General features: G+C 71.5%; 50 protein-coding genes and 1 riboswitch (1 of these 51 running past the window's edge). Of the genes, 12 read left to right on the top strand and 38 right to left on the bottom strand.

Annotated features, from left to right (window positions below):
- A protein-coding gene (locus tag ACFYWX_RS40840; protein ID WP_389430200.1) for a peptidase C39 family protein crosses the window boundary here: on the bottom strand, positions 1-949 show its 5' portion. The gene continues 476 nt to the left of window position 1, outside the view; only the first 949 of its 1,425 coding nucleotides appear in the window; it begins with the start codon at positions 947-949; its stop codon lies beyond the left edge, outside the window.
- A gap of 233 nt (positions 950-1,182) precedes the next feature.
- On the opposite strand from ACFYWX_RS40840, the gene ACFYWX_RS40835 reads away from it, so the two are divergent.
- On the top strand, positions 1,183-1,803 hold the full coding sequence (locus ACFYWX_RS40835; protein ID WP_389430262.1) for a uridine kinase: 621 nt from the start codon (positions 1,183-1,185) through the stop codon (positions 1,801-1,803).
- Between the two features lie 431 nt (positions 1,804-2,234).
- Positions 2,235-4,097 carry an AAA family ATPase gene (locus tag ACFYWX_RS40830; RefSeq protein ID WP_389430199.1) on the top strand — a complete coding sequence of 621 codons (1,863 nt, stop codon included), beginning with the start codon at positions 2,235-2,237 and terminating at the stop codon, positions 4,095-4,097.
- A 115-nt stretch (positions 4,098-4,212) separates the two neighbouring features.
- Here the strand turns inward: ACFYWX_RS40830 and ACFYWX_RS40825 are convergent, their stop codons facing one another.
- From ACFYWX_RS40825 to ACFYWX_RS40785, 9 genes are all read right to left on the bottom strand, one after another.
- Entirely contained in the window at positions 4,213-5,298 is a 1,086-nt protein-coding gene (locus ACFYWX_RS40825; protein ID WP_389430198.1) for a hemolysin family protein, read from the bottom strand.
- On the bottom strand, positions 5,295-6,623 hold the full coding sequence (locus ACFYWX_RS40820; protein WP_389430197.1) for a hemolysin family protein: 1,329 nt from the start codon (positions 6,621-6,623) through the stop codon (positions 5,295-5,297). Before ACFYWX_RS40820 ends, ACFYWX_RS40825 begins: the two co-directional genes overlap by 4 nt.
- Positions 6,624-6,849: 226 nt before the next feature.
- A complete protein-coding gene (locus ACFYWX_RS40815) occupies positions 6,850-7,305 on the bottom strand; it encodes a PH domain-containing protein (RefSeq protein WP_389430196.1) in 456 nt (151 codons plus the stop codon).
- A gap of 19 nt (positions 7,306-7,324) precedes the next feature.
- Positions 7,325-8,182, bottom strand: a complete 858-nt coding sequence (gene hisG / locus ACFYWX_RS40810; RefSeq protein WP_389430195.1) for an ATP phosphoribosyltransferase — start codon at positions 8,180-8,182, stop codon at positions 7,325-7,327.
- Positions 8,183-8,237: 55 nt separating this feature from the next.
- Positions 8,238-8,510, bottom strand: coding sequence for a phosphoribosyl-ATP diphosphatase (locus tag ACFYWX_RS40805; RefSeq protein WP_030221505.1), 273 nt, complete (start codon positions 8,508-8,510; stop codon positions 8,238-8,240).
- 33 nt (positions 8,511-8,543) lie between these two features.
- Positions 8,544-9,029: a 6,7-dimethyl-8-ribityllumazine synthase gene (gene ribH / locus ACFYWX_RS40800; protein WP_389430194.1), complete on the bottom strand. Its 486-nt coding sequence runs from the start codon at positions 9,027-9,029 to the stop codon at positions 8,544-8,546.
- A gap of 46 nt (positions 9,030-9,075) precedes the next feature.
- Positions 9,076-10,365: a bifunctional 3,4-dihydroxy-2-butanone-4-phosphate synthase/GTP cyclohydrolase II gene (locus ACFYWX_RS40795; RefSeq protein WP_389430193.1), complete on the bottom strand. Its 1,290-nt coding sequence runs from the start codon at positions 10,363-10,365 to the stop codon at positions 9,076-9,078.
- Positions 10,362-11,003 (bottom strand): nicotinamide riboside transporter PnuC, encoded by a 642-nt coding sequence (pnuC, locus tag ACFYWX_RS40790; protein WP_389430192.1) that lies wholly within the window; start codon positions 11,001-11,003, stop codon positions 10,362-10,364. The genes ACFYWX_RS40795 and pnuC overlap by 4 nt, the downstream gene beginning before the upstream one ends.
- Positions 11,000-11,611: a riboflavin synthase gene (locus ACFYWX_RS40785; protein WP_389430191.1), complete on the bottom strand. Its 612-nt coding sequence runs from the start codon at positions 11,609-11,611 to the stop codon at positions 11,000-11,002. The genes pnuC and ACFYWX_RS40785 overlap by 4 nt, the downstream gene beginning before the upstream one ends.
- Positions 11,612-11,753: 142 nt before the next feature.
- A riboswitch (FMN riboswitch) is annotated at positions 11,754-11,884 on the bottom strand.
- Between the two features lie 226 nt (positions 11,885-12,110).
- Between ACFYWX_RS40785 and ACFYWX_RS40780 the strand changes: the two genes are divergently transcribed.
- Positions 12,111-12,998 carry an RNA polymerase sigma-70 factor gene (locus ACFYWX_RS40780; RefSeq protein ID WP_389430189.1) on the top strand — a complete coding sequence of 296 codons (888 nt, stop codon included), beginning with the start codon at positions 12,111-12,113 and terminating at the stop codon, positions 12,996-12,998.
- A 92-nt stretch (positions 12,999-13,090) separates the two neighbouring features.
- Entirely contained in the window at positions 13,091-13,837 is a 747-nt protein-coding gene (locus ACFYWX_RS40775) for an SDR family oxidoreductase (protein ID WP_389430188.1), read from the top strand.
- 52 nt (positions 13,838-13,889) lie between these two features.
- Here the strand turns inward: ACFYWX_RS40775 and ACFYWX_RS40770 are convergent, their stop codons facing one another.
- The gene (locus ACFYWX_RS40770) at positions 13,890-15,224 is read right to left on the bottom strand and encodes an ROK family transcriptional regulator (RefSeq protein ID WP_389430186.1); all 1,335 of its coding nucleotides are present in this window, start codon (positions 15,222-15,224) and stop codon (positions 13,890-13,892) included.
- A gap of 145 nt (positions 15,225-15,369) precedes the next feature.
- On the opposite strand from ACFYWX_RS40770, the gene ACFYWX_RS40765 reads away from it, so the two are divergent.
- Complete coding sequence (locus ACFYWX_RS40765; protein ID WP_389430185.1) at positions 15,370-16,581, top strand: MFS transporter; 1,212 nt, start codon at positions 15,370-15,372, stop codon at positions 16,579-16,581.
- A 119-nt stretch (positions 16,582-16,700) separates the two neighbouring features.
- On the top strand, positions 16,701-18,092 hold the full coding sequence (locus ACFYWX_RS40760) for a uracil-xanthine permease family protein (protein WP_389430261.1): 1,392 nt from the start codon (positions 16,701-16,703) through the stop codon (positions 18,090-18,092).
- Here ACFYWX_RS40760 and ACFYWX_RS40755 read toward each other — a convergent pair.
- The gene (locus tag ACFYWX_RS40755; protein ID WP_389430260.1) at positions 18,059-19,207 is read right to left on the bottom strand and encodes a glycoside hydrolase family 6 protein; all 1,149 of its coding nucleotides are present in this window, start codon (positions 19,205-19,207) and stop codon (positions 18,059-18,061) included. The genes ACFYWX_RS40760 and ACFYWX_RS40755 overlap by 34 nt on opposite strands.
- 173 nt (positions 19,208-19,380) lie before the next feature.
- Between ACFYWX_RS40755 and ACFYWX_RS40750 the strand changes: the two genes are divergently transcribed.
- Positions 19,381-20,076: a DUF5995 family protein gene (locus ACFYWX_RS40750; protein ID WP_389430183.1), complete on the top strand. Its 696-nt coding sequence runs from the start codon at positions 19,381-19,383 to the stop codon at positions 20,074-20,076.
- Positions 20,077-20,178: 102 nt separating this feature from the next.
- Entirely contained in the window at positions 20,179-21,108 is a 930-nt protein-coding gene (locus ACFYWX_RS40745; protein WP_389430182.1) for an LLM class F420-dependent oxidoreductase, read from the top strand.
- A gap of 21 nt (positions 21,109-21,129) precedes the next feature.
- Here the strand turns inward: ACFYWX_RS40745 and ACFYWX_RS40740 are convergent, their stop codons facing one another.
- Both ACFYWX_RS40740 and ACFYWX_RS40735 read right to left on the bottom strand, forming a co-directional pair.
- Positions 21,130-22,827 carry a flavin monoamine oxidase family protein gene (locus tag ACFYWX_RS40740; protein ID WP_389430180.1) on the bottom strand — a complete coding sequence of 566 codons (1,698 nt, stop codon included), beginning with the start codon at positions 22,825-22,827 and terminating at the stop codon, positions 21,130-21,132.
- A 50-nt stretch (positions 22,828-22,877) separates the two neighbouring features.
- Entirely contained in the window at positions 22,878-23,666 is a 789-nt protein-coding gene (locus tag ACFYWX_RS40735; RefSeq protein WP_389430179.1) for a carbon-nitrogen hydrolase family protein, read from the bottom strand.
- 241 nt (positions 23,667-23,907) lie between these two features.
- Between ACFYWX_RS40735 and ACFYWX_RS40730 the strand changes: the two genes are divergently transcribed.
- Positions 23,908-25,080 (top strand): GDSL-type esterase/lipase family protein, encoded by a 1,173-nt coding sequence (locus ACFYWX_RS40730; RefSeq protein ID WP_389430178.1) that lies wholly within the window; start codon positions 23,908-23,910, stop codon positions 25,078-25,080.
- On the opposite strand, the gene ACFYWX_RS40725 is transcribed toward ACFYWX_RS40730, so the two are convergent.
- The 7 genes from ACFYWX_RS40725 to rpe form a co-directional block, all read right to left on the bottom strand.
- Positions 25,070-26,263: an MFS transporter gene (locus ACFYWX_RS40725; RefSeq protein WP_389430259.1), complete on the bottom strand. Its 1,194-nt coding sequence runs from the start codon at positions 26,261-26,263 to the stop codon at positions 25,070-25,072. The genes ACFYWX_RS40730 and ACFYWX_RS40725 overlap by 11 nt on opposite strands.
- Before the next feature lie 176 nt (positions 26,264-26,439).
- Positions 26,440-26,892: an Lrp/AsnC family transcriptional regulator gene (locus ACFYWX_RS40720; RefSeq protein ID WP_389430177.1), complete on the bottom strand. Its 453-nt coding sequence runs from the start codon at positions 26,890-26,892 to the stop codon at positions 26,440-26,442.
- Between the two features lie 10 nt (positions 26,893-26,902).
- Complete coding sequence (locus tag ACFYWX_RS40715) at positions 26,903-28,372, bottom strand: amino acid permease (RefSeq protein WP_389430176.1); 1,470 nt, start codon at positions 28,370-28,372, stop codon at positions 26,903-26,905.
- Positions 28,373-28,609: 237 nt separating this feature from the next.
- Positions 28,610-30,052: a GuaB1 family IMP dehydrogenase-related protein gene (locus ACFYWX_RS40710; protein ID WP_389430175.1), complete on the bottom strand. Its 1,443-nt coding sequence runs from the start codon at positions 30,050-30,052 to the stop codon at positions 28,610-28,612.
- Positions 30,053-30,159: 107 nt separating this feature from the next.
- Positions 30,160-30,498: a barstar family protein gene (locus tag ACFYWX_RS40705; protein ID WP_389430174.1), complete on the bottom strand. Its 339-nt coding sequence runs from the start codon at positions 30,496-30,498 to the stop codon at positions 30,160-30,162.
- Positions 30,499-30,587: 89 nt separating this feature from the next.
- Positions 30,588-31,631, bottom strand: coding sequence for a sugar-binding transcriptional regulator (locus ACFYWX_RS40700; RefSeq protein ID WP_389430173.1), 1,044 nt, complete (start codon positions 31,629-31,631; stop codon positions 30,588-30,590).
- Positions 31,632-31,730: 99 nt separating this feature from the next.
- Entirely contained in the window at positions 31,731-32,417 is a 687-nt protein-coding gene (gene rpe, locus ACFYWX_RS40695; protein ID WP_389430171.1) for a ribulose-phosphate 3-epimerase, read from the bottom strand.
- A gap of 161 nt (positions 32,418-32,578) precedes the next feature.
- On the opposite strand from rpe, the gene ACFYWX_RS40690 reads away from it, so the two are divergent.
- Positions 32,579-34,723, top strand: coding sequence for an MMPL family transporter (locus ACFYWX_RS40690; RefSeq protein WP_389430170.1), 2,145 nt, complete (start codon positions 32,579-32,581; stop codon positions 34,721-34,723).
- 34 nt (positions 34,724-34,757) lie between these two features.
- Here the strand turns inward: ACFYWX_RS40690 and ACFYWX_RS40685 are convergent, their stop codons facing one another.
- From ACFYWX_RS40685 to fmt, 3 genes are all read right to left on the bottom strand, one after another.
- Positions 34,758-35,741: a patatin family protein gene (locus ACFYWX_RS40685; protein WP_389430169.1), complete on the bottom strand. Its 984-nt coding sequence runs from the start codon at positions 35,739-35,741 to the stop codon at positions 34,758-34,760.
- A gap of 167 nt (positions 35,742-35,908) precedes the next feature.
- A complete protein-coding gene (locus tag ACFYWX_RS40680; protein ID WP_389430168.1) occupies positions 35,909-37,327 on the bottom strand; it encodes an RsmB/NOP family class I SAM-dependent RNA methyltransferase in 1,419 nt (472 codons plus the stop codon).
- A 75-nt stretch (positions 37,328-37,402) separates the two neighbouring features.
- Positions 37,403-38,335: a methionyl-tRNA formyltransferase gene (gene fmt / locus ACFYWX_RS40675; RefSeq protein ID WP_389430166.1), complete on the bottom strand. Its 933-nt coding sequence runs from the start codon at positions 38,333-38,335 to the stop codon at positions 37,403-37,405.
- 398 nt (positions 38,336-38,733) lie between these two features.
- On the opposite strand from fmt, the gene ACFYWX_RS40670 reads away from it, so the two are divergent.
- Complete coding sequence (locus tag ACFYWX_RS40670; RefSeq protein WP_389430165.1) at positions 38,734-39,273, top strand: hypothetical protein; 540 nt, start codon at positions 38,734-38,736, stop codon at positions 39,271-39,273.
- Positions 39,274-39,513: 240 nt separating this feature from the next.
- Here the strand turns inward: ACFYWX_RS40670 and ACFYWX_RS40665 are convergent, their stop codons facing one another.
- The 14 genes from ACFYWX_RS40665 to pyrR all read right to left on the bottom strand — a co-directional run bounded on the left by ACFYWX_RS40665 (position 39,514) and on the right by pyrR (position 56,490).
- The gene (locus ACFYWX_RS40665; RefSeq protein ID WP_389430163.1) at positions 39,514-41,712 is read right to left on the bottom strand and encodes a primosomal protein N'; all 2,199 of its coding nucleotides are present in this window, start codon (positions 41,710-41,712) and stop codon (positions 39,514-39,516) included.
- A 290-nt stretch (positions 41,713-42,002) separates the two neighbouring features.
- Positions 42,003-43,211, bottom strand: coding sequence for a methionine adenosyltransferase (gene metK / locus ACFYWX_RS40660; RefSeq protein ID WP_389430161.1), 1,209 nt, complete (start codon positions 43,209-43,211; stop codon positions 42,003-42,005).
- 239 nt (positions 43,212-43,450) lie between these two features.
- A complete protein-coding gene (gene coaBC / locus ACFYWX_RS40655) occupies positions 43,451-44,653 on the bottom strand; it encodes a bifunctional phosphopantothenoylcysteine decarboxylase/phosphopantothenate--cysteine ligase CoaBC (protein WP_389430159.1) in 1,203 nt (400 codons plus the stop codon).
- Between the two features lie 125 nt (positions 44,654-44,778).
- Positions 44,779-45,051, bottom strand: a complete 273-nt coding sequence (gene rpoZ / locus ACFYWX_RS40650; RefSeq protein ID WP_067025681.1) for a DNA-directed RNA polymerase subunit omega — start codon at positions 45,049-45,051, stop codon at positions 44,779-44,781.
- A gap of 64 nt (positions 45,052-45,115) precedes the next feature.
- Positions 45,116-45,709 carry a guanylate kinase gene (gene gmk / locus ACFYWX_RS40645; RefSeq protein WP_389430158.1) on the bottom strand — a complete coding sequence of 198 codons (594 nt, stop codon included), beginning with the start codon at positions 45,707-45,709 and terminating at the stop codon, positions 45,116-45,118.
- A 60-nt stretch (positions 45,710-45,769) separates the two neighbouring features.
- Positions 45,770-46,093: an integration host factor gene (locus tag ACFYWX_RS40640; protein WP_003977346.1), complete on the bottom strand. Its 324-nt coding sequence runs from the start codon at positions 46,091-46,093 to the stop codon at positions 45,770-45,772.
- Between the two features lie 321 nt (positions 46,094-46,414).
- Entirely contained in the window at positions 46,415-47,317 is a 903-nt protein-coding gene (pyrF, locus tag ACFYWX_RS40635; RefSeq protein ID WP_389430157.1) for an orotidine-5'-phosphate decarboxylase, read from the bottom strand.
- A complete protein-coding gene (locus ACFYWX_RS40630; RefSeq protein ID WP_389430155.1) occupies positions 47,314-48,429 on the bottom strand; it encodes a quinone-dependent dihydroorotate dehydrogenase in 1,116 nt (371 codons plus the stop codon). The genes pyrF and ACFYWX_RS40630 overlap by 4 nt, the downstream gene beginning before the upstream one ends.
- Before the next feature lie 52 nt (positions 48,430-48,481).
- Positions 48,482-51,790 carry a carbamoyl-phosphate synthase large subunit gene (carB, locus tag ACFYWX_RS40625; protein ID WP_389430153.1) on the bottom strand — a complete coding sequence of 1,103 codons (3,309 nt, stop codon included), beginning with the start codon at positions 51,788-51,790 and terminating at the stop codon, positions 48,482-48,484.
- Complete coding sequence (carA, locus tag ACFYWX_RS40620; protein WP_389430151.1) at positions 51,783-52,964, bottom strand: glutamine-hydrolyzing carbamoyl-phosphate synthase small subunit; 1,182 nt, start codon at positions 52,962-52,964, stop codon at positions 51,783-51,785. Before carA ends, carB begins: the two co-directional genes overlap by 8 nt.
- Positions 52,961-53,530, bottom strand: coding sequence for a hypothetical protein (locus tag ACFYWX_RS40615; RefSeq protein ID WP_389430150.1), 570 nt, complete (start codon positions 53,528-53,530; stop codon positions 52,961-52,963). The genes carA and ACFYWX_RS40615 overlap by 4 nt, the downstream gene beginning before the upstream one ends.
- Positions 53,527-54,813: a dihydroorotase gene (locus ACFYWX_RS40610; protein ID WP_389430148.1), complete on the bottom strand. Its 1,287-nt coding sequence runs from the start codon at positions 54,811-54,813 to the stop codon at positions 53,527-53,529. Before ACFYWX_RS40610 ends, ACFYWX_RS40615 begins: the two co-directional genes overlap by 4 nt.
- Positions 54,814-54,818: 5 nt before the next feature.
- Entirely contained in the window at positions 54,819-55,799 is a 981-nt protein-coding gene (locus ACFYWX_RS40605; protein ID WP_389430147.1) for an aspartate carbamoyltransferase catalytic subunit, read from the bottom strand.
- A gap of 94 nt (positions 55,800-55,893) precedes the next feature.
- Positions 55,894-56,490, bottom strand: a complete 597-nt coding sequence (pyrR, locus tag ACFYWX_RS40600) for a bifunctional pyr operon transcriptional regulator/uracil phosphoribosyltransferase PyrR (protein ID WP_389430146.1) — start codon at positions 56,488-56,490, stop codon at positions 55,894-55,896.
- 263 nt (positions 56,491-56,753) lie between these two features.
- Here pyrR and bldD point away from each other — a divergent pair, with 263 nt between their 5' ends.
- The gene (gene bldD / locus ACFYWX_RS40595) at positions 56,754-57,254 is read left to right on the top strand and encodes a transcriptional regulator BldD (protein ID WP_389430144.1); all 501 of its coding nucleotides are present in this window, start codon (positions 56,754-56,756) and stop codon (positions 57,252-57,254) included.
- Positions 57,255-57,434: the final 180 nt, after the last annotated feature.

The following is a 57,434-nucleotide window of genomic DNA, read 5'->3' as shown; positions in this document are numbered from 1 at the left end:
GCGGGTCGGCGTACGAGGGATCGACCCAGGTCAGCTGCTCCGGGGTGAGCCGGCCACCCCAGTACTCGACGATCATCTGCGAGGACGTGGGGCTGCACCAGGCCTCACCGCCGTTGTCGTACTCCGGGTACTGGCCCGCGTGGATCTCCTGCGAGTAGCGCGGGACGAGAAGTTCGTGTGCGAGGCCGGGCACGGAGGCCGGGACGGTGAAGCGGTCGGGGACGTCGGAGCCCATCGCGCCGAGCCGCCAGACGGTCGGGGTGAGCTTCGTGCCGGGCTTGCGGTAGAGCGTGAGCCGCAGCCGGTACGAGGCCAGCCGCAGCCCGGTCGCCGGGTCGTCGATCGCGAAGGTGTCCGTCCAGACGGTGCTCTTGCCGTCGGTCTGGTCGTCGACGGAGGTCCGCTTGATGTCCTGGTCGCCGGCGGCCCAGCGGCCCATCACGTACCACGGGGTGTTCGTGCCGTCGGAGTACGTCCCCGTGAGCTCGACCTGGAGCCAGGTGCCGGCCGGGGTGCGCGCGCTCCAGGAGGCGATCGCCTCGGTGGCGGGGGCGGAGAGCCGGTGGACGGGGGATGTCCAGGTCGCGTACTCCCAGGCGGCGGTCCTGCCGGTGTGCGGGTCGGTGTACTCGGTGGTGCCGGCGGGGGCGCCGATCTCCAGGCCGGGACGGGTGCCGGCGACGACGCGGGCGCCCTTGGCGGTGCCGCCACGCCAGTCGGTGTACGTGATCCAGGCGCGGTAGTCGACGTCGCGGGCCGGGGTGTGGGCGGGAGTGGCGGCGGAGTCGGTCACGGCGTCGGGTGGGGTGCCGGGTGCGGCGTCGGGCGCGGTGCCCGCGGTGGTGTCGGGCGTGGTGGCGGCCACCGCCGGGCCTGCGCCACCTGTCACCGCGGCGGCGACCGCGACGGCCAGGACGGTTCTGCGGGACGGCTGTTCGGCTCTGCTCATGGGCGGAAGACCCCCAGGTGTCCGAGTCGGGGCAGGTCCATTGCACGGCTGTGGGCCCACTATGGCCGCAGCGACCTGCTCCTGCCAGCACTTCGGAACACGGCGCGGCGAGCAACATGGGTCTCGGCCAATGGCGTGAGCCGCTGCCGTGAAGTGGCACGACCCGAGACCCGCGCGTGAGCCCGCGCCCCTAAAATCCACCCGCCCGCCCCACCGCACCCCAGGGAACCATCATCGACACCCTCGTCTCCCGGCTCCGCCGGCTCCCCCCGTCCTGCGGACCGGTCCGCCTGATCGGCGTCGACGGGCACGCCGGATCCGGAAAGAGCACGTTCGCCGGGGAGTTGGCTCGGGAGCTGGGCGACGCGCCGGTGCTCCACCTCGACGACATCGCCAGCCACGACGAACTGTTCGCGTGGGATGCGCGCCTGCTGGCCCAGGTGATCGAGCCACTCGGCCGCGGCGAGACGGCGCTCTACTCCCCCTACGACTGGCGTGCCCGCCGCTTCGGTGCCGAGCGGGCGCTCCCGCCGGCCCCCTTCATCGTGATCGAGGGGGTCGGAGCCGGACGGCGGACCCTGCGGCCGCATCTCGCACAGTTGCTGTGGATGGAGATGCCGCCGGAGGAGTCCTGGGAGCGGGGGCGCTCGCGGGACGGGGAGGAGCAGCGCGCGTTCTGGGCGGGCTGGGTCCGCGCGGAGCGGCGGCACTTCGCCGAAGACCCCTCCCGACCCCACGCCGATCTTCTGGTACGGCAGTTGAGGGAGGGATACGAGGTACTCCCGGGGCCTGCTGGGACCGTTGGACCGGACCTGGAAATCACAGACCGTGACGACCCACCCGCATTGTGGTGAACCTGTGAAGGGACTTGCCGGACAACTTGCAGGAGTGCTTCAACTCGGCTTGACCGGGGGGCCGTACAGGACTTACGTTCTCAATGTGCGGCAATCGAAGCCGCCCACAGACGCGAAGCCCCCGGTTGTTCCCCCGTGATCGGGGGCTTCGTTCTGTCCGCGTCCGGTTTTCCGGGCGCCGCGAGGCGCAATTCGCTCACCCTCGGTCACCGCGCCGCACGCGCCCCGTCTGCTCCCACCTCGCCGAACGACCCTGCACGCCACCCTTCGGCGGGCGACGCCCCACGGGTACGATGCCCTCGGTGCGACCTACGGACGGCTGCTGCGCGCACTGTTGCAACTCCGGTCCGCGGTACGGCGGTTCGATCAAGGCGGCCCGACGGGCGACGGCCCGGCGGTCAACCGACGGGGCACGGTTTGTGGGGGACGTCATGGACTTCGGCACGCAAGGCCCCGAGGCCCCGGCCGACCTCGCCTGGCTGCGAGGTGTGGACGCCTACACGATGGGCGCCTATCCGCAGGCGGAAGAGGAGTTCCGCACCGCGGTGCGGATCGATCCCGGGATGGCCGACGGCTGGCTCGGCCTGCACGCGCTGCGCGTCGACACGACGACCGCGCTGCTGCGGATGTTCCGCCACCGGGACCGCTTCGGCGAACAGCGCACCCGGCACCGCCGCACGCTCAACTCCTGGTACTGGCTGGGCTGGTGGGTGCAGCCCGTCCTGGAGAGCCCGCGCGACCTGCTGCTCGCGCACGCCTCGCACTGGCTGGACGGCCGCCACGTACCCGAGCTGGACCGGGCGCTCGCCGGTCTGCCGCCGGTGGACACCGACCACCAGGTCCGCTTCCTGCACGCCTGCCGCGCCTACCTGGTCAAGGACTGGGAGCAGCTCGTCCGGCACACCGACCCACTGCTCGACGACCCGCTGCTCGGTATCGAGGCCGGCCTGTTCGGCGGCATGGCCCGGGTCCGGCTGGAGACGTACGGGCAGGCCGAACCCCTCCTGTCGGCGGCCCTGATGCGCTGCCGCAGCGAGCAGCCGCAGCGCAAGGAGCTGCGCTACTGGCTGGCCCGGGCGCACGAGGGCACGGGCCGCAGCGCGGCGGCGCTGCCGCTCTACCGTGCCGTGCACCGCGTCGACCCCGCCTTCATGGACACCTCGGCCCGGCTCGCGGCGATCGCCGAGGGCGACGGCTACGACGACACCGCCGGCCTCGCCGCGATCACGCTCACCGGAGTCGGTCAGGACAGCGTGGACGGGCCGGACACGCTGGACCCGCTCTTCGGCACCGAGGGGCGCGATCTGAGGCTCCCCGACGCCGACCTCCCGCCGACCACTCCCCTGCCGTCGGTCACCGATCCGGCCGTACGCGAGAAGACGGTCGTGTCGTCGGCGCTTCCCGCCGGGCCCACCGATCCGGAGCTACTGGAGGATGCGCTCGCCGAGCTGGAGCGCATGGTGGGGCTGGAACCGGTGAAACGCCAGGTCAAGGCCCTGTCGGCGCAGTTGAACATGGCGCGGCTGCGGGCCGGGCAGGGGCTGCCGGTGCAGCCGCCCAAGCGCCACTTCGTCTTCTCCGGTCCCTCGGGCACCGGCAAGACCACGGTGGCCCGCATCCTCGGCCGCGTCTTCTACGCCCTCGGTCTGCTCGGCGGCGACCATCTCGTGGAGGCCCAGCGGGCCGACCTCGTCGGCGAGTACCTCGGCCAGACCGCAGTGAAGGCCAACGAGCTGATCGACTCCGCGCTCGGCGGGGTCCTCTTCGTCGACGAGGCGTACTCGCTCTCCAACTCCGGGTACGGCAAGGGGGACGCGTACGGCGACGAGGCGCTCCAGGTGCTGCTCAAGCGGGCCGAGGACAACCGCGATCATCTGGTCGTGATCCTCGCCGGCTACCCGGAGGGCATGGACCGGCTGCTCGCCGCGAACCCCGGACTGTCCTCCCGCTTCACGACACGCGTCGACTTTCCGTCGTACCGGCCTCTCGAACTCACGTCGATCGGCGAGGTGCTCGCCGCGGAGAACGGGGACGTGTGGGACGAGGAGGCCCTCGACGAGCTGCGCTCCATCGCGGGGCATGTCGTCGAGCAGGGGTGGCTCGACGAGTTGGGCAACGGGCGGTTCCTGCGGACGCTGTACGAGAAGAGCTGCGCGTACCGGGATCTGCGGTTGTCGACCTACCCGGGGTCGCTGACCCGGGACGACCTGTCGACTCTGCGGTTGCCGGATCTGATGCAGGCGTACGGAGAGGTGCTGTCGGGGCGGGGGCCGCAGGATCCGTCGGCGATGTGAGCCCACCCGGCTGCGGGCATGCATGCCGCCTGGGGCGGCACGGGTGGGCGCAGCGGCACCCCGCCGGCGCGGGCGAGCGGAAGCCCACCCGCCCGCGCCGGCGCAGGGCACCGTCTCAGCCCGCCAGCGCCCCCTCCGGCTCCCCGCTCACCCGGGGCTCCGTCACCCGTACCTCAGGCGTCTCCCGGTGCGCCGGATCCCGCACCTCGCCGACCAGCAGCTCCAGTACGTCCTCCAGCGCGACCAGCCCGAGCACCTTCCCGGAAGCGTCGGCCACCTGCGCGAGGTGCGTGGCGGCACGGCGCATCACCGTCAGCGCGTCGTCGAGCGGCAGTTCCGACCTGAGCGTCGTCATCGGCCGCCAGATCTGCTGCGGCACCGCACGCTCGGAGTCCTCCAGGTCGAGTACGTCCTTCACGTGCAGGTAGCCCATGAAAGCGCCGTTCTCCGCCGCGACGGGGAAGCGGGAGTACCCGGTGCGGGCGGTGAGCGCGACGATCTGCCCCGGGGTGACCGAGGGGCTCACGGTGACCAGGGACTCGCGCCCGAGCAGGACGTCCGTCACCGGTCGGGAGCCCAGCTCCAGGGCGTCCTCCAGACGCTCCTGTTCCTCGGGGTCGAGCAGTCCGGCCTGGCCGGAGTCCTCCACCAGGCGGTTGAGCTGTTCGCTGGTGAAGACGGCCTCGACCTCGTCCTTCGGTTCGACGCGGAAGAGCCGCAGGATGCCCTGCGCGCAGGCGCCGAGGGCCACGGTGATCGGCCGGCAGACACGCGCGAACGCGACCAGGCCGGGGCTGAGCCACACCGCGGCCTTCTCCGGCGCAGCCATCGCGAGGTTCTTCGGGACCATCTCGCCGATGACGAGGTGGAAGAAGACCACGGCGGCCAACGCGATCACATAACCCAGCGGGTGGATCATGCCGTGCGGGAGGTGGATCCACTCGAAGACCGGCTCCAGCAGGTGCGCCACCGTCGGCTCGGCGACGGCGCCCAGGGTCAGCGAACAGATCGTGATGCCGAACTGGGCCGCCGCCATCATCTGCGGCAGGCGCTCCAGGCCGTAGAGGACCTGGCGGGCGCGTGCGGTGCCGAGGGGTTCGATCTGGCTGCGGCGGACGGAGACGAGCGCGAACTCGGCGCCGACGAAGAACCCGTTGGCTAGCACGAGCAGCGCGGCGAAGAGGAGTTGGAGCACGCTCATCGGGCGGCCTCCACCACGACGGGGGACGTCCTGACCAGCCGGACCCGCTCGGCGCGGTAGTGGCCGATCTGGCGGACGGTGAGCCGCCAGCCGGGCAGCTCGGCCCGGTCTCCGACGGCAGGGATGCGGCCGAGCAGGTCGGCGACCAGGCCTGCGACGGTCTCGTACGGCCCTTCGGGCACGTCGAGGCCTATGCGCTGGAGGATGTCGACGCGGCAGCTGCCGTCGGCGTCCCAGGCGAGCCTGCCGTCCTCGGGCGGGACGGCGGCGAGTTCGGGGACGTCCTGGCCGTCGTGCTCGTCGCGGACCTCGCCGACGATCTCCTCGACGATGTCCTCCAGGGTCACGACACCGGCCGTGCCGCCGTACTCGTCGACGACGACCGCGATGGGCTGCTCGCTGCGCAGCCGCGCCAGCAGGGGCTGGACCGGGAGCGTCTCGGGGACGAGCAGCGCGGGCCGGGCGATGTGGTCGACGGGGGTGCGCAGCCGTTCGTGCACGGGGACGGCCAGGGCGTCCTTGAGGTGGGCCATGCCGACGATCTCGTCGATCTTCTCGCGGTAGACGGGGAAGCGGGACAGGCCGGTGGCACGGGTCAGGTTGACCACGTCCTCGGCGGTCGCCGACGACTGGAGCGCGCTGACCTTCACGCGCGGGGTCATGACGTGCTGCGCGGTCAGCTCGGCCAGGGACAGCGTCCGCACGAAGAGGTCGGCGGTGTCCTGTTCGAGAGCGCCGGCCTGGGCCGAGTGCCGGGCCAGGGAAACCAGTTCGTCCGGGGTGCGGGCGGAGGCCAGCTCCGCGGTCGGCTCCACGCCCATGGCCCGCACCAGGCGGTTCGCGACGGCGTTGAGGCCGGCGATGACCGGTCGGAACAGACGTGCGAAGGCGTGCTGCGGGCCGGCGACGAAGCGGGCGACCTGGAGGGGCCGCGACACCGCCCAGTTCTTGGGCACGAGTTCGCCGACCACCATCTGGACGGCCGAGGCCAGCAGCATGCCGACGGCCACGGCGACACCGGAGACGGCACCCTCGGGGATGCCGATGGCGGTGAAGGGGCCGTGCAGCAGCTCCGCGAGCGCCGGTTCGGCGAGCATGCCGACGACGAGGGAGGTGATGGTGATGCCGAGCTGGGTGCCGGAGAGCTGGAACGACAGCTCCTTGAGCGACTCGACGACCGTACGGGCCCGCTTGTCGCCCTCGGCTGCGGCCCTCTCGGCGTCCGGGCGGTCGACCGTCACCAGGCCGAACTCGGCGGCCACGAAGAAGCCGTTGGCGAGGATGAGCAGGAAAGCGGCTGCCAGGAGCAGCAGGGGCATGGTCATGATGCCGCCGCCTCCGCGTGGGCGCGGACATGGTCCGCGCTCTGTCGGGAGGGGGCGGCGCAGGTACTACAGGACGATCCGTCCATCGCCGGAGAGGGTCACTCCTCGGATAGCAGGAACCCCTGTGCGCCGGGCGGCACGACAGGAGGTGGAGGCGCGGGAAAGCGCCTCCACCCACCAGATTAATCAAGACACCCGCCCGAGCGGCAGGGTGGACGGCCCCGAGTCAGCCCCGATGTTGCTCGGGGTCCTGGATGGAGCGGGCCTCGGCGAGGGCGCGCAGCGTCCGCGCGTCCTCGATGGCGCGCTGCCTGGCGATGCCTGGCTGGATGCCGAGCGCGGGCAGGCTGGTGCCGTCGCTGAGGTTGAGGAACACCCAGGGGTCACCCGGTCGGAGGTTCACCTGAAGGATTTCAGCCCAGGCCAGGCGCCTTTTGCCGGCGATGTTCACGACGGTGACGCCTGACTCGTCGGCGACGACCTTCACCCGCGCGAGCATGGCCAGCACTCCGAAGATGAGGGCCCCGGTGAAGATGAAGCTGAGGCGCTCCCCCGGGCCGAGCTGCTCGAGGAGCAGCGCGATGGCGGAGATCACCACGAAGATCGCGGCCCCGGCGGTGAGCAGGACCACACGGGTGCGGCCCGGCCGGAAAGTGACGGGCAGGGTGGGCAGATCGGACATCGGTGTACGGCCCCCGGGCTCAGAGGCGGCAGGCGTGGATGGCCGTGGTCAGGATGGCCCGGGCGCCGATGTCGTACAGGTCGTCCATGATCCGCTGGGCCTCCTTGGCGGGGACCATCGCGCGGACGGCGACCCAGCCCTCGTTGTGCAGCGGGGAGACGGTCGGGGACTCCAGACCCGGGGTGAGCGCGACGGCCTTCTCCAACTGCTCGACGCGGCAGTCGTAGTCCATCATCACGTACGTCCGGGCGACCAGGACGCCCTGGAGGCGGCGCAGGAACTGCTGAACCTTCGGCTCAGCGGCCCCCTCCGTGTCCGCGCCGGTGCGGCGGATCACGACGGCCTCGGACTTCATGATGGGCTCGCCGAAGACCTCCAGGCCCGCGTTGCGCAGCGAGGTGCCGGTCTCCACGACGTCGGCGATGACCTCGGCGACACCGAGCTCTATGGCCGTCTCGACGGCGCCGTCGAGGTGGACGACGGAGGCGTCGATGCCCTGCTCGGCGAGGTGCCCCGCGACGATGCCCTCGTAGGAGGTCGCGACCGTCTTGCCCTTGAGGTCCGCGATGCCGTTCACCGAGCCCGGCTTGGTGGCGAAGCGGAAGGTGGAGCGGGCGAAGCCGAGCGGCAGGATCTCCTCGGCGTCGGCGCCGGAGTCGACGAGCAGGTCGCGACCGGTGATGCCGATGTCGAGCTGGCCGGAGGAGACGTAGATCGCGATGTCGCGGGGGCGGAGGTAGAAGAACTCGACGTCGTTCACCGGGTCGACGATGCGCAGTTCCTTGGACTCGCGGCGCTGCTGGTAGCCGGCCTCATGCAGCATCTCCGCCGCAGGGCCGGACAGGGAACCCTTGTTGGGGACGGCGATGCGCAGCATGAGGTCGGCTTCCTTTACGTGATGTTCGTGCGGGATGTCTTCAGGAACGGGGTTCTTACAGGTGGGCGTAGACGTCGTCGAGGGAGATCCCACGGGCGACCATCATCACCTGGACGTGGTACAGCAGCTGGGAGATCTCCTCGGCGGCCGCCTCCTTGCCCTCGTACTCGGCGGCCATCCAGACCTCGGCGGCCTCCTCGACGACCTTCTTGCCGATGGTATGAACGCCTTTGCCGACGAGTTCGGCGGTGCGGGAGGTGGCGGGATCGCCGTGGGCGGCCTTGTGCTGGAGCTCGGTGAAGAGCTCCTCGAACGTCTTCTTGGACATGGTGGCCCCACCCTACGCGTAGATGGACATCCCTCAGCGCCAGGGTTCAGATACTGAGCGGAGGGTGGCCGCGGTCGCCACCGCCGCCGTCACCGCCTCGTGCCCCTTGTCCTCGTTCGAGCCCTCGATGCCCGCGCGGTCCAGGGCCTGCTCCTCCGTGTCACAGGTCAGCACGCCGAAGCCGATGGGGACGCCGGTGTCGATGGAGACCTGGGTGAGGCCCTGGGTGACGCCCTGGCACACGTAGTCGAAGTGGGGGGTACCGCCCCGGATGACGACGCCGAGGGCGACGATCGCGTCGTAGCCGCGGCCCGCGAGGACCTTGGCGACCACCGGGAGCTCGAAGCTGCCGGGGACCCTGAGCAGGGTCGGCTCGTCGATCCCCAGCTCGTGCAGGGCGCGCAGGGCGCCGTTGACCAGACCGTCCATCACCTTCTCGTGCCACTGTGCCGCGATGACGGCGACCCGCAGGTCTCCGACGTTGCGTACGGACAGTTCCGGTGCACCCTTGCCGCTCACGTCTCTCCTCGTGCGTTTCTCACTGGTCCGGCTGGTCCGGCTGGTCTCACTGGCTGCCGCAGGCGGACACGGCGGGCGTGTCCAGCCAGGGCAGGTCGTGTCCCATCCGGTCGCGCTTGGTGCGCAGATAGCTGAGGTTGTGCTCGCCCGCCTGTACGGGCATCGGCTCGCGGCCGGTGATCTTGAGGCCGTGGCGGACGAGCGCGTCGGTCTTGTCGGGGTTGTTGGTCATCAGGCGCACGCCGCGCACGCCCAGGTCCTGAAGGATCTGCGCGCCTGCGCCGTAGTCCCGGGCGTCGGCGGGCAGGCCGAGTTCGAGGTTGGCGTCGAGGGTGTCGTGTCCGCGCTCCTGGAGCTCGTAGGCGCGCAGCTTGGACAGCAGGCCGATGCCGCGCCCTTCGTGTCCGCGCAGGTAGACGACCACGCCCCGGCCCTCGGCCTGGATGCGCTGCAGAGCGGTGTCGAGCTGGGGGCCGCAGTCGCAGCGGGCGGAGCCGAAGACGTCGCCGGTGAGGCATTCGGAGTGGACGCGGACGAGGACGTCCTCGCCGTCGCCGATCTCGCCGTGGACGAGGGCGACGTGCTCGACGCCGTCGACGGTGGAGCGGTAGCCGTACGCCGTGAACGTGCCGTGCACGGTGGGGAGGCGGACCTCGGCCTCACGGCGGACGGTGGGCTCGGCCGAGCGGCGGTAGGCGATCAGGTCCTCGATGGAGATGATCGTCAGGCCGTGCTTGCGGGCGAACGGGATCAGTTCGGGCAGGCGCAGCATCTGGCCGTCCTCGCCGGCGATCTCGACGATCGTGCCGACGGGGCGCAGGCCCGCGAGGCGGGCGAGGTCGACGGCGGCCTCGGTGTGGCCGTTGCGCACGAGCACACCGCCGGACCGGGCGCGCAGCGGGAAGATGTGGCCGGGGCGGACGAGGTCGTCGGGCTCGGCGGTGCCGCTCGCGAGGAGCTGGAGCGTGGTGGCGCGGTCGGAGGCGGAGATGCCGGTGGTCACGCCGTGCGCGGCGGAGGCGTCCACGGAGACGGTGAACGCGGTCTTCATCGACTCGGTGTTGTCCTCGACCATCTGCGGGAGCCGGAGCCGGTCGAGCTCCTCGCCCTCCATGGGGGCGCAGATCAGGCCGCGGCACTCGCTCATCATGAAGGCGACGATCTCGGGGGTGACCTTCTCGGCGGCCATGACGAGGTCGCCCTCGTTCTCGCGGTCCTCGTCGTCGACGACCACGACCGGGCGGCCGGCCGCGATGTCGGCGATGGCCTGCTCCACGGGGTCGAGCGTGAGGTCCTCGAAGCCGTCGGTGCTGTACAGAATGGGTGCCGCGCTCATGCCGGCGCTCCTTCCAGAGCGGGCTGCGGGCCCTTGCGGGAGCGCAGCCACCAGTCGCGCATGCCCCACAGGACGAGCGCGCCGTAGATGACGTAGACGAAGCCGGAGAAGGCGTAGCCGTTGGCGAAGTTCAGGGGGACGCCGACGAGGTCGACGAGGAGCCAGGCGAACCAGAACTCGACCATGCCGCGGGCCTGGGCGTACATGGCGACGATGGTGCCGACGAAGATGTAGGCGTCCGGCCAGGGGTCCCAGGACAGGCTCGGGTAGGCCTTGAAGAGGAGGGCCACCGCGACGGTGCCGACGGCGGCGGCACCGGCCATCGCTGCGCGCTCGCGCCAGGTGGCGAAGCGGGGAGTGATCTGGCCGTCCTCGGACCGGCCCTTGCTGCGGTTCCACTGCCACCAGCCGTACAGGGCGACGGCCATGACGACGACCTGCTTGCCGGCGCTGCCGGTCAGGTGGCCGTAGAAGGCGACGAAGAGGATGACGCCGGACAGGAACTGCACCGGCCAGGTCCACAGGGAGCGCCGCCAGCCGAGGGCGAGGGTGATCAGACCGAGGATGTTGCCGATCATGTCCGACCAGATGATGCGCTGGTCGAGGAGGGTGAAGGCCTCGGAGTTCAGCCAGTTCACTGGGCCGCCCCCTGGCCCGTCGTCGACGCGAGCAGACGCTCGACGTACTTGGCGACGATGTCCACCTCGAGGTTGACCGGGTCGCCCGGCTGCTTCACGCCGAGCGTGGTCAGGTCGAGGGTGGTGGGGATGAGGCTGACGGTGAAGTGGTCGGCGCCGGCCTCCACGACGGTGAGGCTGATGCCGTCGACCGTGATGGAGCCCTTCTCGACCACGTACCGGGAGAGGTCGGCGGGGAGCGAGATCTTCACGAGCTCCCAGTGCTCGGACGGGGTGCGCTCGAGGACGTACCCGGTGCCGTCGACATGGCCCTGGACGATGTGTCCGCCGAGGCGGGCGCCGACGGCCGTGGGGCGTTCGAGGTTGACCCGGGAGCCGACGGCGAGGGCGCCGAGGCTGGAGCGCTTGAGGGTCTCCGCCATGACGTCGGCGGTGAACTCGTCGCCCTCGTGCTCGACGACCGTGAGACAGACTCCGTTCACGGCGATGGAGTCGCCGTGCTTCGCACCGTCGGTGACGACGGGGCCGCGCAGCCGGAAGCGGGCGGCGTCGCCGAGGTTCTCGACGGCGGTGATCTCACCCAGCTCTTCGACGATTCCGGTGAACACTTCCCGGGTCCTCCTGCCTCTTCGGGCACGGACTCCGGGGCTGTCGATGACGACAGAATGTACGAACCGGCACCGGGGCGTCGCCGGACAGACTCGTCCATATGGACGAGCACAGACGGCGGCGCGCACGAATGCCCGCCCGCCGCGCACTGCCTCCCATCCGGACTTTAACCGTCGGTCCAGGAATTTCACCTGGTCAACCGATCGCTGGAAGCGACCGGGTCGCGGACTGTAACCGCCGGTTCGGACTTTCACCGACCCCGGAGTGCGCTGCTTCTGGTACACGGCCAGTCTGCCACGCCTGATCGCCGTCCATACGGGCGAACGATGTGGGGTGGCTCACAGAACGTGTCGCTGGACTTCCTGAGCGTGGCACCGCGCACGGCTATTGACCTATTGGTCTAGTCCTTTCTACGCTCGAGGTGTGACGGCCCGGCGGTGGTGACGACGGCCCTTGCCCGCCGCCGGGTCTCCGGTGCCGTTCTGGCAGGGTGAAGGGATGACGACCGCGAGCGCCGAGGAGTTCGAGAGCCACCGGTCCCGCCTGTTCGGCCTGGCGTACCGGATGCTGGGCTCCGCCGACGAGGCCGAGGACACCGTCCAGGACGCGTATCTGCGGTTCAGCGGCGCCGACCGCTCAGGCGTCGAGAACCTCGCGGCCTGGCTCGCGAAGGTCGTCACCAACCTCTGTCTCACCCGGCTGACCTCCGCCCGGGCCCGGCGCGAGCAGTACGTCGGGGCCTGGCTGCCGGAGCCGGTGCTCACCTCCGACGGCACGCTCGGCCCCCTGGAGTCCGCCGAGCGGCGCGACGCCGTGTCGATGGCGGTCCTGGTGCTGCTGGAGCGGCTGACGCCGACCGAGCGGGCGGTGTACGTGCTGCGCGAGGCGTTCGGGTACGGCCACCGGGAGATCGCCGGGGTGCTGGACGTCTCCGAGGCCAACTCCCGCCAGCTGTACGGGCGGGCGGTGCGCCGGGTGGCCGCGCCGGAGAGCCGCTTCGCACCCACCCCGGAGCGGCAGGAGGAGCTCGTCACGTCCTTCATCACCGCGGCGCGGGGCGGCGATCTGGCCGGTCTCGAGAAGCTGCTCGCGGCCGACGCCATCTGGTGGGGCGACGGCGGCGGCAAGGTCACCGCGACCCGGCGTCCGATCGAGGGGCGCGAGAAGGTGGTGCGGTTCCTGGCGGGCGGCGCGCAGAAGTTCGCCGCCGGCCTGGACTTCAGGGTGGTCGAGGTCAACGGTGCGAGCGGGCTGGCGGCATGGGCGGACGAGACCCTGGTCGGCGTGCTGGCGTTCGAGTACCGGGACGGGCTGATCGCACGGATGCGAGCCGTCGTCAACCCTGACAAGCTGGACTTCCTACGGCGTCAGCTCAGGCGGCCGTAGCGGCCCTGTCACATTCCGCGGGCCTGTCCGGTCTCAGCTGACGAGGGGCGTTCCACACGGGATCGCCCGATGTTCGAAAGGGACCGAGGACCATGACCACGATCCTGGTGACCGGCGGCACCGGAACGCTCGGCCGGCTCGTCACCGAGCGGCTGCGCGCGGACGGGCACGAGGTGCGGGTGCTCAGCCGTCACACCCAGCCGTACGCCGTGGACCTGCGCGAGGGCGGGAGCGGTCTTGACGCGGCCGTCAAGGGGGTGGACACGATCGTCCACTGCGCGAGCACGCCCCGCGGCGGTGACGAGCGGGCGGCGGCCAACCTGGTCACGGCGGCGCGGCGGGGGGAGGTGGGCCACCTGGTCTACATCTCGATCGTCGGCGTCGACCGGGTGCCGTTCGGCTACTACCGCACCAAGCTCACCGTGGAGCGGCTGATCGAGGAGTCGGGGCTGGGGTGGACGGTCCTGCGGACGACCCAGTTCCACGATCTGCTCGTCCAGCTGTTCCAGGGGCTGGCCAAGTCACCGGTGATGCCGCTGCCGGCCGGCGTCCGGGACCAGCCGATCGAGGTGCGGGAGGTCGCGGCGCGCCTCGCGGAACTGGCGACGGGCGCACCGGTGGGGCGGGCCGAGGACATGGGCGGGCCCGAGGTGCGGACGCTCAAGTCCCTGGCGCAGGCCCACCTCACGGCGACCGCCCGGCGCAGGGCGGTGGCGAGCGTGCCCCTGTGGGGGGCGGCGTACCGGGGCTTTCGGGAGGGCGGCCATCTGACGCCGGAACGGGCGGTGGGGAAGGGGACGTTCGAGGAGTACTTGGAGCGGCGGTTCGGGCGGGGGTGAGGGCGGGGGCTGCTCGGGTGCCTGCGGGACGGGTGGCGCGGGCGCGGGACGGCTACCGTTGCGGCGGTGCGAACAGCTCTTCCTGCGCCGCCTCCCGTGCCGTCAGCAGAGCCCCGCGCAGTACCGCGCCGCCGCCCAGGACACTGGGGCGCACCTCCGTGACCAGGGGCGACATCCGGCGGACCTTCTCCTCGACCCGGGCGGCGAGCAGCTCTCCCCCGGCCTGGCCGATCTCACCGCCGAGCACCACGCATCCGGGGTCGAGGACCGCGACGACGGAGGCGACGCCGATGGCGAGCCGACCGGCGAGGACGTCGAGGAAGCGGTCAGCGGCCTCGGGATCCGGCACCGGATCGGCGTCGACGTCGGACTCACCCCCCACAGCCGCCGCAGCTTCCACAGCCGCAACAGCCCCCCGCACCACCCCCGCCCCAACCGGCCCGCTCCCCGCATCGGCCCCTGCCCCTGTGCCCGCGCCGACCAGCCCACTCCCCGCGCCCGCGCCGACCAGCCCACTCCCCGTACCCGCACCCACGCCCGTCCCCTCCACCCACACCCCGGACCGCCCCGCCAACTCCCCGATCGCCCCCGAGCCCGCCAGCGAGTAGAAGCCCCCCTCGCAGTCCGTCGCCGACGGGAGCCCTGCCGTCCCCGGTACCGGCAGGAACCCGATCTCACCGGTGCCGCCGGACGCGCCCCGCCTCAACCGGCCGTCGAGGACGACCGCCGCACCCGTGCCGTGGCCCAGCCAGAGGAGGACGAAGGTGTCGCGGTCGCGGGCGGCGCCCTCGCGCTGCTCCGCCAGTGCCGCGAGGTTGGTCTCGTTCTCGACGATGACGCGGGCCTGCGGGAGCCGTTCCTGGAGGGCGGCCACCAGGCGGCGGTGCCAGGCGGGCAGCCCCGGGGAGTCGCGGAGTTCACCGCTGGCGGGGTCGATGAGGCCGGGCGCTCCGAGGCCGACGGTGTGCAGCCGGTCGGCCCCCGCCTCCTTCACCGCACGCTCGACCAGTGTCACCGCCTGCTCCACGGCCGGCCCCGTCTTCGCGTCGTCACCGATCGGCACCGACGCCTCGGCGAGCACCCGGCCCAGCAGGTCGGACACGGTCACGGAGACGCCCTCGGTCCGCACGTCCAGGGCCGCCAGATGAGCCCGGTCGGCGACGATGCCGTACAGCTTCGCGTTCGGCCCCCGTCGCTGCTCCCCCGCCTCCCCGACCACCGCGATCAGACCGGCGGCGGTGAGGCGCTCGACGAGGTCGGCGACCGTCGGCCGGGACAGGCCGGTCAGCTGCTTCAACTGCCCTGCCGTCAGCGGGCCTTCCTGCTGCAGCAGCCGCAGGGCGAGCCGGTCGTTGATGGCCCGGGCGGTGCTCGGGGATGCGGGCATGCCGGGAATCCTCCCAGATCGGCGGCGCGGTACGACTCCGCGCCCGATGCGCACCCGACGCCTATCTATCAGGCAGGGTTCCTGATAATTTACCCCAGGCCGACGTCGGAGAGCGGGGCGGACACATACCGGGAGGGGCTGGAGAATGAGTGCAGTGGTCTACGAGCAACGTGAGGTGAGGCGCGCCCGGTACGCCGTGGCCGCCGTGTTCGCCGTGCACGGAGCCGTCACCGGGTCGTTCGCGACCCGCGTGCCGTGGATCCAGGACCACGCCTCGGTGAGCGCGGGCCAGTTGGGCCTCGCCCTCGCCTTCCCCGCGCTCGGCGCGTCCGTGGCGATGCCGCTCGCGGGCAGCATCAGCCACCGTTTCGGCGCCCGCAACGCCCTGCGCGGACTGATCGCCTCATGGACCCTGGCGCTGCTGCTGCCGTCCCTCGCTCCGAACCTGCTCACGCTCTGTCTGGCCCTGTTCGTCTACGGGGCGACGGCCGGTATGGCGGACGTGGCGATGAACGCGCTCGGCGTCGAGGTCGAGAACCGTCTGGGCCGGTCGATCATGTCCGGTCTGCACGGCATGTGGAGCGCGGGCGCCCTGATCGGCTCGGCGGCGGGCACCCTCGCCGCGCACCTGGGTTCCGACGCCCGGCTGCACCACGCCCTGGCGGCCGCCGTGCTGACCGTCCTCGGCGTGGCCGCGTGCTCGTGGGTGCTGGACCTGCAACCGGCCGAGGACGAGGAGCCGCCGCCCCGGTTCGCCCTGCCGCCCAAATCGGCGCTGCTCATCGGCGCCGTCGGCTTCTGCGCGGTGTTCGCGGAGGGCGCGAGCCTGGACTGGTCCGCTGTGTATCTCCGCGACCAGTTGGAGGCGTCCGCCGGTCTCGCCGCCGCCTGCACGACGGGCTTCACGCTCACCATGGCGATCGCCCGGCTCGCCGGTGACAGGGTGGTGGACCGGTACGGCTCGGTGCGCACGGTCCGGGTGAGCGGTGTCCTGGCGGCCCTCGGCGGTCTGCTGATCGTCGTGGCGGACCACCCGGCCGCCGCCATGGGCGGGTTCGCGCTGATGGGACTCGGCATCGCCGTCGTCGTGCCGCTGTGCTTCGCCGCGGCCGGGCGCAGCGGGTCCAGCCCCAGCCTGGCCATCGCGGGCGTGGCGACGATCACGTACACCTCGGGGCTGATCGCGCCGAGTGCGATCGGCACGCTGGCGCAGGTGACCAGCCTGGTGGTGTCGTTCGGTCTGGTGACGGTGCTGGCCTGCGGGCTCGCGGTGTTCGCGGGCGTGCTGCGCAGCGGCGACCGGGACCGTCCGAAGATCAGCCGTCCGAGCGCGGAAGTGTCCGACCCGCGGCCCTGAACTTCTCGCTCCACGACGCGGCCGGCTCGGCGCGGGCACCCTGGGCGGAGGCTCGCCTTCCCCTTCCCCTGAGAATGGTGAACCGCAAGCCCGAACGCACGACGAAAGCGACACCCACCATGGATCTTGGCGTCCGCTGGAAACTGCACGGCGACGGACGCACTCCGGCCCCCGGAGCCGTGGTCCGCCCCGACGAACGGCTCTCCTGGCCCCGCACGGTCGGGCTCGGCGCCCAGCACGTGGTGGCCATGTTCGGCGCGTCGTTCGTGGCCCCCGTCCTGATGGGCCTGGACCCGAACCTCGCGATCATGATGTCCGGCGTCGCGACCGTGATCTTCCTGCTCGCGACCCGCGGCCGGGTGCCGAGCTACCTGGGCTGTTCGCTCTCCTTCGTCGGCGTCGCGGCGGTGATCCGCGCCCAGGGCGGGACGAGCGCCACCGTGACCGGCGCCGTCCTCGTCGTCGGCGTCGCGCTGTTCCTGGTCGGTGTCGCCGTGCAGCGCTTCGGGGCGCGGATCATCCACGCCGCGATGCCGCCGATCGTCACCGGCGCGGTCGTGATGCTGATCGGCTTCAACCTGGCGCCGGTGACGGCCTCCACGTACTGGCCGCAGGACCAGTGGACCGCCCTGCTGGTCATGCTGTTCACCGGTCTGGCGGTGGTCTGCCTGCGCGGCTTCTGGTCCCGCGTCGCGATCTTCCTCGGCCTGGTGTTCGGATACGGCATCTCCTGGGCGTTCGACCGGATCTTCGGCCGGATCCACTCGGCGGACGGCAGCGGCAAGGTCACCGACCACTGGCGGCTCGACCTCTCCGGTGTGGGCCACGCCGACTGGATCGGCCTGCCCTCCTTCCACGGGCCGTCCTTCGAGTGGTCCGCGATCCTGGTCGCCCTCCCCGTCGTCATCGCACTGGTCGCGGAGAACGCCGGGCACGTCAAGGCGGTCGGCGAGATGACCGGCGATCAGCTCGACGACAAGCTCGGTACGGCAATCTCGGCCGACGGCATCGGCTCCGTGCTGTCCACCGCGGTCGGCGGCCCGCCCAACACGACGTACTCCGAGAACATCGGCGTGATGGCCGCGACCCGCGTCTACTCGACGGCCGCGTACTGGGCCGCCGCCGGCTTCGCCCTGCTCTTCGGCGTCTGCCCCAAGTTCGGCGCGGTCGTGGCCGCGATCCCGGGCGGTGTCCTCGGCGGCATCACCGTCATCCTCTACGGCATGATCGGCCTGCTCGGCGCCCAGATCTGGATCAACGCCGAGGTGGACCTGCGCAATCCGCTGAACCTGGTGCCGGCCGCGGCGGGCGTCATCATCGGCGTCGGCGACGTCACCATGAAGTTCACCGACACCTTCTCCCTCAGCGGCATCGCGCTGGGCACCGTGGTCGTCATCACCGGCTACCACGCCCTGCGCGCCTTCGCCCCGGCCCACCTCAAGACGCAGGAGCCGCTGCTCGACGAGGGCACCAGCTCCTACGACGACGAGGCCCCGCGCGCCAAGTCGTAGGCGTAGGACGGCGAGAAGGCGCCCGGCGTGCCCTTGCAGCCGTCCGACTCCCCCGGCAGCTTCACCCACAGATAGGCGTCGATCCGTGCCTGGCCGGTGTTCAGCGTGGGCGCCTGGCCGATCTTCCGCCCGGCAGGGTCGCACCACTGGCCGTCGGTCGGCGCGCCGTTGCCGTTGCGGCTGGTGTCGATGACGGCACCGAGGCTCGCGGGGCCGCCGAGGGCGTCGAGGACCTGTCGGTCGTAGGCGATCTCGTCGGCCGTGCGGTGGAAGTTGGAGACGTTGCTGAAGATGCCGTCGGAGGCGTCGGGCGAGGCGGCGCCGGCCTGCTTCAGCCGGGCCGCCTGCTGCGCGGGCGCGTTCCAGCCGGAGTGGCCGGCGTCGTAGTAGACCCGCGCCTTCGGGTCGGCGGCCTTCAGGACGCGGCCGGCGCGGGCCAGCGAGGCGAACCGGTCGGCGCGTTGGCCGGCCGCGAGGCACTCGGACTGGGCGACGGAGTCGGGCTCCAGGATGACGACGACCTCGCCGGAGCCCAGCCCGGCGGCGAAGGCGTCGATCCAGCGGTCGTAGGCATCCAGGTCCGGTGCCCCGCCCTGGGAGGCCCCGCCGCAGTCACGGCCCGGGATCGTGTACGCGACGACGACGGGCACCCGGTCCTGTCCCGAGCCGGCCGCGGTGACCGCGCGGACCCGCGCGGTCACGGTCGACGGCGAGAACTCGGCGAACCACACCGCCGCGGGCTGGTCGGCGATACGGGACTTGATGACCTCCTGGCGGGGGTCGTACGGGTTGGCGCCGACCCAGTCGAGGACCTGGGAGGCGGGGTGGCGGTACAGCCGCGCGGCCACGGCGGCACTCCCCCGCTGCGCCCGGGTCGGGGTGGGCGAGGGCGTGGTGCTCGCCCACCCCTTCAGGAGCGAACGTGAGGCAGAAGGCGAAGGAGAGACGGTCGGCGAGCCGGACGCCGACGGCACCACGTGGAACGACTCCGGCCGCGTGGAGCGGGTCGCCGTCGCCTCCGGCGCGGCCTGGTCGGACCCGCCCCCGTCGCCGAGCGCGGCCAGCGTCCCGGTCACGGTGGCGACCGCGATCACGACCGACGCCGCCGCGACCATCGCGCCGCGCCGCACGGCACGCCTGCGTTCGGCTCTGCGTGCGGCAAGACGCTGGGCACGTAAGCCTGACACGGTGGTGCTCCCCCTCCCCCACGACGGGCGCGTTCCCCCGTTCTGGGGAAGCGTCGGGCCCGCCGGCACCCGGATCAGCGTAGGGCTGCGACCCTGCCGTCATGCCGCAATCGGAACAGTTCACCAAATCCGTGGACTCGGTCGACGCCGTCGTGTCCCGCATGCGCGCCCTGGCCGCCGCCCTGCCCGAGCGGGACGGGATCGCGGTCTTCAACCGCGTCTACCTCACCGTCACCGAGGAGGTCGACCGGCACATCGACGCGGGCCGCTTCGCCGGCCCCCGGGCCGCGATCACGCTGGACGTACGGTTCGCGGAGCGGTACCTCGCGGCCGTCGACGCGGTGATGAACGAGCGTCGCCCACCGGCCTGTTGGCGGCCCCTGTTCCAGTTCCGCCGCCATCCCGGAGTACGCCCCCTTCAGTTCGCGCTGGCGGGCATCAACGCGCACATCGGGCACGACCTGGCGCTCGCCGTCGTGGACGCCTGTCGTACGTTGGACTGCGAACCCGCCGACCTGGAGGACGAGTTCGACCGCGTGGGTGATCTCCTCGTCTCGCTGGAGGAGCGCATCCGCGAAGATCTGATGCCGGGCCCCGACCTCCTCCAGATCGCCGACCCGCTGACCCATCTGCTCGGCGCGTGGAGCCTGGAGCGCGCCCGGGACGCCACCTGGTCGGCGGCGCGTGCGCTGTGGGCGCTGCGCCGACTGCCCGACCTCGCCGAGGACTTCACCGAACGACTCGACGCGGCGGTCGGCTTCGCGGGGCGCATGCTGCTCACTCCCCTGCCCGACTGATCCGCCCGCCGGGTGGCCGGTTCCGGCGCATGACCGTCCGAACCACTGGATGAAAGTTGTACGTTCGACACGGACGGACCATCTGTCGAAGGAGCGGTGGGCATGGCGACCAGGCTGGGACTCGGTCTTCCTCAGAACAAGCAGTACGACCTCGGACGCGATGTGCCCGACGTGGCGCGTGCCGCCGAGCGCATCGGCTACGAGAGTCTCTGGGTGTACGAGCGGGCCCTGTTCCCCGAGCCCGCCACGCAGGGCCTGTACGGCATCGAGGGCCTGCCCTGGCCGGACGCCTACCGCGGTGTGGCCGACCCCCTGGTCACCCTCACCCTCGCCGCCGCGGCCACCGAGCGGGCCCGGCTGGGCACGAGCGTCCTGGTCGCCCCGCTGCACGTGCCGTTCCAACTCGCCAAGGCCCTGGCGACCCTGGACGCGGCGAGCGGCGGCCGGGTGGTCGCGGGCCTCGGCACCGGCTGGTCGCTCGACGAGTACGCGGCCGCCTCCGTACGGCCCTTCGAGGAGCGCGGCCAGGCCCTGGACGAGCTGATCGAGGTGTGCCGCGCCGTCTGGGGACCCGACCCGGTGTCCTACGACGGGCAGGTCACGAAGATCGCGTCGGCCGTCGTCGGGCCGAAGCCCGCCCGGCCGATCCCGGTCCTGCTGGCGGCGAGCTCGCCCAGGGCCCAGCGCCGGCTGGTCGACGACGCCGACGGCTGGATGCCGGTGGGCATGGGCGCCGAGGCGCTCGCCAAGCAGTGGAAGAGGCTCCAGGAACTGGCCGCCGAGCGTGGCCGCACGGAGCCGATCCAGACGGTCCTGCGCACCAACCCGCACTACCTGGCCGGAGGCTACGACGGCCCCGACCGTCAGCCGTTCCAGGGCAGCGTCGACCAGATCGTCGAGGACCTGGCCGCGCACGCCGAGGTCGGCCTCGACGAGATCCTCGTCGATCTCCAGGGCAGCACCCGCGACGCCCAGGAGCTCAAGGACATCGCCACCGAGGTGTACGAGAAGGCACGCGCGGCCGGGATCTGAGGCCTGGCCGGCGGGCAGGTCCTAGTCTTCGGGCAGCTCGACGGGAGCGATCTCGTCGTACGCGTCGCCCGGGCCCGGGTTGGTCGCGTCGGTCGTGCCGCCGAGGTGGTGCATGACGCCCCAGACCGCGTTCAGCGCGGTCTGGATCGCGCCCTCGGCCCAGCCCGCCGTCCAGGAGATGTCGTCGCCGGCGAGGAAGATGCCCCGCTTGTCCTCGGGCAGCCGGTCCTGCATGAAGTGGGTGAACAGGCGCCGCTGGTAGCGGTAGTGGCCGGGCAGGTTGGCCTTGAACGCACCCATGAAGTAGGGCTCGTTCTCCCAGGACACCGTCACCGGGTTACCGATGACGTGCTTCCTGATGTCGACCTTCGGGTAGATCTCGCCGAGCGACTTCAGCATGACCTCCATCCGCTCGTTCGCGGACAGCGGCAGCCACTTCAGGCTGTCGTCGCACCAGGTGTAGGAGAGGCAGATGACGGCCGGCTTGTCGGGACCGTCGTCGAGGAGGTAGGTCCCGCGCGTCATCCGGTCGGTGAGCGTCATCGACATGACGTCACGCCCGGTTTCCTCGTCCTTGTCGAGCCAGAACGGCCGGTCGACCGGGACGAAGAGCTTGGAGGACTCCATGTAGTGGGTGCGCTCGATCGCCGTCCAGTGGTCGATCGGGAAGAGCGAGTCGTCGCAGGCGATCTTCGACAGCAGCATCCAGGACTGGGCGGTGAAGATCGCCGCCTGGTAGGTGCGGATGTCGCCGTTCGCGTCCGTCACCGTGATCCGGTTGCCGGTGGTGCGGTGCAGCCGGGTGACGGCCGGGCGCGGCTCGCCGCCCTCGTGCAGGCTCGCGAGCGAGGTGCCGTACGCCCAGTGCGTGATCTTCTCCGGCTCACGTTCCCACAGACGCAGCGGGAGCTGCTGGGAGCCGCCGACGATGCCGCGGTGGTGGTCGTCCGCCTCGGTGTAGACGACCCGGAGGATCTCCAGGATGGAGTTGGGGAAGTCGGTGTCCCAGCCGCCCGTGCCGAAGCCGACCTGGCCGAAGATCTCTCGGTGGCGGAAGGACCTGAAGGCCTCGGAGTCGCAGAGGAAGCCGTAGAAGGTCTGGTTGTCGAGCTTCTCGACGAGCCTGGACCAGATCGCGCGGATGCGCGGCACGTCCCGTTCGCGCAGGGCGCGGTTCATGTCGGAGAAGTCGGCGCCCTCGTCGAGGCACCGGTTCCAGGCTTCGGCGACGTCACGGTAGACCTGCGGGAGGTCGTCGATCGTCTCGGCGTAGTGCGACTCGCCCTTGAGGTCGACGACCGTGGAAGGGGTCGTCTCCGCGAGGGGGTTGGGGAACGGGCGGGTCTCCAGTCCCACCAGGTCGATGTAGTGCTGGAGCGCCGTGGAGGACGGCGGGAAGCGCATCGCGCCCATCTCGGCGGTCAGCGACGGGTCGCAGCCGTCGAAGCCGACGGTCCGCAGCCGGCCGCCGATCCGGTCGGCCTCGTAGACGACGGGCTTCAGGCCCATCTTCATCAGCTCGTAGGCGGCCACGATGCCGGACAGGCCGCCGCCGATGACCGCGACCTCGGTGCCGTGCTCGGTCGCCGGTATCTGGCCGAGCCCCGCCGGGTGGGCGAGGAAGTCGTCGTACGCGTACGGGAAGTCCGGGCCGAACATGGTGATCGGCGGCTGCTGCTCGTCTGCGTGCTCGACGGCGTTGGGCACCGTGGACGTCATGGGGTACGGACTCCTTGCGCGAAGAGAACTCGGGGGATAGCTCAGGAGGGTCAGACCAGGGACCCGTAGAGGCCGGGGCGGCGGTCCTTCAGATAGGGGTTCGCCTCGCGGGAGGCGGCCAGGAAGGCGGGGTCGGCGTCGGCGAACACCAGCTCCTCGCCTCGTCCGGCGCGGGCGCGGGCGACTCCGTCGGGGCCGGCCAGCGTGGAGAGCCCGACGAACTCGAACTCCCCCTCCGTGCCGACCCGGTTGACGTAGGCGACGTACATCTGGTTCTCGAAGGCGCGCACCGGGATCATCGACTCGGCGACGAACTGGAAGGGGTGCATCTGCGCCGTCGGCACCACCAGGAGGTCCGTGCCGGCGAGGGCGTGGGCGCGGACGTTCTCCGGGAACTCGACGTCGTAGCAGATCATCAGGCCGACGGTGAGGCCGTCCAGCTCGGCCTGGACGACCGGCTGGTCGCCCGGGACGAAGTGGTCGCGTTCGAAGCAGCCGAAGAGGTGGGTCTTGCGGTAGTTCGCGAGCCGGGTTCCGTCGGCGGAGATGAGCTGGGCGGAGTTGAAGACCACGTCGGAGGAGCGTTCCGGGTACCCGTACGCGACGGCCAGCCCGTGCCGGGAGGCGATGTCGGCGACCGCGTCCGCGGAGTCGCCGTCGGCGGGCTCGGCGAGGCGGGCGGTGTCGTCGCCGATCGCGTATCCCGTGAGGAACATCTCCGGCGCGACGAGCAGCCCGGCTCCCGCTGCGGCGGCGCGGCCCGCGGCCCCGTCGAGGACCTTGAGGTTCTCGACGACCGAGCCGGGACGGCCGGAGCTCTGGAGCAGGGCGGTGCGCATGCGTGTCCTCACCGGGGCGGAAGGGTGGTTGTGGGGGCCACGTAGACGGTACGGGCGGCGGGCTCGGGCGGACAAGAAGGAGCCGTTGCGCGCCGGTGAGCGGATCGTTGCGTCAGCGGGCGCCCCAACGGCGATTCGTTGCGCACCACCCACGGGAGCCGCCCCGCATGCCTCGCCCCCGCAGCGCGCCCTGGCCGGAAAACCCCATGCAGAACCCCTATTCGGTTGACAGGCTGGGATCATGAACGCTCAGGACTGGATCACCACCCCCGTCACCGCCGACCTCCTGCGCGGCGCACTCGACCTGGAGCGCACCGAGCACGGAGTGCTGCCGCACCGGCTGCCCGCCCGGGCCCGTGCCCAGTACTTCGACGGGCAGTTGGCCACGGCCGAGGCCCAGCCCTCGGGCGTACGGCTGGCGTTCCGTACCCGGGCGACCGCCGTCGAACTGGACACACTCCGAACCAAGTTGGCCTACGAGGGCGCCCCGGCCCGCCCGGACGGCGTGTACGACCTGCTCGTCGACGGCCGTCTCACCGCCCAGGCGAACGCGACGGGCGGCAACGTCCTCCTGGTGGACATGACCAACGGGTCCGCCACGACACAGCCCGGCCCGGTCGGCACCGTCCGTTTCCCCGGGCTGCCGGAGGGCGAGAAGGACGTGGAGATCTGGCTGCCGTACAACGAGGTCACCCAGCTCGTCGCCCTGCGCACCGACGCCCCGGTCGAGCCCGCGTCGGACAGCGGCCGCAAGGTGTGGCTGCACCACGGCAGTTCGATCAGTCACGGCTCGAACGCCGCGAGCCCCACCACGATCTGGCCCGCGCTGGCCGCCTCACTAGGCGGTGTGGAACTGACCAACCTGGGTTTCAGCGGCAGCGCGCTGCTCGACCCGTTCACCGCCCGCGCCATCCGTGACACCCCGGCGGACCTGATCAGCATCAAGATCGGCATCAACCTGGTCAACCTCGACGTGATGCGCCTGCGGGCGTTCACCCCGGCGGTGCACGGCTTCCTCGACACCATCCGCGAGGGGCACCCCACCACGCCGTTGCTGGTCGTCTCGCCGATCTACTGCGCCATCCAGGAGGACACACCCGGCCCCGCGGCCCCGGACTTCAGCAATCTCAGCGAAGGCGTGTTGCAGTTCGTGGCCATGGGCGATCCCGCGGAGCGCGCCGCCGGGAAGCTGACCCTCAACGTCATCCGGGACGAACTCGCCCGCATCGTGAAGCAGCGCGCGGTGGACGACCAGAACCTCCACCACCTCGACGGCCGTGACCTCTACGGCGAGGCGGACTTCGTCGAGCTGCCGCTGCCCGATCAGCTCCACCCGGACGCCGCCACGCACCGCCGCATCGGCGAACGCTTCGCCGCGCTGGCCTTCGGCCCGGGCGGAGCGTTCAGCGCCTGAGACGCGTTCGCCGTCCGGTGAGCCTTCTGGCGAGCCCTCCGGTGAGCCCTCCGGCGGCGATCACCAACGCCGTCACCACGTACGGCACCGCGAACAGTGCGAACGCGGTGCCGTGCGTGAGGGTCGTCGAGGCGAGCGCTCCATAGCCGCCGTACACCGCGAGCGTGGCCAGCTCGGTGCCCAGGCCCGCGACGGAGGTGAGCGTCGCCCGGCCGCCGCCCTCGATGCGCTGCTGGAGCCGGGCGTCGGCCAGCACGGTCGCCAGCTGGAAGCCGCCGAAGGCGAGGGCGACGAGACCGATGCCGGCCGGAGTGCGCGCCGCCGCTCCCGTGGCCAGGGCCAGCGCGGAGCCCGTGAGCAGCAGGGCGAGGCCCCCTCGGCCCAGGCGTTCGGCGGTGCCGGCGAGCAGGCTCCCGGCCGTCGCCCCCACCCAGATCACCACGAGCAGATAGGGGACCGTCCCGTCCGGGACGCCGGTGTCCAGGACCAGCAGCGGGGTGTACTCGTCGAGGGCGCCCCACACGGCGGTGACGGCGGGGACGAGCAGCAGGGCTCCGCGCAGGGACCGGTCGCGGCGGGCCTCGGCGAGTCCACTGCGCAGCGTCGCCGCCCAGCCGTCACCGTCCTCGGCCGCCACCGCGGACCGGTGTTCGGGGAACCGGGTCGCCGTCAGCGCGGCGAGCAGGCAGGCCAGCACACTCGCCGCACCCACGGCCGGGTAGCCGCCCACCGCGAAGACCGGCCCGGCGAGTGCCGTCGCCGACATCACGCCCACCTGACCGGCGGCGCGGGCCCGGCCCATGACGCGCGCGTACCGGTCGGCGGCGCCGAGCCGCTCCAGTTCCTCGTAGACCAGCGCCTCCAGGGCCCCGGAGCCGAGCGCTCCTTGAGCGCCCCACAGGACGAAGCCGGCGGCGAAGGCCCAGTACGACGGGGTGAGCACCCACAGCGCGAAGCCGACGGCGGTCAGCAGCGGACCCAGCCACAGCAACAGCCGACGGGACACGGCGTCGGCCAAGGCACCGGAGGGGACCTCCAGCACCATGCCCGCGACCGACCACAGGGCGAAGAGGGAGGAGATCTGCCAGACCGACAGGCCGGTGTCGGTGAAGAGCAGCGCGTACACCGGGTAGAGCAGGACGAAGTCGTCGAGGAAGGCGTACGCGTACAGCGTCCCGGTCAGTCGCCGGACGCCGGCGGGGCGTGTCGAGGATCAATGTCGCCAGGTCATGACCCCGAGCGTAGACCCGAACTCCCCCGGGCCACCAGCGCTTTACGTGGGCGGCCCGACTTCACGTGGGCGGCCCGACCCCTTCACGTGGGCGGCCCGACCCCTTCACGTGGGCGAACCGGACCGCTCTACGTCGGCGAGCCCGAAGAGAACCGGCGCAGCAGGGGCGACAGCACCAGCACGGACTTCGTCCGCTCCACGAACGGCTCCCCGGCGATCCGCTCCAGGACCCGCTCGAAGTGGCGCATGTCCGAGGCGAAGACCTGGGCGACGGCGTCCGCCTCACCCGTGACGGTGGACGCGGCCACGACCTCCTGGTAGCGCTCCAGGCCCCGCTGGATGGTCTCCGGCGAGGTGTTGCGCCGGCAGTAGATCTCGACGAACCCCTCCGTCTCCCAGCCGAGGGCCGCCGGATCGACCCGTACGGTGAATCCGGTGATGGCTCCGGTGGCGCGCAGCCTGTCCACGCGCCGCTTCACGGCGGGCGCGGACAGGCCGATGAGCTGCCCGATGTCCGCGTAGGAGCGGCGGGCGTCCTCGGCGAGGGCGTGCACGATGCGTTCGTCGAGATCGTTCAGCACTGCGGGTGGTTCACTTCGCTTCTGGTGTGGCAAGGCGGGAGCGGCGATGGCCGTACAGGAAGTAGAACACGAGCCCGACGGCCATCCAGACTCCGAAGACGACCCAGGTGACGGCCGACAGGCTGCCCATCATCCAGACGCAGAACGCGAAGCCCAGCGCGGGCAGCACCGGCGACAGCGGCACGCGGAAGGTGCGGTCCATGTCCGGGCGGGTCCGGCGCAGCACCACGACGGCCACGTTGACCAGCGCGAAGGCGAACAGCGTGCCGATGCTGGTGGCGTCGGCGAGCTGGCCGAGCGGGATCGCCGCGGCCAGGACACCGCAGAACAGGGAGACGATCAGGGTGTTGGCGCGGGGCGTGCCCGACTTCGGGTGGACCTTGGCGAACACCTTGGGCACGAGCCCGTCCCGGGACATCGCGAAGAGGATGCGGGTCTGGCCGTAGAGCACGGTCAGGACGACGCTGGCGATGGCGACGACGGCGCAGAACGCCAGCAGCGTGCCCCAGAAGGCCTGCCCGGTGACCTCGCGCATGATCTGGGCGAGCGCGGCCTCGGAGTCGGTGAACCCCTGCCAGGGCTTGGCGCCGACGGCGACGGCGGCGACGAGGACGTACAGCGCGGTCACGATGACGAGGGAGAGCATGATCGCGCGCGGCAGGTCGCGCTGGGCGTTCTTCGCCTCCTCGCCGGCCGTGGAGGCGGCGTCGAAGCCGATGTACGAGAAGAACAGCGTCGCGCCGGCCGCGCTGACTCCCCCCATGCCGAGCGGCATGAAGTTCTCGTAGTTGCCGGAGCGGAAGCCCTGGACGCCGATCGCGCAGAACAGCACCAGGGCGGCGATCTTCACGACCACCATGACCGTGTTGGCGCGGGCTGACTCGCGGGCGCCGCCGAGCAGGAACGCCATCGCGAGCAGGACGACGATCAGCGCGGGCAGGTTGAAGACGCCGCCGTCGCCGGGCGGGGCGGACAGAGCGGCGGGGAGGGTGACGCCGATGGTCCCGTCGAGCAGTTCGTTGAGGTACTCGCCCCAGCCGACGGCGACGGCGGCCACCGACACGCCGTACTCCAGGACCAGACACCAGCCGCACACCCAGGCGATCAGCTCGCCCATCGTTGCGTACGCATACGAGTAGGAGGACCCGGAGACGGGGATCGTACCGGCCAGTTCGGCGTAGGAGAGGGCGGAGAAGAGGGCGGTGAGGCCGGCGATCACGAAGGACAGCGTGATGGCGGGGCCGGCCTTCGGCACCGCCTCGCCGAGCACCACGAAGATGCCCGTACCGAGGGTGGCGCCGATGCTGATCATGGTGAGCTGCCACAGCCCGAGGGAGCGCCGCAGGGACCCTCCGTCGCCCTGGCCGCCCTCCGCGACCAGGTGTTCCACGGGCTTGCGACGCATCAGGCGCGCACCGAGGCCCGGGGGCGGGGGCGCTGTCTGGGCGGGGTCCTTCGGGGGTGCGCCTTGGTCGAGCACGCGCTGACTCCTTCGTCGCTGCCGGTGCGGGCGACGGGAACCGGCGGCACCCCCGCGAGAGCGGGAACCCACCGAGCGGGGTCCCCGCCACGCTACGTACAGCGCAGCAGCCTATGAGCAGGCCATTGCCGTTGTAATGCAGCAACCTTGCGCGCCTCCGCAAGATCATTGCGTTCATGGGAGGCGGGGCGTTCGTTCGTTGCGCAAGGGCTTTCGAACGTCAGGGGCGGCTCGGCGTCAGATCCAGCTGTCGTGCAGCGGCTTGCCCTCCGCGTAGCCGGCCGCGCTCTGGATGCCGACGATGGCCTTCTCGGCGAACTCCTCGAGGGAGGCCGCGCCGGCGTAGGTGCAGGAGGAGCGGACGCCCGCGATGATCGAGTCGATCAGGTCCTCGACGCCGGGGCGGGCCGGGTCGAGGAACATGCGGGAGGTGGAGATGCCCTCCTCGAAGAGCGCCTTGCGGGCCCGGTCGTACGCCGACTCCTCGGAGGTACGGTTGCGCACCGCGCGTGCGGACGCCATGCCGAAGGACTCCTTGTAGAGCCGCCCGTTCGCGTCCTGCTGGAGGTCGCCCGGCGACTCGTAGGTGCCCGCGAACCAGGACCCGACCATCACGTTGGAGGCACCGGCGGCGAGCGCCATCGCCACGTCGCGCGGGTGGCGGACACCGCCGTCGGCCCACACGTGCTTGCCGTACTTGCGGGCCTCGGCCGCGCACTCCAGTACGGCGGAGAACTGCGGCCGGCCGACGCCGGTCATCATGCGGGTGGTGCACATCGCGCCCGGTCCGACCCCGACCTTGATGATGTCGGCGCCCGCCTCGACCAGGTCCTTCACGCCCTCCGCGGAGACGATGTTGCCCGCGACGACCGGCACCCCCGGATCGAGGTCGCGCACCAGCTTGACGGCGCTGATCATCGACTCCTGGTGGCCGTGCGCGGTGTCGATGACGAGCGTGTCGACCCCTGCGGCGAGCAGCTCCTCGGCCTTGCCCGCGACGTCGCCGTTGATGCCGACGGCGGCGGCGACGCGCAGACGGCCGTCCGCGTCGGCGGCGGGGGTGTAGAGCGTGGCGCGCAGGGCGCCCCTGCGGGTGAGGATGCCGGCGAGGCGGCCCTCCTGGTCCACGGCGGGGGCGTAGCGGCGGTTGGCGTGGTCCAGCCGGTTGAACGCCTCGCGCGGGTCGATGTCGGCGTCGAGGAGCAGCAAGTCCTTGGACATGACCACTTCGAGCTGGGTGAAGCGGTCGACGCCACTGAGGTCCTGGTCGGTGACGACACCGACGGGCCGCCGGTTCTCGTCCACGACGACACCCGCGTTGTGCGCGCGCTTGGGCAGCAGGGCCAGGGCGTCGGCGACGGTCTGGTGCGGGGCCAGCACGATCGGGGTGTCGAGGACGAGGTGGCGGCTCTTCACCCAGGAGACCACGTCCGTGACGACGTCGTTCGGGATGTCCTGCGGTATGACGACGAGGCCACCGCGCCGCGCCACCGTCTCGGCCATACGGCGGCCCGCGATGGCGGTCATGTTGGCGACGACCAGCGGGATCGTGGTGCCCGTGCCGTCCGGGGAGCTGAGGTCCACGCCCTGCCGCGAACCGACCGCGCTGCGACTCGGCACCATGAAGACGTCGTCGTACGTCAGGTCGTACGCGGGCTGGATGTCATTGAGGAAACGCACGTGCTGCACATCCCAGTCGATCAGAGGTGGCCCCCGGACAGGTCAGCCAGGGGGAAGAGCACGTACTTCATTGTCCCATGTCGACTGGTATGCGGTCCCCGGGCACATCATCCAAGCAGGTCAGAGGCTCTCTGGGAGGAACCTCCAAGGGCCAGCACCACCCGGAGCGCGGGCGTCCGGTCCACCGCCTCGGCGAACACGTCCTGAGCGGTCTCCCATTCCTGCGGCCGCGCCGTCGCGTACGGCCGCCAGTTCCGTACGACGACCAGCAGTCCCCGCTCGACGGATCCCTCGGGCCAGACGGCGTGGTCGCCGAGGCTGTCGGCCAGCGCGTCCCAGTTGCGGCCGAACCAGTCGGGCAGGTCCAGGGCGTGGGCGCAGCGGTCCATCAGGCCCGCCTTGTCCGTGACCCCGTCGAGGTCGAGCGTGACCGTCACCCTGGCCATCCAGGCACGTCCCTCACTGTCGATGAACCCGTCAATGAACCTGTCGATGAAAGAGGGGGCGACCGCGGCCGCCCCCTCATGACACTCCGTCAGACCCCGTCCGGGTCCGTCCGGTTGAGCGTCGGCTTCGGCGTCGACCCCTGCGTCATCAGATAGTCCGCGGCCGACGTGTCCGTCACCAGGCTGGTGACGAGCCCGGAGCGCAGCACCGCGTCGATCGCGGCCGCCTTGCGCTGCCCGCCCGCGATCGCGACGACCTCGGGGATACGGCGGAGCTGGTCGGCCTTGACCGTGATGCAGCGCTCGCCCAGGTCCCGTCCCACCCGTCGGCCCTCGCTGTCGAAGAGGTGCGCGGACATCTCGGCGGCGACGCCGAGCGAGGCGTAGTGGGCCCGCTCCTCGTCGCTGAGCATGTCGTGCACCGTGGAGATGCCGGGCTCCCAGGAGCCGATGGAGACGCAGGCGACCGTGACCTTGTCGAAGTACTCGAAGGCCCGGGCGATCCCGGTCTGGTGGCGCAGCGCGGCCGCGGTGGCCGCGTCCGGCAGCAGCATCGGAGCGTAGATGGGGTGGGCGTCGCCGCCCGACACCTGCGCGGCGCGGCGGACGGCCTCGACCGAGCCGCGCTCGGCGGTCCCGGCGTCGTACACGCCCGTCAGCTGCACCACCGTGCACGGTGGAAGACGGTCGAGGGCGGCGGCCATGTGGATGGTGGACCGGCCCCAGGCCAGCCCGAGCACATCGCCCTCGTTGACGAGTTCGCCGAGCAGGTCGGCAGCCACCTCACCCAGGTTCTCGGGGTCGGGAGACTCCTCGACATCGGCCGGGGACTCGACCACGACGGCGTGCCTGAGGCCGTACCGGGCGCGCAGCGCGTCGGAGCGCTCGGCGTCCAGTTCGGCCGGCACGCGGATCTCGATACGCACGAGATCCCGTTCGAGGGCCGTCTCCAGGACCCGGGCCACCTTGAAGCGGCTGACGCCGAACTCCTCCGCGATCTGGATCTTGGACTTGCCCTCAAGGTAGAAGCGGCGGGCCATGGCCGCCGCCTGCACCAGCTCAGCGGGTCCCATCCGCATGGCTGACCGGCCCGCCGACATACCCGACACGGCGATCTCCTCACTGCTGTTCACACTCTGGATTCGCCGTTCATCCTTGCAGATCCGGCGTAGTTGATCCGCCCTGATGGGCGCCGTTCACGTTCCTTTGGCCTGTGGTCTGCCCGGCGACACCTAGTGTGCGCAGGCCCAGGACGCCTTGGCGGTGGCCGCCTCCGCCTGGGTGCGTAGTGCACGTACCGCCTCGGCCGGGTCGGACGCCCCGTAGACCGCCGAGCCGGCCACGAACACGTCCGCGCCGGCGTCGGCGCAGCGCTCGATGGTGGACGCCGAGACGCCGCCGTCGACCTGGAGCCACAGCTCGAGCCCGTGCTTGCTGATCAACTCGCGGGTCCGGCGGATCTTCGGAAGCATGATGTCGAGAAAGGCCTGGCCACCGAAGCCCGGCTCGACCGTCATGATCAGCAGCATGTCGAGTTCGGGCAGCAGGTCCTCGTACGGCTCGATGGGCGTCGCGGGCTTGAGCGCCATGGCGGCACGGGCGCCCTTCGCACGGATCTCCCGGGCGAGTCGCACCGGCGCGGCGGCCGCCTCGACATGGAAGGTGACGGACGAGGCGCCCGCCTCGACGTACTGCGGGGCCCAGCGATCGGGGGCCTCGATCATCAGATGGCAGTCCAGCGGAGTGTCCGTCGCACGGGCCAGAGACTCTACGACCGGCACACCGAGCGTGAGGTTCGGGACGAAATGGTTGTCCATCACGTCGACGTGGAGCCAGTCGGCTCCCCCGACCGCCTTCGCCTCGTCCGCGAGGCGGGCGAAGTCGGCGGACAGGATGCTGGGGTTGATCTGCGCGGCCATGACCCAAGCGTATGCGCTGCGCTGTGCTTGGGCGGGTGGGGGCCCCATGGGCCACGGATGTACGTCGCCTGCGGGTCGTACGTGGCTCGTCGCGCCCGCGCGGCGGAGCCGCATATGTCACAGCCCCGCGCCCCTGGCGGGGCGCTGCAGCGGAGGTCGTCATGAGGGGTGACCGTGGTGTCGCGCACCTGGTGTGCGGACGGCGTGCGAAGTGGCTGGTTCTTGCCCTGTGGGTGGTGGTGCTGCTTCTGACGGCGCCGTTCGCCCAGAAGCTCGCCGATGCCCAGGACAACGACGCGGCCTCCTGGCTGCCGGGGTCCGCCGAGTCCACCCAGGTCCTGGAGCTGTCGAAGGACTTCCGCCCCGAGCAGATCCCCGCAGTCGTCGTGTACGCCCGGGACGGCGGGTTCACCGCGCAGGACCGCGCGCAGATCACCGAGGACGCGGCACAGCTGAGGCAGCTGCGCGACCACGGCATCCGGGGCGCGGAGACCCGTGGGCCCGTCTACGACCGGCCGACCGATCCCCGGGCGGCGGAGATCCTCGTACCGATCACGATGGACGAGGAGGGCTGGGAGCGGATCGCGCCCGCGGTCGACTCCATCCGGGACGTCACGGGCGGCAGCCACGGCGGCCTGGCCGTGCACATCACCGGCCCGGGCGGCACGTCCGCGGACTTCTCCAAGGCCTTCGAGGGCATCGACTCGACGCTGCTGCTGTCGGCGATGACGGTCGTCATCGTCATGCTGCTGATCACCTACCGCAGTCCGACCCTCCTGCTGGTCCCGCTGCTCGCCGTGGTGGCCGCCCTGTTCACCGCGCAGGCCCTGATCTACTTCCTCGCGCAGCACGCGGGCCTGACGGTCAACGGCCAGAGCGCCGGCATCCTCACGGTGCTCGTCTTCGGCGCCGGCACGGACTACGCGCTGCTCCTGGTCGCCCGGTACCGGGAGGAGCTGCGCCGTCACGAGGACCGGCACGAGGCGATGGCGCTGGCCCTGCACCGGGCGGGCCCCGCGGTCCTCGCCTCCGGTGCCACGGTCGTGGTGAGCATGCTGGTGCTGCTGGCCGCCGAGATGAACTCCACGAGGGGCCTCGGCCCTGTCGCGGCCATCGGCGTCGCGGTCGCCCTGCTGGCCATGATCACCCTCTTCCCGGCGCTGCTGGTCATCTGCGGCCGCTGGATCTTCTGGCCGGTGATCCCGCACCTCGGCTCGCCCGACCCCACCGAGCGCGGCGTCTGGGCCCGCATGGGCAGCCGTATCGCACAGCGCCCGCGCATGACCTGGACCGTCACGGCACTCGTACTGGCGATCTGCTCCCTCGGCCTGATCCAGCTGCGCGCCGAGGGCATCGGCAACGCGGACGCGTTCACCGGGAAGCCGGACTCGATCACCGGCCAGGAGGTGTCCGCGCGGTACTTCCCGGCGGGCAGCGGCGACCCGCTGGTCATCGTCTCCAACCAGGCCCAGGCCCAGCAGGTGGGCCGCGCGGTCGCCGGGACACCCGGGGTCGTCCCGACGTCGCTCGGCCTGCCACCGGGCACCAGACCGTTCCACGAGGGCAAGGTGCTGTTCGAGGCCACGATGACCGCCCCGTCGGACAGCGAGAACGCGAAACAGACCGTCGAGCGGGTCCGCGACGCCGTCCACGCGGTACCGGACGCCGACGCGCAGGTGGGCGGCGGCACCGCGGCCCTGCTGGACATGGACAAGGCGACCACGCACGACAACATCCTGATCATTCCGCTGGTCCTGGCGGTCGTCCTGCTGATCCTGGGCGCCCTGCTGCGCGCCCTGATCGCCCCGTTGGTGCTGGTCGGGACGGTGATCCTGTCGTTCACGGCGGCACTCGGCATCAGCGCGCTGGCGTTCCGGTACGTGTTCGACTACGCGGGCGAGTCGACGGACTTCCCCCTGTTCGTGTTCGTCTTCCTCGTGGCCCTGGGCATCGACTACAACATCTTCCTCACCACCCGTATCCGCGAGGAGGCGGCCCGTCAGGGCACCCGTCCCGGTGTGGTGACGGGCCTCGCGACCACCGGCGCGGTCATCACCTCCGCCGGCCTGGTCCTGGCCGGCACCTTCGCCGCCCTCGGCACGCTCCCCATGGTCGCCTTCGCGGAGATCGGCTTCGCGGTCGCCCTGGGCGTCCTCCTGGACACCCTCGTCGTACGGTCGGTGCTGGTCACGTCACTCTTCCTGGACGTCGGCCCGAAGGTGTGGTGGCCCGACCGGCTGGCCCGGGAGGACGGCGGTACGGGTGCGGGAGCTCTGGCGCAGGAGCGGGTCAGTCGGCGCTCGTAGTGCAAGGACCCCTTGGTCGTAGGGGTCAGGTCGTTCAGGCCAAGGCGGCGAACCGGGTTTCGACGGCCCGGTACCCCGCTCGCAGAGCCTCCTGGAGTACGGCGCCGTCCGTCTCCAGGCGGCTGACGAGCGGAGCCGTGGCGTCCGGGCGGATGGACAGCACGGCGGGGTCGGTGGGCACCGCGTCGGCGTCGTACGCGGCCAGCGTCCGGTCGTCGTCGGCGAGTCGCGCGGCCCGGCTCAGGAAAGCCGCACGCAGCTGGTCGGTGTGCCGCCGGAAGGCGATCGCGGCGACGAGCCGGGAACCCCGCGACGGTGCGACCCGGGCGGTCACGTCCTGGTCGACGGGCCTGCTGCGCAGGACGAGGACATGCGTCGCGCCGTCCCGCAACGCCTGACGGAAGGGGATCGACTCGGCCAGCCCGGCGTCGTAGAAGCGACGCCCGCCCACCGTGACCGGCCTGCCCGCCAGCACGGGCAGCGCCGCACTCGCGCGCAGCGCCAGCCGGAGCGCCGACACGTCCGTCAACTCGCCGTGCAGGTCGACCGGTTCGCCGGTCTCGAGATCCGTGGCCAGCGGATGCATTTCGATCGGGGCGGCCAGCACCGAAGCGTAGTCGAGGGGGAACTGGCGGAGGTAGACCTCCTCGATCAGCGTCTCGATGTCGACCAGGGGGCGCCCGCGCAGCAGGTTGCGTTTGCGGATCAGGACGCTGGCGAAACGGGGGTCGGCCCAGCCGCTCAGTCCCTCCGGCCGTGAACTGACCAGCCAGGCAGCCGAGATGGCCCCCGCCGAAGCTCCGTACACCGCGTCGAAGGCGTCCAGCAGCCCCTTCTCGTACAGGGCGAGCGCCATCCCGGCCGAGACGGTGCCGCGCATCCCGCCGCCCTCGATGGCCAGCACGAGCCGGTGCCCGTCCGACCGCGCCCCGGGACGGCTGCCGGCCGCCACCCGGTCGGCGAGCACCGTGGTCAGCCGGTGCGGGGCCAGGACGTCCGGGGACTGTTCGGTTGTCACTCTCGTCTCCTGCGGTGCGGTGCCCGACCTGTTGCGGCGCCATCGCCGTCGCATGACGCTCAGGGAAGGCTTTCAGGCCGGCACCGTGGATCACAGGCACCGAATCGCCAAAAACTCACCGGATCCCGCCAGAGAGACGTGCGCGCGTCGGCGCGCCCGGCGACGGATCAGCCGGTCCTGCGAATGACCGCCAGATACATCGCGTCCGTCCCGTGCACATGCGGCCACAGCTGCACGTCGGGGCCGTCGCCGAGGGCCGGGACGTCCGGGAACAGCGGGCGGGCGTCGACGAGTTCGGTCCGCGGGAACTGCTTCAGGACATCGGCGACGACGGCCCGGGTCTCGGCGAGGTGGGGCGAACAGGTGGCGTATCCGACGACGCCACCGACCCGTACGGACTCCAGCGCGGTCCGCAGCAGACCTCGCTGCAGCGGCGCGAACCCGTCGAGGTCCTCCGGCCGGCGCCGCCACCGCGCCTCGGGACGCCGCCGCAGGGCGCCGAGCCCGGTGCAGGGCACGTCCATCAGGACGCGGTCGAAGCTCCCGGGCCGCCACGGCGGCCGGGTCCCGTCGGCGGCGATCACCTGGTACGGCCCGGGGTTCCCGTCGAGCGCCCTGGCGACGAGCCCGGCCCGGTGCGGCTGCTTCTCGGAGGCGAGCAGCACGGCCCCGCGCTCCGCGGCGAGTGCGGCGAGCAGCGCCGCCTTCCCGCCGGGCCCGGCACACCCGTCGAGCCACTTCTCGTCCGGCCCCTCCACGGGCGCGTTGGCCAGTGCCAGCGCGACGAGCTGACTGCCCTCGTCCTGCACGCCGGCCCGCCCGTCCCGTACGGCCTCGATGGCCCCCGGCTCACCACCCTCGGTGAGCCGCACGGCGTACGGCGACCAGCGCCCCGGTACGGCGGCCTCCTCCCGGAGCAGTTCCTCGGTGGTGGCCCGCCCCGGCCGGGCGACGAGGGTGACCTCGGGCCGCTCGTTGTCGGCCTCCAGCAGGTCCTCGATCCCGGCCCGCCCGCCGCCCAGCGAGTCCCACAGCGCGGAGACGACCCAGCGCGGATGCGAGTGGACGACGGCGAGATGCTCCTCGGGGTCCTCGTCGTAGGGCGGCGCGACGAGCTCCAGCCACCCGTCCAGATCGTGCTGCGCGACCTTGCGCAGCACGGCGTTGACGAACTTGGCCCGCCCGTCACCCAGCACGACACGCGCCAGGTCGACGGACGCGGACACGGCGGCGTGCGTCGGAATCCGCGTTCCGAGCAACTGGTGCACACCCAGGCTCAGCACGTCCAGCACCGGCGGGTCCACGTCCTTCAGCGGCCGGTCGACACAGGCGGCGATGACGGCGTCGTACGTTCCCTGCCGCCGCAGCGTCCCGTACACCAACTCGGTGGCGAGGGCCGCGTCCCGCCCGTCGAACGTGTCGGGGCCCTCCTTCTCCCGCGCCTTCCGCAACAGCGGCGGCAACACGAGATTCGCGTACGCGTCCCGCTCGTCGACGGCGCGCAGCGCCTCGAAGGCGAGGATGCGGACGGGGTCCTTCTGGGGCCGACGGTAGGGCTTACGGGGCCGACGGGAGGTGTCGCTCACGAAAAAGGTGCTCCGGATTGCTGGATGAGATGTCCACCCAGCGTACGTCGCATGGTCGGCCCGATGGGCGGGTGGTCAGACCCCGAGCCGCTCGCCGTCCGCGATCCTGACCCCGCGGGCCCAGTCCGCCGCCCGCATCGGCTTCTTGCCCTGCGCCTGCACCCACAGCAACTCGACGGCGTACGAGCCGGTGCCGGCGTGGACGCTGTTCTTGCCGACGGCGAGCGCGCCGGGTGCGAGGTCGTCGCGCTCCGGAACCGGCTTGACCTGGATGAGCTTGAGCCGCTCGCCCCGGAAGATGGTCCAGCCACCGGGGGCCGGGGTGCACCCGCGCACCACCCGGTCGACGCGCAGGGCGGGGGCAGCCCAGTCGATCTGGGCGTCCTCGACGGTGATCTTCGGAGCGAGGGTGATGCCCTCGGCCGGCTGCGGTACGGCCTTCAGCGTGCCGTCCTCGATCCCGTCCATGGTCGCGGCGAGCAGCCCCGCGCCCGCGAACGCGAGCCGGGTCAGCAGGTCACCGCTGGTGTCGGCGGGCCGGATCACCTCGGTCACCGTCCCGTACACGGGCCCGGAGTCGAGCCCCTCCTCGATGAGGAAGGTGGACGCTCCCGTGATCTCGTCCCCCGCCATGACGGCATGCTGCACGGGGGCGGCCCCACGCCAGGCGGGCAGCAGCGAGAAGTGCAGGTTGACCCAGCCGTGGGCGGGCACGTCGAGGGCGACCCTCGGCAACAGAGCCCCGTAGGCGACGACGGGGCAGCAGTCGGGCGCGATCTCCCGCAACCGTTCCAGGAACTCCGGATCCCGCGGCTTCGCAGGCTTCAGCACCTCGATCCCCGCCTCCTCCGCCCGCTCGGCCACAGGAGACGCCACCAGCCTCCGCCCCCGCCCGGCCGGCGCATCGGGCCGCGTCACCACAGCGGCCACCTCGTGCCGCCCCGACTCGATCAAGGCGTCCAGAGCAGGAACAGCAACCTCAGGCGTACCGGCGAAGACAAGCTTCATGTGCGAGCGGAACCTCTCGGACGGGGCGGGTGGACCGACGCACAAGTCTATGTGCGTTGCCCCCCACACAACCGAACGGACCACCCCACCCCACGAAAGCCCAAAAGGGCCGACCGTGGACGGCGAAGACCACGAGGGGCCGAACGCCGACGGCGGCGAAAGCCACGAGGAGCCGGCCGCCGACGGCGAGAAGCCCCCACGGGCGACGTCCACCTCTGCGTCCAACTGGTGTGGTGCGCGGGTGGGAGACACCCCCAAGGGGGCGTACGCATATGTCCATACGCCCCCACAGCGTGACCAGCGGAGCACATCCGCGTTGGTCAAGACAGAGTTGACCACCACGGGCCGCCTTCGCCGCCCGCCCCTTTCTCTGCAACGCCGGTTCGAGAGGCTTGTTCATGGCCGACCACGCAACCCACGACGCCCAGGCCCGGGCCAGCCTGCACTTGCTGGTGCGGGACATCGAGCGGGTCCGCCGACAGGTGGACGCGCTGCGCACCCTCACCGCCCAACTGGGCAACGTCTACCGCCCGCGCCGCTCCGGCCCCTCCACGGGCTTCGTCGTCTACGGACGCGCCCCCGCCCCGACGGTCCGTCTCGCCCAGGAACTGCGGGACAGTGTCGAGACCCTGGTCACGGCCGCGGTCGACTTCGACCGCTCACTCGGCTTCTCGTGGGACGCCGTGGGTTCCGCCCTCGGCGTCACCAAGCAGGCGGTCCACCGCCGTTACGGCGCCCGCCGCGCCGCGGCCCAGGCCGCCGCCGAGGCCGAGCGCGCGGCGGATCCGTCGGGTTCCCGCACGGTCGGTGTGAGCACGGGCATCCCCGCGCCGACGGTCCCCGCGGCCCGCGCCATGCCGACCCAGCCGACGGCGGGCAGCCCGTCCCTACGCGAAGAAGCCAGGCCGACCGCCTTCCCCGGCCCCCGCAACGGCTGACGCACCACCCCACCGGCCCGCCCTCCCGACACTCGCGGGAGGGCGGACGCATTTCCGGCCCCACCACACCGAAGGCACCGCCGGAAGTACCCGCCCCAAGCCCCCGCCCGCGCAGGCTGCGGGCATGCGTGCCGCCTGGGGGAAGGTGGGCGCAGGCGGCAACCCCGTAGGCGCCGGGCCTTCAAGCCCAGAGACGCCGCATCCTCCCCCCTCAGCCCAGAACGCCGCCGACACCACCCCTCACCCAATATCAGCCGGATCAATCCGAACCCACACCCGCACCCCGGCCTCTCCCCCACCTCCGCCCCCGCCCCCGCCCCGAGCCATCCGAGCCGCCTGCGCAGCCTTCAGCGCGGACGCGAGTGCCGCCCCGCTGCCGGGCGGTACCCGGACCAGCGCCCGCTCCCAGTGCTCGCCGGGAGGCGGTGCCCCCGGCCGCCGCGGCCGTCCCGCCGCAGTGACGGGCAACGACACGGGCCCCAGAACCTCGGCCTCCGACGGCAGTTCGACCGCACCGAGAAACTCGGCCACGGCCTCCCCCGTCCCCGACACGGCCGCCATCCGCGACACCGGCGGAAACCCCAGCTCGGCCCGCTCCGCGAGCTCCCGCACCGCATGCCCGACGGGATCCCACCGCACCAGCGCCTGCACGGGCCGCAACGTCGGCTCGGCGACGACGACCACGGTCCCCCCGTCCCCGTGCGGCCGTACGAGCGCGGCGGCCGCGATCCACCGCCGCAGCGCATCCTCCCCCGCCCGCAGATCGGGCCGCCCGAGCATGGCCCACCCGTCCAGCAGCAGCGCCGCCGCGTACCCGCCCTCGGCGACGGGCTCGGCCCCCGGCGTGCTCACGACCAGCGCGGGCGCCCCCGGCACGGTGTCCAGCACATGCTCGCGCCCCGATGTCCGCACCGGAACGGCCGGGAACGCCCGCCCCAGCTCCTCGGCCGTACGACGCGCCCCCACGACCTGGGCCCGCAGCCGGAAGGACCCGCACTCGGGACAGTGCCAGCCACCTTCCTCACGCCCGCACCACCCACACCACAGGGCACCACCGCCCGCGCCGCCCATGCCCCCCTCACGTGCCTCCAACGGACCGGAACAGTGCCGGCAGCGAGCCGGCGCCCGGCACTGCGCACAGGCCATCCGCGGCACGTATCCCCGCCGGGGCACCTGTACGAGCACCGGCCCGTTCCGCAGTCCGTCCCTGACCGCCTGCCAGGCGAGGGTCGGCAGCCGAGCGGCCCGGGCGGCCTCGTCCCGGGCGAGATCCTGGTCCCCCACGGTCCGTACGAGCGGTGCCACGCTCCGCACCTGCTCCCTCGCGGCGACCAACGGCCGGGCCCACCCGCTCTCCACGAGCTGCGCGGCCTCCACGGTGCAGCTCCAACCCCCCAGCAGGAACGCACACTTGTCCTGAGCGGCCCGCAGCAGGAGCACCTCCCGCGCATGCGGCTGCGGAGCGTGCTGCTCACTGTGACTGTCGTCCCCGTCGTCCCAGAGCACGACGAGTCCGAGATCCCGTACCGGGGCGAACATGGCTGCCCGCGTCCCCACGACGGCCCGAACGGACCCGCGCCGCACGGCGAGCCATTCCCGGTACCGCTTCTCCGGCCCGGCGTCGGCGGTCAGCAGCGCATGCCGTCCTTCGCCCAACAGGGAGGTCAACGCGGCGTCGACGCGCGCGGCGGCCCGCCCGTCGGGCACCACCACGAGCGCCCCGCGCCCGGAGGCCGACGTGGCCGCGACGGCCCGCGCGATCTCCTCGCTCCACTCGGGCCCGGGCAACGCGTTCCACACGGCCCGCGGGGCGTGCCCGGCGGCCAGCGCCTCGAGAAAAGCGCCCCCACGCTCGTACCGCATCCAGGACCCCACCGCCGGCGCGCCCGGCGGCGGCAAGGGCGCGGGTGAGGGCCGCTGCTCGGCCCGCGCACTGCGCGGCGGCACGGCGAGCTGCAGCACGTCGGCCAGGCTCCCCGCGTACCGGTCGGCGACGGCCCGGGCCAGCCCCAGCAACTCCGGACTCAGTACGGGCTCGGCCGAGACGACCTGAGCGAGCGCGGCCAGCGGACCGGAGTAGTCGGACTCGGCGAGCCGCTCGACGAGGAACCCGTCGATGAGCCCGCCGCCCTCGCGCCGCCCGTCCCGCACCCGGTGCCGCCCGGCCCCGAACCGCACCCGCACCCGCACCCCGGGCTGCGCCTCGGCGTCCAGTTCCTCCGGGACGGCGTAGTCGAAGTACCGGTCGAGATGCAGCACACCCTTGTCGACCAGCACCCGCGCGACAGGCAGTTCCTTCGCCAGCGCGGCCCCCCGCCACGTCCGTGGCTTGGCCCGCGGCGCCTTCGCCTTGCGCACGCTCTCCCGAATGAACGCGAGCTGCTCCGGCGGCGCACCCTCCCCGGCCCCGCCGCCTCCCTGCCCGTTCTCGCTGCTCACACCTGCATTCTTACCAAACCCCACTGACAACCAAGGGCGCCCGAAGGCGCCCCGGCGTCATCCCTCCCGAGATCAAGGCGGCAGCGGCACAGACCTGCCGAGTTTCACCGCACGCCCAAAGACGCACTCCACCGAAGTAACCGCGACCTTCGCACCGGGAGATCGCCATCTTACGAACCCGCGATCCACGCCGCCAGCGGTTTCCGCTGCTCGCCGACATGCCCGAAACGCGCCGGGGCCCGGCCTCCCCAAGGAGAACCGGGCCTCGACAAGCCACTGAGGGCGTGGGGCTACAGCCCCGCGGCCTCGCGCAGGGCGTCCACGCGGTCCGTGCGCTCCCAGGTGAATTCGGGGAGTTCGCGGCCGAAGTGGCCGTAGGCGGCGGTCTGGGCGTAGATCGGGCGGAGGAGGTCGAGGTCGCGGATGATGGCGGCCGGGCGGAGGTCGAAGACCTCGTCGATCGCCTTCTCGATCTTCTCCGCGTCGATCTTGGCCGTGCCGAAGGTCTCGACGAACAGGCCGACCGGCTCGGCCTTGCCGATCGCGTAGGCGACCTGGACCTCGCAGCGGGAGGCCAGGCCCGCGGCGACGACGTTCTTCGCGACCCAGCGCATCGCGTAGGCGGCGCTGCGGTCCACCTTGGACGGGTCCTTGCCGGAGAAGGCGCCGCCGCCGTGGCGGGCGAAGCCGCCGTAGGTGTCGATGATGATCTTGCGGCCGGTCAGGCCGGCGTCACCCATCGGGCCGCCGATCTCGAATCGGCCGGTCGGGTTGACCAGGAGGCGGTAGCTCTCGGTGTCCAGCTTGATGCCCTCGTCCAGGAGCGCCTTCAGCTCCGGCTCCACGACGAACTCGCGGATGTCGGGCGCCAGCAGGGAGTCCAGGTCGATGTCGGAGGCGTGCTGGGAGGAGACGACGACCGTGTCCAGGCGGACCGCCTTGTCGCCGTCGTACTCGATGGTGACCTGCGTCTTGCCGTCGGGGCGCAGGTAGGGGATCGTGCCGTTCTTGCGGACGTCCGACAGGCGCTTCGACAGGCGGTGCGCCAGGAAGATCGGCAGCGGCATCAGCGTGGGCGTCTCGTCGCTGGCGTAGCCGAACATCAGGCCCTGGTCGCCGGCGCCCTGCTTGTCGAGCTCGTCCTCGTCGCCCTCGACACGGGACTCGTAAGCCGTGTCGACACCCTGCGCGATGTCCGGGGACTGCGAGCCGATCGACACCGACACGCCGCAGGAGGCGCCGTCGAAGCCCTTCTTGGAGGAGTCGTAGCCGATCTCGAGGATCTTCTCCCGCACGAGCTGGGGGATCGGGGCGTAGGCCTTGGTGGTGACCTCTCCGGCCACATGCACCAGACCGGTCGTGATCAGGGTCTCGACCGCGACACGGGAGGTCGGGTCCTCGCGCAGAAGCGCGTCGAGAATGGTGTCGCTGATCTGGTCAGCGATCTTGTCGGGGTGACCCTCGGTCACGGACTCCGAGGTGAACAGGCGACGGGACACAACGCTCCCTGGGGTTGCAGCGGCTGCTGGCTGATCATGGGCGGACGGGACGGAGGCTGCGCCCGCCGTCGTCCGGGAACAGTTTATCGGTCGAGCTGGGCCAGGGGCCTCCCTGTCTCGCCTCTCGGAAGTGCTGTGACCTGCGACACAGGCATTCTGCCCAATGGCCTGCGCCCTTGGCCAGGGCCGCCACGCCCGAATGTGGCGGGTTCGGGTGGGCTGTGCATCGTGTGGACCATTCAGGTGAGACGTTGCACCACGAGGTCCCACACCGTCTCGGCCAGTTTCTCCTTGGGACCGTGCGGTACGGCCGTCTCGCTGCCGTCGGCGCCCAGCACGACCGCCTCGTTCTCCTCGGAGCCGAAGGTCTTGCGCTCGCCCACCTCGTTCACCACGAGCAGGTCGCAGCCCTTGCGCTCCAGCTTCGCCCGGCCGTTGGACAGGACGTCGTCGGTCTCGGCGGCGAAGCCGACGACCACCTGTCCGGGGCGGGCGCGGTCGGCCGAGATCTCCGCGAGGATGTCCGGATTCCGCACGAGGACGACGGGATCCGGGTCCTGGCCGTCCTTCTTCTTGATCTTCCCGGCCGCGTACGCCGCCGGCCGGAAGTCAGCGACCGCCGCGGCCATGACGACCGCGTCGGCGTCCGCGGCCGCCTTGAGCACCGCCTCACGCAGCTGTACGGCCGTGCCGACCGGGACGACGTCCACGCCCGCCGGATCCGGCAGGGCGGCGTTCGCGGCGATCAGCGTGACGCGGGCGCCCCGCGCGGCGGCCGTACGGGCGAGGGCGTAGCCCTGCTTGCCGGAGGAGCGGTTGCCGAGGAAGCGGACCGGGTCGAGGGGTTCGCGGGTGCCGCCGGCGCTGACGACGACGTGCCGACCGGCGAGGTCCGGCTCGCCCGCGCCCCGGGCCAGCACCCGACGGCAGACCTCGAAGATCTCGGCGGGCTCGGGGAGCCGGCCCTTGCCGGTGTCGACGCCGGTGAGCCGGCCGACGGCCGGCTCGACGACGACGGCGCCCCGGCGGCGCAGCGTCGCCACGTTCTCCTGGGTGGCCGGGTGCTCCCACATCTCCGTGTGCATGGCGGGGGCGAAGACGACCGGACAGCGTGCGGTGAGCAGCGTGTTGGTGAGGAGGTCGTCGGCGAGGCCGTGGGCGGCCTTGGCGAGCATGTCGGCGGTCGCGGGGGCGACGACGACCAGGTCGGCGTGCTGGCCGATGCGGACGTGCGGGACCTCGTGGACGTCGTCCCACACCTCGGTCGAGACCGGGTGGCCGGAGAGCGCGGACCAGGTGGCGGCGCCTACGAAGTGCAGGGCGGAGGCCGTGGGCACGACACGCACGTCGTGACCGGACTCCGTCAGCCTGCGCAGCAGCTCACAGGCCTTGTACGCGGCGATGCCACCGCTGACCCCCAGAACGACCTTCGGCTTGTCCACCGTCTCTCCCCGGACCTCGGAAACGCACGCCCCGGCTCCCGGCGTACGAGTCCATCTCACACCACAGGCCCGGCAGTCGTGCTGCCGGGCCTGTGGAAAAGTCAGCCGCAGGCTGAAAGTGCTGCTTACTGCGCCGGGCCCTCGATGGCCTCGGAGGTCAGCAGCCCCGCGTTGATCTCGCGCAGGGAGATCGAGAGCGGCTTCTCGTGCACGTGGGTGTCGACGAGCGGACCGACGTACTCGAGGAGACCCTCGCCGAGCTGCGAGTAGTACGCGTTGATCTGGCGAGCACGCTTGGCCGCGTAGATCACGAGGCTGTACTTCGAGTCGGTGGCCTCGAGGAGCTCGTCGATCGGCGGGTTGATGATGCCCTCGGGCGCGGAGATGGAAGAGGACACGCTCTACCTTCCGATGGATGGGAAAAGATCGGTCGTGATCACAGAACTTGTACAGAACCCGTGATCACACAACATCCATCAAGGCTAGCAGCTCGCGCGCCACATCCTCGACGGAGGTGTTGACCAGGGTCACATCGAACTCCGGCTCGGCCGCCAGCTCGATCTTGGCCGCCTCCAGACGGCGCTCGATCACCTCGGGCGGCTCGGTGCCCCGTCCGGTGAGCCTGCGCACCAGCTCCTCCCAGGAGGGCGGAGCCAAGAACACCAGCTGGGCCTCGGGCATCGTCTCGCGGACCTGCCGAGCACCCTGCAGGTCGATCTCCAGCAGGACGGGTTCACCCGACTCCAGCCGCTCCAGCACGGCCCCACGCGGCGTGCCGTAGCGGTTGCCGGCGAACTCGGCCCACTCCAGCAGCTCGCCGTTGGCGATCAGCTTGTCCATCTCGTCGTCGGTGACGAAGAAATAGTGGACTCCGTGCTTCTCACCGGGGCGGGGCTTGCGGGTCGTCGCCGACACCGAGAGCCAGACCTCGGGGTGTTCCTTGCGCATATGGGCGACGACCGTGCTCTTGCCGACCCCCGAGGGGCCGGAGAGCACGGTCAGCCGCGGACGTACGTCCGGGGGCTCGGGGGTCGTCCCCCGGAATGTTGCAGCCATGCAGCGATTATTCCAGCAATCCCGGAGTGCCCGGGACTCCCTTCCCGTCGGTGCCCGGGATCAGGAGCCGGTGCTGCCGAACTCACGCTCCAGGGAGGCGATCTGGTTGGAACCGAGACCGCGCACGCGGCGGCTCTCGGAGATACCGAGTCGCTCCATGATCTGCTTGGCGCGGACCTTGCCCACGCCCGGCAGGGACTCGAGCAGGGCGGAGACCTTCATCTTGCCGATGACGTCGTTCTCCTGGCCCTGCTTGATGACCTCGTGAAGGGAGGCGCCGGAGTGCTTCAGTCGATTCTTGACCTCGGCCCGCTCCCGGCGAGCCGCGGCGGCCTTTTCGAGCGCGGCTGCGCGCTGTTCGGGGGTAAGGGGCGGAAGAGCCACGCCTACGTCACCTCGGATGTCGAACTGTCGGATACGGACCGGTGAGGAACCTAGTCGGCCCTCACCTGGGGAGCCACGAGCAACACGCTTGCCCGTTCTCCCCCACTACCTAATGGGTGTGGGGGGTGCCCCCACTCGTCGGAGACTAGCGGGCAAGTCCGCCGGAGTCAGCGAGAACAGCGGAAAAGTCCTGGTCAGCCTCTGTCAGGACAGGATATTTCAGACATACTGCCCTGGATTTGAGAATGTATCCAGCCTCAAGTCAGCCCTGAAGACCCACGACGCCACCCACCGAGGCCTCGAACAAGTGGACGCGGACCCTCAGTCGGCCGCGACCGCGGCCCGGATCTCCTCCGCGAAACGGTCCGCGGCGTCACGCAGCGCGACGACGTCGCAACCGTGCCGCAACACACCCCGGCTCACGTTCGGCACGACGTTGCGCACGGCCGCGCCGAAGACCCCCGGCAGGTCCGCCGGAGTCGCCCCCTGCGCACCGATGCCGGGCGCCAGGAGCGGGCCGTTGATGTCGAGGTCGTACGACGACAGGTCGCCGAGCGTGGCGCCGACGACCGCCCCGAAGGAGCCCAGGGGCTCCTCCCCCGCGTTCTCGGCCGCCAGGTGGGCCAGCATCGTCGCACCGACGTTGCGGCCGTCCGCCCGCACGGCGTGCTGGACCTCGCCGCCCTCCGGATTGGAGGTCAGCGCCAGCACGAACAGGCCCGCGCCGCTCTCGCGCGCCAGCGCGACGGCCGGGCTCAGCGAGCCGTAGCCGAGGTACGGCGAGACGGTGAGGGCGTCCGAGAACAGCGGGGCGTCCTTGTGCAGGAACGACTCGGCGTACGCGGCCATGGTGGAGCCGATGTCACCGCGCTTGGCGTCCATCACGACCAGGGCGCCGGCCGCCCGGGCCTCCTGCACCGACTTCTCCAGCACGGCGACGCCGCGTGAGCCGAAGCGCTCGAAGAAGGCGCTCTGCGGCTTCAGTACGGCCACCCGGTCGGCCATGGCCTCGACGACGGTGCGGCTGAACCGCTCCAGGCCCGCCACGTCGTCGTTCAGGCCCCACTCGGCGAGGAGGGAGGCGTGCGGGTCGATGCCGACGCAGAGGGGACCGCGCTCGTCCATCGCGCGGCGCAGCCTGGCACCGAAGGGTTCTCCAGAGGAATTCTGCGGCCCCGAGGGCCTCGTGGAGGGGTGGTGGTCGGGTGACGGGTGGGCGGTCATGCGGTCTTCTCCGCCTTCCGGACGTCCGCGCCGACGGCGTCGGCGAGGGTGGCGTACGGGCTCGTGCGCAGGCGTGCGACGAGCCCCTTGTGGATGGCGCGGCCCCAGAAGGGACCCTCGTAGATGAAGGCGCTGTAGCCCTGGACCAGCGTGGCGCCGGCCAGGATGCGCTGCCAGGCGTCCTCGGCGTTCTCGATGCCGCCGACGCCGACGAGGATGATCCGGTCGCCCACGCGCGCGTAGAGGCGGCGCAGCACCTCCAGGGAGCGCGCCTTGAGCGGAGCTCCGGAGAGGCCGCCGGCCTCCTTCACCAGTGGAGGTTCGGATGTCAAACCGAGTCCCTCGCGCGCGATGGTGGTGTTGGTGGCGATGATCCCGTCCAGGCCCAGCTCCACGGCCAGGTCGGCCACGGCGTCCACGTCCTCGTCGGCGAGGTCCGGGGCGATCTTCACGAGCAGCGGCACACGACGCGCCGGGACCGTACGGTCGGCGGCCTCGCGCACGGCGCTGAGCAGGGGGCGCAGTGCCTCGGTGGCCTGGAGGTTGCGCAGTCCGGGGGTGTTCGGCGAGGAGACGTTGACCACCAGGTAGTCGGCGTACGGCGCCAGCCGCTCGGTCGACTTCACGTAGTCCCCGACCGCCTCGGCCTCCGGAACGACCTTGGTCTTGCCGATGTTGACGCCCACGACGGTCCTGAAGACGGGCGTACGGGAGGCCAGGCGGGCGGCGACGGCCAGCGAGCCCTCGTTGTTGAAGCCCATGCGGTTGATCAGCGCCCGGTCCTTCACGAGCCGGAACAGCCGCTTCTTCGGGTTGCCCGGCTGGGGCTCCCCGGTGACCGTGCCGATCTCGACGTGGTCGAAGCCCAGCATCGACATGCCGTCGATGGCGACCGCGTTCTTGTCGAAGCCGGCGGCGAGCCCGAACGGGCCGTGCATCCGCAGCCCGAAGGCCTCCGTGCGCAGCTCCTTGTGGCGGGGCGCGAGGGCGGCCGCGACGAAGGTGCGCAGCACGGGGATGCGGACGGCGCGAAGGATCCAGCGGAAGGCCAGGTGGTGGGCCTGCTCAGGGTCCATCCGTTTGAAGACGAGGTTGAAGAAGATCTTGTACATGGTTCCCTCACGAAGAGGGGGACACCGTTTCCGGTGTCCCCCTCATGGGCTGCTAGTCGCGGGCCGCGGTCAGGTGTTCCGCGTGTTCCTGGAGCGAACGGACGCCCACGTCACCGTGGTTGAGGGCGTCGATGCCCTGGACGGCGGCGGCGAGCGCCTGGACCGTCGTCAGACACGGCACGGACCGCGCCACGGCCGCCGTACGGATGTCGTAGCCGTCGAGGCGGCCGCCGGTGCCGTACGGGGTGTTGACGATGAGGTCGACCTCGCCGTCGTGGATGAGCTGGACGATGGTCTTCTCGCCGTTCGGGCCGGTGCCCTCCGACTGCTTGCGCACGACGGTGGCGTTGATGCCGTTGCGCTTGAGGACCTCGGCCGTGCCGGAGGTGGCGAGCAGTTCGAAGCCGTGGCCGACCAGCTCGCGCGCCGGGAAGATCATCGAGCGCTTGTCGCGGTTGGCGACCGAGATGAACGCGCGGCCCTTCGTCGGCAGCGGACCGTAGGCGCCCGCCTGCGACTTGGCGTACGCCGTGCCGAAGACGGAGTCGATGCCCATGACCTCGCCGGTGGAGCGCATCTCCGGGCCGAGGACGGTGTCGACGCCGCGGCCGGAGGTGTCCCGGAAGCGGGTCCACGGCATCACGGCCTCCTTGACGGAGATCGGCGCGTCCAGCGGCAGTTCGCCGCCGTCGCCGGTCGCCGGCAGCAGGCCCTCGGCGCGCAGTTCGGCGATGGTCGCGCCCAGGGAGATCCGGGCGGCGGCCTTCGCCAGCGGCACCGCGGTCGCCTTCGAGGTGAAGGGGACGGTGCGCGAGGCGCGCGGGTTGGCCTCCAGGACGTAGAGGATGTCGCCGGCCATCGCGAACTGGATGTTGATCAGGCCGCGGACGCCGACGCCCTTGGCGATGGCCTCGGTCGAGGCCCGCAGGCGCTTGATGTCGAAGCCGCCGAGCGTGATCGGGGGCAGGGCGCACGCCGAGTCGCCGGAGTGGATGCCGGCCTCCTCGATGTGCTCCATCACACCGCCGAGGTACAGCTCCTGGCCGTCGTAGAGCGCGTCGACGTCGATCTCGATCGCGTCGTCGAGGAAGCGGTCGACGAGGACCGGCCGGGAGGGGCTGATCTCCGTGGACTCGGCGATGTACGACGACAGGCGGGTCTCGTCGTAGACGATCTCCATGCCGCGGCCGCCGAGGACGTACGAGGGCCGTACGAGGACCGGGTAGCCGATCTCGTCGGCGATGGTCTTGGCCTCGGCGAAGGTGGTGGCGGTGCCGTGCTTCGGGGCCGGCAGGCCGGCCTCCGCGAGGACGCGGCCGAAGGCGCCTCGGTCCTCGGCCGCGTGGATGGCCTCGGGCGGGGTGCCGACGACCGGCACGCCGTTGTCCTTGAGCGCCTGCGCCAGGCCCAGCGGCGTCTGGCCGCCGAGCTGCACGACCACGCCCGCGACCGGGCCGGCCAGCGACTCCGCGTGGACGATCTCCAGCACGTCCTCCAGCGTCAGCGGCTCGAAGTACAGGCGGTCGGAGGTGTCGTAGTCCGTGGAGACGGTCTCGGGGTTGCAGTTGACCATCACGGTCTCGTAGCCCGCGTCGCTCAGCGCGAAGGAGGCGTGGACGCAGGAGTAGTCGAACTCGATGCCCTGGCCGATGCGGTTGGGGCCGGAGCCCAGGATGATGACCGCGGGCTTCTCGCGGGGCGCGACCTCGTTCTCCTCGTCGTAGGAGGAGTAGAAGTACGGCGTCTTCGCGGCGAACTCGGCGGCGCAGGTGTCGACCGTCTTGTAGACCGGGCGGACACCGAGCGCGTGCCGCACCTCGCGGACGACGTCCTCGCGCAGGTCGCGGATCTCGGCGATCTGCTGGTCGGAGAAGCCGTGCCGCTTGGCCTCGGCGAGCAGGTCGGCGTCCAGGCGGTCGGCGGCGGCGAGCTCGTCCGCGATCTCCTTGATCAGGAAGAGCTGGTCGACGAACCAGGGGTCGATCTTCGTGTACTCGAAGACCTCCTCGGGCGTGGCGCCCGCGCGGATGGCCTGCATGACGGTGTTGATGCGGCCGTCGGTGGGCCGGACGGCCTCCGTCAGGAGCTGGTCCTTGTCGCCGGGCTCGCCGACGAACGTGAACTGGCTGCCCTTCTTCTCCAGCGAGCGCAGCGCCTTCTGGAAGGCCTCGGTGAAGTTGCGGCCGATGGCCATGGCCTCGCCGACCGACTTCATGGTGGTGGTGAGGGTGGAGTCCGCCGAGGGGAACTTCTCGAACGCGAACCGCGGGGCCTTGACCACGACGTAGTCGAGGGTCGGCTCGAAGGAGGCCGGGGTCTCCTGGGTGATGTCGTTCGGGATCTCGTCGAGGGTGTAGCCGACGGCGAGCTTGGCCGCGATCTTGGCGATCGGGAAGCCGGTGGCCTTGGAGGCGAGAGCCGAGGACCGCGACACGCGCGGGTTCATCTCGATGACGATCACGCGGCCGTCCTCGGGGTTCACCGCGAACTGGATGTTGCAGCCGCCGGTGTCGACGCCGACCTCGCGGATCACGGCGATGCCGATGTCGCGCAGGATCTGGTACTCGCGGTCGGTGAGCGTCATCGCGGGCGCGACGGTGATCGAGTCGCCGGTGTGCACGCCCATGGGGTCGAAGTTCTCGATGGAGCAGACGACCACGACGTTGTCGTGCTTGTCGCGCATCAGCTCCAGCTCATACTCCTTCCAGCCGAGGATGGACTCCTCCAGGAGCACCTCGGTGGTCGGCGACAGCGTGAGGCCCTGGCCGGCGATGCGGCGCAGCTCCTCCTCGTCGTGGGCGAAGCCGGAGCCGGCGCCGCCCATGGTGAAGGACGGGCGGACGACGACGGGGTAGCCGCCGAGCTCCTCGACGCCCTGGAGGACGTCGTCCATGGAGTGGCAGATGACCGAGCGGGCGGACTCGCCGTGCCCGATCTTGCGGCGGACCTCCTCCACGACCTCCTTGAACAGGTCGCGGTCCTCACCCTTGTTGATGGCCTCGACGTTGGCGCCGATCAGCTCGACGCCGTACTTCGCCAGGACGCCGTTCTCGTCCAGCGAGATCGCGGTGTTGAGGGCCGTCTGGCCGCCCAGGGTGGGCAGCAGCGCGTCGGGGCGCTCCTTGGCGATGATCTTCTCGACGAACTCCGGGGTGATCGGCTCGACGTAGGTGGCGTCGGCGATCTCCGGGTCGGTCATGATCGTCGCCGGGTTGGAGTTGACCAGGACGACCCGCAGGCCCTCGGCGCGCAGGATGCGGCACGCCTGGGTGCCGGAGTAGTCGAACTCGGCGGCCTGGCCGATGACGATCGGGCCGGAGCCGATGACCAGGACGGACTGGATATCGGTGCGCTTAGGCACGCTGGCCCTCCATCAGGACTGTGTTCATCAAAGACGTGAAGCGGTCGAACAGGTAGGCGGCGTCGTGCGGACCGGCGGCGGCTTCGGGGTGGTACTGGACGGAGAAGGCCGGCTGGTCGAGCAGCTGGAGCCCCTCCACGACGTTGTCGTTGAGGCAGACGTGCGAGACCTCGACGCGCCCGAACCTGGTCTCGCTGACCTTGTCGAGCGGCGCGTCCACGGCGAAGCCGTGGTTGTGCGCGGTGACCTCGACCTTGCCGGTCGTACGGTCCTGGACCGGCTGGTTGATGCCGCGGTGGCCGTACTTCAGCTTGTAGGTGCCGAAGCCGAGGGCCCGGCCGAGGATCTGGTTGCCGAAGCAGATGCCGAACAGGGGCGTTTTGCGCTGGAGCACTTCGGTCATCAGCGCGACCGGCCCGTCGGCGGCGGCCGGGTCGCCGGGGCCGTTGGAGAAGAACACGCCGTCGGGGTTCACGGCGTACACCTCCTCGGCGGTGGCCGTGGCCGGCAGCACGTGCACCTCGATGCCGCGCTCGGCCATGCGGTGCGGGGTCATGCCCTTGATGCCGAGGTCGATGGCGGCGACGGTGAACCGTTTCTCGCCGACCGCCGGGACGACGTACGCCTCCTGGGTGGCGACCTCCTCGTAGAGGCTCGCGCCCTTCATGTGCGGCTGGGCCTGCACGCGCGCGATGAGCTCGGACTCGGCGGCGACACCCCCGGCGGAGCCGCTGTCGAGCGCAGCGCCGGAGAAGATGCCGGCGCGCATGGAGCCGCGCTCGCGCAGGTGGCGGGTGAGCGCGCGGGTGTCGATGCCGGAGATGCCGACGACGTTCTGCTGGACCAGCTCGTCGTCGAGGGAGCGCTTGGCGCGCCAGTTGGAGGGCACGCGCGCGGGGTCGCGGACGACGTAGCCGGAGACCCAGATGCGGCGGGACTCGTCGTCCTCGTCGTTCCAGCCGGTGTTGCCGATCTGCGGGGCGGTGGCGACGACGATCTGGCGGTCGTACGACGGGTCGGTCAGGGTCTCCTGGTAGCCGGTCATGCCGGTGGAGAACACCGCTTCGCCGAAGGTCTCCCCCACGGCCCCGTAGGCGCGGCCGCGGAAGATCCGGCCGTCCTCCAGGACGAGTACGGCGGGAACCTTGGCGGCTCCCCTGGTGGAGGTCGTCATCGTGCGCCTTCCGTCGTGTTGTTCTTGATCATGGAGTTGATGGCGTCGACCCACTCGGTGTGCTCGGCCGCCCGGTCCGAGCGGAAGCCGGAGTCGATCAGCTTGTCGCCGTGCGACCAGGTGACCACGAGCAGCCCGCCCTCGCTGAGGACCTTGCCGGCGATGCCCTTGCCGAGCAGGGCCTCGCGCAGCGCGCCGACCGGGATGAAGAAGTCGCTCGCGCCGGGGCGTACGACGTCCAGTCCCTCGTCCGTCAGGGTGAGCTCGACCCGGCTGCGGGTGCCGAGGCCGTGGGCCACGATGCGGTCGAGCCACTGCCCGGCGGTGGTGGAGCCGTGGTAGCGGCCGCTCATGCTGAGTTTCGCCGGGCCGAGGTCGTCCGGCGCGGAGGGAAGCTCAGGGATGTCGCCCTGGAGCGTGCCGCGCCACTTCCAGCCCTCGCGCATCAGCCAGTAGACGAGCGCGACGAAGAGGCCGAGACCGACCACCCAGCCGATCCGCGCGGCCCAGTCGGTCACTTCGGCCGATTTCTGTCCGGCCGCGAGCAGTAGTGCAGCAGATGTCACGTCAGCTTCCCGTCGACGAGCGTGGCCTTGCCCCGGAGCCACGTGTGCGTGACACGGCCCGGCAGCTCACGCCCCTCGTACGGGGTGTTGCGGCTGCGCGAGGCGAAGCCCGCGGGGTCCACCTGCCCACGGTATGCCGTGTCGACGAGCGTGAGGTTGGCGGGCTCACCTGCCGAGACGGGACGCCCATGGCCCCGGGCCTGCCCGATGCGGGCGGGCTTGACGGACATGCGGTCGGCGACCTGGGCCCAGTCCAGCAGCCCGGTCTCCACCATCGTCTCCTGGACCACGGACAGCGCGGTCTCCAGGCCGACCATGCCCATGGCGGCCGCGGCCCACTCGCAGTCCTTGTCCTCGTGCGGGTGCGGGGCGTGGTCGGTGGCGACGATGTCGATCGTGCCGTCGGCGAGCGCCTCGCGCAGGGCGAGCACGTCACGCTCGGTGCGCAGCGGCGGGTTGACCTTGTAGACCGGGTTGTACGAGCGCACCAGCTCGTCGGTGAGGAGGAGGTGGTGCGGGGTGACCTCGGCGGTGACGTCGATGCCGCGGGACTTGGCCCAGCGGACGATCTCGACGGAGCCGGCGGTCGACAGGTGGCAGATGTGGACGCGGGAGCCGACGTGCTCGGCGAGCAGGACGTCCCGGGCGATGATCGATTCCTCGGCCACGGCGGGCCAGCCGCCGAGACCGAGCTCGGCCGAGACGATGCCCTCGTTCATCTGGGCGCCCTCGGTCAGCCGCGGCTCCTGCGCGTGCTGGGCGACGACCCCGCCGAACGCCTTCACGTACTCCAGCGCCCGCCGCATCATCACGGCGTCGTCGACGCACTTGCCGTCGTCGGAGAAGACGGTGACGCCGGCGGCCGACTCGTGCATGGCGCCCAGCTCGGCCAGCTTGCGGCCCTCCAGGCCGACGGTGACGGCGCCGATGGGCTGCACATCGCAGTAGCCGTGCTCCTGACCGAGCCGGTAGACCTGCTCGACGACACCGGCGGTGTCGGCGACCGGGAAGGTGTTGGCCATGGCGAAGACGGCCGTGTAGCCACCGCTCGCCGCCGCGCGCGTACCGGTGAGGACGGTCTCGGAGTCCTCGCGGCCCGGCTCACGCAGATGGGTGTGGAGGTCGACCAGGCCCGGCAGGAGCACCTTGCCGTCGGCCTCGACGACCTCGGCGCCTTCGGTTGAAAGCCCCGTACCGACGGCCTCGATGACCTCGCCGTCGATCAGGACGTCCTGCGGCTCGCCGCCGAGCACCTTCGCACCACGGATCAGGATCTTGGTCATCGTTGTTACTTCTCCTCGGTGGTACGGGCCTGGCTGACGGCGGGTTCGTTGCCGCCCAGGAGCAGGTACAGGACGGCCATGCGGATCGAGACCCCGTTGGCGACCTGCTCGACGACGGTGCAGCGCTCGGAGTCGGCGACCTCGGCGGTGATCTCCATGCCGCGGACCATCGGGCCGGGGTGCATCACGATGGCGTGCTCGGGCATCCGCGCCATGCGGTCGCCGTCGAGGCCGTAGCGGCGGGAGTACTCGCGCTCGGTCGGGAAGAAGGCGTCGTTCATGCGCTCGCGCTGCACGCGCAGCATCATCACCGCGTCGGACTTGGGCAGCGTGCTGTCGAGGTCGTACGACACCTCGCAGGGCCAGGTCTCGACGCCGACCGGCACCAGGGTGGGCGGGGCGACGAGGGTGACCTCGGCGCCGAGGGTGTGCAGCAGGTCGACGTTGGAGCGGGCGACCCGGCTGTGCAGGACGTCTCCGACGAGGGTGATGCGCTTGCCGGAGAGGTCCTGGCCGAGCCCGGCGTCCCGGCCGACGAGGCGGCGGCGCATGGTGAAGGCGTCCAGGAGGGCCTGCGTGGGGTGCTGGTGGGTGCCGTCGCCGGCGTTGACGACGGCGGCGTCGATCCATCCGGAGTTGGCGAGGCGGTACGGGGCTCCGGAGGCGCCGTGCCGGATGACGACGGCGTCGACGCCCATGGCCTCCAGCGTCTGGGCGGTGTCCTTCAGGGACTCGCCCTTGGAGACGCTGGAGCCCTTGGCGGAGAAGTTGATGACGTCCGCGGAGAGGCGCTTCTCGGCGGCCTCGAAGGAGATCCGGGTGCGGGTGGAGTCCTCGAAGAAGAGGTTGACGATCGTCCGGCCGCGCAGGGTCGGCAGCTTCTTGATCGGCCGGTCGGCGACCCGGGCCATCTCCTCGGCGGTGTCGAGGATGTGGACGGCGTCGTCGCGGGTGAGGTCGGCGGCCGAGATGAGATGACGCTGCATCTGTCAGGCTCCGTAAGGCAGTTCAGTATCGGGAGGATCCGGGCAAGCGAGGGCGCGCGTGGGGAGGCGTGCGACAGAGTCGTACGCCGGAGTGCTAGTGCTGCGCGCCCGGACCGGTCTGCTTCACACCGAGCAGCACGGTGTCGCGACCGTCCTCCTCGGCGAGCTGGACCTTGACCGTCTCCCGCAGCGACGTGGGGAGGTTCTTGCCGACGTAGTCGGCGCGGATGGGCAGTTCGCGGTGGCCGCGGTCGACGAGGACCGCGAGCTGCACCGCGCGCGGACGCCCGATGTCGTTCAGGGCGTCGAGGGCGGCTCGGATGGTGCGGCCGGAGAAGAGCACGTCGTCGACGAGGACGACGAGCTTGCCGTCGATGCCGTCACCGGGGATCTCGGTGCGGGCCAGCGCACGCGGTGGATGCATGCGCAGGTCGTCGCGGTACATGGTGATGTCGAGCGAGCCGACCGGGATCTTTCGGTCGGTGATCTGCTCCAGCTTGGCGGCGAGCCGCTGGGCGAGGAAGACGCCTCGGGTCGGAATGCCGAGAAGCACCACGTCGTCGGCGCCCTTGGCGCGCTCGACGATCTCGTGGGCGATGCGGGTCAGTACCCGCGCGATGTCAGGACCTTCGAGGACGGGCCTCGCGTCTGACGCTTGCGTGTTCTGCTTCTTGTCCTGCTTGTTGTCCATACGAAACGGACCCCCTTCTCCGCCTCACGGGACGGATCTTAAAGGACGTCGGAATTGCGCCATCCACGGTAGCAGGCCCGGACCACACCCCTGATCACCCCCCTGCCGCACCGCTGTCACCCCCTTGGCCCAACCGGCCACCGATACCACGGAAGAGTCGGTGTGGACCATTCGGCTTGACGCAGAAGAATCACGCTGCGTAACCTCACAGTGAGTTACCAGCCGCGCGGCCCAGCCGCGTCGACACAGTGCCGGGGAGCTATATGTCCAGCGAATACGCCAAACAGCTCGGGGCCAAGCTCCGGGCCATCCGCACCCAGCAGGGCCTTTCCCTCCACGGTGTCGAGGAGAAGTCCCAGGGACGCTGGAAGGCGGTCGTGGTCGGTTCGTACGAGCGCGGTGACCGTGCCGTGACCGTACAGCGCCTCGCCGAGTTGGCGGACTTCTACGGGGTCCCGGTACAGGAGCTGCTGCCGGGCACCACGCCGGGCGGCGCCGCCGAGCCCCCGCCGAAGCTGGTCCTGGACCTGGAGCGCCTTGCCCACGTCCCGGTCGAGAAGGCGGGCCCCCTCCAGCGCTACGCGGCGACGATCCAGTCCCAGCGCGGTGACTACAACGGCAAGGTGCTCTCGATCCGCCAGGACGACCTGCGCACACTCGCCGTCATCTACGACCAGTCGCCCTCGGTCCTGACCGAGCAGCTGATCAGCTGGGGCGTACTGGACGCGGACGCGCGTCGCGCGGTCTCCCACGACGAGAGCTGAGCCCTTCCGCGGGTTGAGCAGAAACGTGGGGGGGGGGGGGGGGGGGGGGGGGGGGGGGGGGGGGGGGGGGGGGGGGGGGCGGGGCGGGGGGGGGGGGGGGGGGGGGGGGGGGGGGGGGGGGGGGGGGGGGGGGGGGGCGCGCCCCCCCCCCCCCCGGGCGGCGCGGTGGGCGGCGGTCCG

Source organism: Streptomyces sp. NPDC002888 (genome assembly GCF_042888465.1).
GTDB lineage: Bacteria > Actinomycetota > Actinomycetes > Streptomycetales > Streptomycetaceae > Streptomyces.
Note: the sequence above shows the minus strand (reverse complement) of the source record. Positions and strands in the feature narration are given on the sequence as shown.

Bases quoted from the DNA above. Each gene is read 5' to 3' on its own strand.
- ACFYWX_RS40830 (WP_389430199.1), top strand. From the start codon at position 2,235: ATGGACTTCGGCACGCAAGGCCCCGAGGCCCCGGCCGACCTCGCCTGG.
- ACFYWX_RS40825 (WP_389430198.1), bottom strand. From the start codon at position 5,298: ATGAGCGTGCTCCAACTCCTCTTCGCCGCGCTGCTCGTGCTAGCCAAC.
- ACFYWX_RS40820 (WP_389430197.1), bottom strand. From the start codon at position 6,623: ATGACCATGCCCCTGCTGCTCCTGGCAGCCGCTTTCCTGCTCATCCTC.
- ACFYWX_RS40815 (WP_389430196.1), bottom strand. From the start codon at position 7,305: ATGTCCGATCTGCCCACCCTGCCCGTCACTTTCCGGCCGGGCCGCACC.
- hisG (WP_389430195.1), bottom strand. From the start codon at position 8,182: ATGCTGCGCATCGCCGTCCCCAACAAGGGTTCCCTGTCCGGCCCTGCG.
- ACFYWX_RS40805 (WP_030221505.1), bottom strand. From the start codon at position 8,510: ATGTCCAAGAAGACGTTCGAGGAGCTCTTCACCGAGCTCCAGCACAAG.
- ACFYWX_RS40795 (WP_389430193.1), bottom strand. From the start codon at position 10,365: ATGAGCGCGGCACCCATTCTGTACAGCACCGACGGCTTCGAGGACCTC.
- ACFYWX_RS40780 (WP_389430189.1), top strand. From the start codon at position 12,111: ATGACGACCGCGAGCGCCGAGGAGTTCGAGAGCCACCGGTCCCGCCTG.
- ACFYWX_RS40775 (WP_389430188.1), top strand. From the start codon at position 13,091: ATGACCACGATCCTGGTGACCGGCGGCACCGGAACGCTCGGCCGGCTC.
- ACFYWX_RS40770 (WP_389430186.1), bottom strand. From the start codon at position 15,224: ATGCCCGCATCCCCGAGCACCGCCCGGGCCATCAACGACCGGCTCGCC.
- ACFYWX_RS40765 (WP_389430185.1), top strand. From the start codon at position 15,370: ATGAGTGCAGTGGTCTACGAGCAACGTGAGGTGAGGCGCGCCCGGTAC.
- ACFYWX_RS40760 (WP_389430261.1), top strand. From the start codon at position 16,701: ATGGATCTTGGCGTCCGCTGGAAACTGCACGGCGACGGACGCACTCCG.
- ACFYWX_RS40755 (WP_389430260.1), bottom strand. From the start codon at position 19,207: ATGGTCGCGGCGGCGTCGGTCGTGATCGCGGTCGCCACCGTGACCGGG.
- ACFYWX_RS40750 (WP_389430183.1), top strand. From the start codon at position 19,381: ATGCCGCAATCGGAACAGTTCACCAAATCCGTGGACTCGGTCGACGCC.
- ACFYWX_RS40745 (WP_389430182.1), top strand. From the start codon at position 20,179: ATGGCGACCAGGCTGGGACTCGGTCTTCCTCAGAACAAGCAGTACGAC.
- ACFYWX_RS40740 (WP_389430180.1), bottom strand. From the start codon at position 22,827: ATGACGTCCACGGTGCCCAACGCCGTCGAGCACGCAGACGAGCAGCAG.
- ACFYWX_RS40735 (WP_389430179.1), bottom strand. From the start codon at position 23,666: ATGCGCACCGCCCTGCTCCAGAGCTCCGGCCGTCCCGGCTCGGTCGTC.
- ACFYWX_RS40730 (WP_389430178.1), top strand. From the start codon at position 23,908: ATGAACGCTCAGGACTGGATCACCACCCCCGTCACCGCCGACCTCCTG.
- ACFYWX_RS40705 (WP_389430174.1), bottom strand. From the start codon at position 30,498: ATGGCCAGGGTGACGGTCACGCTCGACCTCGACGGGGTCACGGACAAG.
- rpe (WP_389430171.1), bottom strand. From the start codon at position 32,417: ATGGCCGCGCAGATCAACCCCAGCATCCTGTCCGCCGACTTCGCCCGC.
- ACFYWX_RS40690 (WP_389430170.1), top strand. From the start codon at position 32,579: ATGAGGGGTGACCGTGGTGTCGCGCACCTGGTGTGCGGACGGCGTGCG.
- fmt (WP_389430166.1), bottom strand. From the start codon at position 38,335: ATGAAGCTTGTCTTCGCCGGTACGCCTGAGGTTGCTGTTCCTGCTCTG.
- ACFYWX_RS40670 (WP_389430165.1), top strand. From the start codon at position 38,734: ATGGCCGACCACGCAACCCACGACGCCCAGGCCCGGGCCAGCCTGCAC.
- gmk (WP_389430158.1), bottom strand. From the start codon at position 45,709: ATGGCTGCAACATTCCGGGGGACGACCCCCGAGCCCCCGGACGTACGT.
- pyrF (WP_389430157.1), bottom strand. From the start codon at position 47,317: ATGACCGCCCACCCGTCACCCGACCACCACCCCTCCACGAGGCCCTCG.
- ACFYWX_RS40630 (WP_389430155.1), bottom strand. From the start codon at position 48,429: ATGTACAAGATCTTCTTCAACCTCGTCTTCAAACGGATGGACCCTGAG.
- carA (WP_389430151.1), bottom strand. From the start codon at position 52,964: ATGACGACCTCCACCAGGGGAGCCGCCAAGGTTCCCGCCGTACTCGTC.
- ACFYWX_RS40610 (WP_389430148.1), bottom strand. From the start codon at position 54,813: ATGACCAAGATCCTGATCCGTGGTGCGAAGGTGCTCGGCGGCGAGCCG.
- ACFYWX_RS40605 (WP_389430147.1), bottom strand. From the start codon at position 55,799: ATGCAGCGTCATCTCATCTCGGCCGCCGACCTCACCCGCGACGACGCC.
- pyrR (WP_389430146.1), bottom strand. From the start codon at position 56,490: ATGGACAACAAGCAGGACAAGAAGCAGAACACGCAAGCGTCAGACGCG.
- bldD (WP_389430144.1), top strand. From the start codon at position 56,754: ATGTCCAGCGAATACGCCAAACAGCTCGGGGCCAAGCTCCGGGCCATC.